At 62.0% G+C, this 56,177-nt stretch carries 59 protein-coding genes and 1 tRNA gene (2 of these 60 cut by a window edge); 22 read left to right on the top strand and 38 right to left on the bottom strand.

What is annotated here, in order from left to right:
* Positions 1-510, top strand: partial view of an alginate export family protein gene (locus EK23_RS04395; protein WP_052807919.1) — the end only. It extends 1,098 nt beyond the left edge of the window; only the last 510 of its 1,608 coding nucleotides appear in the window; its start codon lies off the left edge, out of view; it ends in the stop codon at positions 508-510.
* On the opposite strand, the gene EK23_RS04390 is transcribed toward EK23_RS04395, so the two are convergent.
* Positions 502-1,365 (bottom strand): LysR family transcriptional regulator, encoded by an 864-nt coding sequence (locus EK23_RS04390; protein WP_045224103.1) that lies wholly within the window; start codon positions 1,363-1,365, stop codon positions 502-504. The genes EK23_RS04395 and EK23_RS04390 overlap by 9 nt on opposite strands.
* A gap of 249 nt (positions 1,366-1,614) precedes the next feature.
* Here EK23_RS04390 and EK23_RS04385 point away from each other — a divergent pair, with 249 nt between their 5' ends.
* Genes EK23_RS04385 through EK23_RS04375 form a run of 3 tightly spaced genes read left to right on the top strand, consistent with a single transcriptional unit; the run spans position 1,615 to position 5,815 of the window.
* Positions 1,615-3,201 carry a DHA2 family efflux MFS transporter permease subunit gene (locus tag EK23_RS04385; RefSeq protein ID WP_045224102.1) on the top strand — a complete coding sequence of 529 codons (1,587 nt, stop codon included), beginning with the start codon at positions 1,615-1,617 and terminating at the stop codon, positions 3,199-3,201.
* A complete protein-coding gene (locus EK23_RS04380) occupies positions 3,198-4,652 on the top strand; it encodes an efflux transporter outer membrane subunit (RefSeq protein WP_045224101.1) in 1,455 nt (484 codons plus the stop codon). The genes EK23_RS04385 and EK23_RS04380 overlap by 4 nt, the downstream gene beginning before the upstream one ends.
* Positions 4,649-5,815: an HlyD family secretion protein gene (locus EK23_RS04375; RefSeq protein ID WP_045224100.1), complete on the top strand. Its 1,167-nt coding sequence runs from the start codon at positions 4,649-4,651 to the stop codon at positions 5,813-5,815. The genes EK23_RS04380 and EK23_RS04375 overlap by 4 nt, the downstream gene beginning before the upstream one ends.
* A gap of 39 nt (positions 5,816-5,854) precedes the next feature.
* On the opposite strand, the gene EK23_RS04370 is transcribed toward EK23_RS04375, so the two are convergent.
* From EK23_RS04370 to EK23_RS04360, 3 genes are all read right to left on the bottom strand, one after another.
* Positions 5,855-7,030 (bottom strand): porin, encoded by a 1,176-nt coding sequence (locus EK23_RS04370; protein WP_052807918.1) that lies wholly within the window; start codon positions 7,028-7,030, stop codon positions 5,855-5,857.
* A 119-nt stretch (positions 7,031-7,149) separates the two neighbouring features.
* Positions 7,150-7,476 carry a hypothetical protein gene (locus tag EK23_RS04365; RefSeq protein WP_052807917.1) on the bottom strand — a complete coding sequence of 109 codons (327 nt, stop codon included), beginning with the start codon at positions 7,474-7,476 and terminating at the stop codon, positions 7,150-7,152.
* Complete coding sequence (locus EK23_RS04360) at positions 7,473-8,771, bottom strand: ammonium transporter (RefSeq protein ID WP_045224099.1); 1,299 nt, start codon at positions 8,769-8,771, stop codon at positions 7,473-7,475. The genes EK23_RS04365 and EK23_RS04360 overlap by 4 nt, the downstream gene beginning before the upstream one ends.
* Before the next feature lie 311 nt (positions 8,772-9,082).
* Here EK23_RS04360 and EK23_RS04355 point away from each other — a divergent pair, with 311 nt between their 5' ends.
* The 4 genes from EK23_RS04355 to mepA all read left to right on the top strand — a co-directional run bounded on the left by EK23_RS04355 (position 9,083) and on the right by mepA (position 13,297).
* Positions 9,083-9,382, top strand: a complete 300-nt coding sequence (locus EK23_RS04355) for a DUF4156 domain-containing protein (RefSeq protein WP_045224098.1) — start codon at positions 9,083-9,085, stop codon at positions 9,380-9,382.
* A 350-nt stretch (positions 9,383-9,732) separates the two neighbouring features.
* On the top strand, positions 9,733-11,736 hold the full coding sequence (locus EK23_RS04345) for a PAS domain-containing sensor histidine kinase (protein WP_045224096.1): 2,004 nt from the start codon (positions 9,733-9,735) through the stop codon (positions 11,734-11,736).
* Entirely contained in the window at positions 11,723-12,352 is a 630-nt protein-coding gene (locus tag EK23_RS04340; RefSeq protein WP_045224095.1) for a response regulator transcription factor, read from the top strand. The genes EK23_RS04345 and EK23_RS04340 overlap by 14 nt, the downstream gene beginning before the upstream one ends.
* A gap of 87 nt (positions 12,353-12,439) precedes the next feature.
* Positions 12,440-13,297 (top strand): penicillin-insensitive murein endopeptidase, encoded by an 858-nt coding sequence (mepA, locus tag EK23_RS04335; RefSeq protein ID WP_082053926.1) that lies wholly within the window; start codon positions 12,440-12,442, stop codon positions 13,295-13,297.
* 220 nt (positions 13,298-13,517) lie between these two features.
* On the opposite strand, the gene EK23_RS04330 is transcribed toward mepA, so the two are convergent.
* Together EK23_RS04330 and EK23_RS04325 are read right to left on the bottom strand one after the other, a co-directional pair.
* Positions 13,518-14,909, bottom strand: coding sequence for an ammonium transporter (locus EK23_RS04330; RefSeq protein WP_045224094.1), 1,392 nt, complete (start codon positions 14,907-14,909; stop codon positions 13,518-13,520).
* Positions 14,910-14,918: 9 nt separating this feature from the next.
* Positions 14,919-15,257: a P-II family nitrogen regulator gene (locus tag EK23_RS04325; RefSeq protein ID WP_045224093.1), complete on the bottom strand. Its 339-nt coding sequence runs from the start codon at positions 15,255-15,257 to the stop codon at positions 14,919-14,921.
* 401 nt (positions 15,258-15,658) lie between these two features.
* Here EK23_RS04325 and EK23_RS04320 point away from each other — a divergent pair, with 401 nt between their 5' ends.
* The 5 genes from EK23_RS04320 to EK23_RS04300 all read left to right on the top strand — a co-directional run bounded on the left by EK23_RS04320 (position 15,659) and on the right by EK23_RS04300 (position 20,319).
* A complete protein-coding gene (locus EK23_RS04320) occupies positions 15,659-15,910 on the top strand; it encodes an accessory factor UbiK family protein (protein WP_045224092.1) in 252 nt (83 codons plus the stop codon).
* Positions 15,911-15,925: 15 nt separating this feature from the next.
* Entirely contained in the window at positions 15,926-17,446 is a 1,521-nt protein-coding gene (locus EK23_RS04315; RefSeq protein ID WP_045224091.1) for a YifB family Mg chelatase-like AAA ATPase, read from the top strand.
* Between the two features lie 32 nt (positions 17,447-17,478).
* Complete coding sequence (gene rep / locus EK23_RS04310) at positions 17,479-19,500, top strand: DNA helicase Rep (RefSeq protein ID WP_045224090.1); 2,022 nt, start codon at positions 17,479-17,481, stop codon at positions 19,498-19,500.
* Positions 19,501-19,523: 23 nt separating this feature from the next.
* Positions 19,524-19,600: transfer RNA gene (locus EK23_RS04305), tRNA-Arg, on the top strand.
* 164 nt (positions 19,601-19,764) lie between these two features.
* A complete protein-coding gene (locus EK23_RS04300) occupies positions 19,765-20,319 on the top strand; it encodes a DUF2058 domain-containing protein (protein ID WP_045224089.1) in 555 nt (184 codons plus the stop codon).
* Between the two features lie 18 nt (positions 20,320-20,337).
* On the opposite strand, the gene queC is transcribed toward EK23_RS04300, so the two are convergent.
* The 15 genes from queC to EK23_RS21485 form a co-directional block, all read right to left on the bottom strand.
* Complete coding sequence (gene queC / locus EK23_RS04295; RefSeq protein ID WP_045224088.1) at positions 20,338-21,021, bottom strand: 7-cyano-7-deazaguanine synthase QueC; 684 nt, start codon at positions 21,019-21,021, stop codon at positions 20,338-20,340.
* Positions 21,018-21,662, bottom strand: coding sequence for a 7-carboxy-7-deazaguanine synthase QueE (gene queE, locus EK23_RS04290; protein ID WP_045224404.1), 645 nt, complete (start codon positions 21,660-21,662; stop codon positions 21,018-21,020). Before queE ends, queC begins: the two co-directional genes overlap by 4 nt.
* 27 nt (positions 21,663-21,689) lie before the next feature.
* Positions 21,690-22,511 (bottom strand): tol-pal system protein YbgF, encoded by an 822-nt coding sequence (gene ybgF / locus EK23_RS04285; RefSeq protein ID WP_052807916.1) that lies wholly within the window; start codon positions 22,509-22,511, stop codon positions 21,690-21,692.
* A 3-nt stretch (positions 22,512-22,514) separates the two neighbouring features.
* The gene (gene pal, locus EK23_RS04280; protein WP_045224087.1) at positions 22,515-23,117 is read right to left on the bottom strand and encodes a peptidoglycan-associated lipoprotein Pal; all 603 of its coding nucleotides are present in this window, start codon (positions 23,115-23,117) and stop codon (positions 22,515-22,517) included.
* Positions 23,118-23,175: 58 nt separating this feature from the next.
* Positions 23,176-24,450: a Tol-Pal system beta propeller repeat protein TolB gene (gene tolB / locus EK23_RS04275; protein WP_045224086.1), complete on the bottom strand. Its 1,275-nt coding sequence runs from the start codon at positions 24,448-24,450 to the stop codon at positions 23,176-23,178.
* 21 nt (positions 24,451-24,471) lie between these two features.
* On the bottom strand, positions 24,472-26,349 hold the full coding sequence (gene tolA, locus EK23_RS04270; RefSeq protein ID WP_052807915.1) for a cell envelope integrity protein TolA: 1,878 nt from the start codon (positions 26,347-26,349) through the stop codon (positions 24,472-24,474).
* Positions 26,346-26,786, bottom strand: a complete 441-nt coding sequence (tolR, locus tag EK23_RS04265) for a protein TolR (RefSeq protein WP_045224085.1) — start codon at positions 26,784-26,786, stop codon at positions 26,346-26,348. Before tolR ends, tolA begins: the two co-directional genes overlap by 4 nt.
* A complete protein-coding gene (gene tolQ / locus EK23_RS04260; protein ID WP_045224084.1) occupies positions 26,783-27,460 on the bottom strand; it encodes a protein TolQ in 678 nt (225 codons plus the stop codon). Before tolQ ends, tolR begins: the two co-directional genes overlap by 4 nt.
* On the bottom strand, positions 27,450-27,875 hold the full coding sequence (gene ybgC / locus EK23_RS04255) for a tol-pal system-associated acyl-CoA thioesterase (RefSeq protein ID WP_045224083.1): 426 nt from the start codon (positions 27,873-27,875) through the stop codon (positions 27,450-27,452). The genes tolQ and ybgC overlap by 11 nt, the downstream gene beginning before the upstream one ends.
* Positions 27,876-27,877: 2 nt before the next feature.
* Complete coding sequence (gene ruvB, locus EK23_RS04250) at positions 27,878-28,906, bottom strand: Holliday junction branch migration DNA helicase RuvB (RefSeq protein WP_045224401.1); 1,029 nt, start codon at positions 28,904-28,906, stop codon at positions 27,878-27,880.
* Between the two features lie 15 nt (positions 28,907-28,921).
* Entirely contained in the window at positions 28,922-29,518 is a 597-nt protein-coding gene (gene ruvA, locus EK23_RS04245; protein WP_045224082.1) for a Holliday junction branch migration protein RuvA, read from the bottom strand.
* The gene (gene ruvC, locus EK23_RS04240; protein WP_045224081.1) at positions 29,515-30,033 is read right to left on the bottom strand and encodes a crossover junction endodeoxyribonuclease RuvC; all 519 of its coding nucleotides are present in this window, start codon (positions 30,031-30,033) and stop codon (positions 29,515-29,517) included. Before ruvC ends, ruvA begins: the two co-directional genes overlap by 4 nt.
* Positions 30,034-30,046: 13 nt before the next feature.
* Positions 30,047-30,793, bottom strand: a complete 747-nt coding sequence (locus EK23_RS04235) for a YebC/PmpR family DNA-binding transcriptional regulator (protein ID WP_045224080.1) — start codon at positions 30,791-30,793, stop codon at positions 30,047-30,049.
* Positions 30,794-30,904: 111 nt separating this feature from the next.
* Complete coding sequence (locus EK23_RS04230) at positions 30,905-33,133, bottom strand: heavy metal translocating P-type ATPase (RefSeq protein WP_045224079.1); 2,229 nt, start codon at positions 33,131-33,133, stop codon at positions 30,905-30,907.
* Between the two features lie 184 nt (positions 33,134-33,317).
* Entirely contained in the window at positions 33,318-34,898 is a 1,581-nt protein-coding gene (locus tag EK23_RS21485; protein ID WP_145998549.1) for a reprolysin-like metallopeptidase, read from the bottom strand.
* Positions 34,899-35,088: 190 nt separating this feature from the next.
* Here EK23_RS21485 and EK23_RS04220 point away from each other — a divergent pair, with 190 nt between their 5' ends.
* On the top strand, positions 35,089-35,586 hold the full coding sequence (locus tag EK23_RS04220; protein WP_045224078.1) for a cytochrome P460 family protein: 498 nt from the start codon (positions 35,089-35,091) through the stop codon (positions 35,584-35,586).
* A gap of 69 nt (positions 35,587-35,655) precedes the next feature.
* On the opposite strand, the gene EK23_RS04215 is transcribed toward EK23_RS04220, so the two are convergent.
* Together EK23_RS04215 and uvrA are read right to left on the bottom strand one after the other, a co-directional pair.
* On the bottom strand, positions 35,656-36,360 hold the full coding sequence (locus EK23_RS04215) for a DUF2959 domain-containing protein (protein ID WP_045224077.1): 705 nt from the start codon (positions 36,358-36,360) through the stop codon (positions 35,656-35,658).
* Positions 36,357-39,248, bottom strand: a complete 2,892-nt coding sequence (gene uvrA, locus EK23_RS04210) for an excinuclease ABC subunit UvrA (RefSeq protein WP_082053925.1) — start codon at positions 39,246-39,248, stop codon at positions 36,357-36,359. Before uvrA ends, EK23_RS04215 begins: the two co-directional genes overlap by 4 nt.
* A 195-nt stretch (positions 39,249-39,443) precedes the next feature.
* Between uvrA and EK23_RS04205 the strand changes: the two genes are divergently transcribed.
* Both EK23_RS04205 and EK23_RS04200 read left to right on the top strand, forming a co-directional pair.
* The gene (locus EK23_RS04205) at positions 39,444-40,856 is read left to right on the top strand and encodes an MFS transporter (protein ID WP_327037030.1); all 1,413 of its coding nucleotides are present in this window, start codon (positions 39,444-39,446) and stop codon (positions 40,854-40,856) included.
* A gap of 12 nt (positions 40,857-40,868) precedes the next feature.
* The gene (locus EK23_RS04200) at positions 40,869-41,348 is read left to right on the top strand and encodes a single-stranded DNA-binding protein (protein ID WP_045224076.1); all 480 of its coding nucleotides are present in this window, start codon (positions 40,869-40,871) and stop codon (positions 41,346-41,348) included.
* A 71-nt stretch (positions 41,349-41,419) separates the two neighbouring features.
* On the opposite strand, the gene fcl is transcribed toward EK23_RS04200, so the two are convergent.
* Both fcl and gmd read right to left on the bottom strand, forming a co-directional pair.
* A complete protein-coding gene (gene fcl / locus EK23_RS04195; protein WP_045224075.1) occupies positions 41,420-42,376 on the bottom strand; it encodes a GDP-L-fucose synthase in 957 nt (318 codons plus the stop codon).
* Positions 42,369-43,457, bottom strand: coding sequence for a GDP-mannose 4,6-dehydratase (gmd, locus tag EK23_RS04190; protein ID WP_045224074.1), 1,089 nt, complete (start codon positions 43,455-43,457; stop codon positions 42,369-42,371). Before gmd ends, fcl begins: the two co-directional genes overlap by 8 nt.
* Before the next feature lie 321 nt (positions 43,458-43,778).
* Here gmd and EK23_RS04185 point away from each other — a divergent pair, with 321 nt between their 5' ends.
* Positions 43,779-44,942, top strand: a complete 1,164-nt coding sequence (locus tag EK23_RS04185; protein WP_235281906.1) for a GGDEF domain-containing protein — start codon at positions 43,779-43,781, stop codon at positions 44,940-44,942.
* Between the two features lie 70 nt (positions 44,943-45,012).
* On the opposite strand, the gene EK23_RS04180 is transcribed toward EK23_RS04185, so the two are convergent.
* The 5 genes from EK23_RS04180 to EK23_RS04160 are packed head-to-tail and all read right to left on the bottom strand — an operon-like array spanning position 45,013 to position 47,570.
* On the bottom strand, positions 45,013-46,047 hold the full coding sequence (locus EK23_RS04180; protein ID WP_045224072.1) for a peptidylprolyl isomerase: 1,035 nt from the start codon (positions 46,045-46,047) through the stop codon (positions 45,013-45,015).
* The gene (locus tag EK23_RS04175) at positions 46,044-46,289 is read right to left on the bottom strand and encodes a BolA/IbaG family iron-sulfur metabolism protein (RefSeq protein WP_327037029.1); all 246 of its coding nucleotides are present in this window, start codon (positions 46,287-46,289) and stop codon (positions 46,044-46,046) included. The genes EK23_RS04180 and EK23_RS04175 overlap by 4 nt, the downstream gene beginning before the upstream one ends.
* Positions 46,290-46,330: 41 nt before the next feature.
* Complete coding sequence (locus EK23_RS04170; protein ID WP_045224070.1) at positions 46,331-46,633, bottom strand: YciI family protein; 303 nt, start codon at positions 46,631-46,633, stop codon at positions 46,331-46,333.
* Positions 46,634-46,637: 4 nt separating this feature from the next.
* Positions 46,638-47,180, bottom strand: coding sequence for a septation protein A (locus EK23_RS04165; RefSeq protein WP_045224069.1), 543 nt, complete (start codon positions 47,178-47,180; stop codon positions 46,638-46,640).
* Positions 47,181-47,219: 39 nt separating this feature from the next.
* Positions 47,220-47,570 (bottom strand): hypothetical protein, encoded by a 351-nt coding sequence (locus EK23_RS04160; RefSeq protein ID WP_045224068.1) that lies wholly within the window; start codon positions 47,568-47,570, stop codon positions 47,220-47,222.
* Between the two features lie 199 nt (positions 47,571-47,769).
* On the opposite strand from EK23_RS04160, the gene EK23_RS04155 reads away from it, so the two are divergent.
* Positions 47,770-48,075 carry a DUF1244 domain-containing protein gene (locus tag EK23_RS04155; protein WP_045224067.1) on the top strand — a complete coding sequence of 102 codons (306 nt, stop codon included), beginning with the start codon at positions 47,770-47,772 and terminating at the stop codon, positions 48,073-48,075.
* A gap of 11 nt (positions 48,076-48,086) precedes the next feature.
* On the opposite strand, the gene EK23_RS04150 is transcribed toward EK23_RS04155, so the two are convergent.
* Positions 48,087-48,431: a phenylpyruvate tautomerase MIF-related protein gene (locus tag EK23_RS04150; protein WP_045224066.1), complete on the bottom strand. Its 345-nt coding sequence runs from the start codon at positions 48,429-48,431 to the stop codon at positions 48,087-48,089.
* A gap of 9 nt (positions 48,432-48,440) precedes the next feature.
* Complete coding sequence (locus tag EK23_RS04145) at positions 48,441-48,854, bottom strand: flagellar basal body-associated FliL family protein (RefSeq protein ID WP_052807913.1); 414 nt, start codon at positions 48,852-48,854, stop codon at positions 48,441-48,443.
* Positions 48,855-48,975: 121 nt separating this feature from the next.
* Between EK23_RS04145 and nagZ the strand changes: the two genes are divergently transcribed.
* Genes nagZ through EK23_RS04130 form a run of 3 tightly spaced genes read left to right on the top strand, consistent with a single transcriptional unit; the run spans position 48,976 to position 51,295 of the window.
* A complete protein-coding gene (gene nagZ / locus EK23_RS04140) occupies positions 48,976-49,977 on the top strand; it encodes a beta-N-acetylhexosaminidase (RefSeq protein WP_097990865.1) in 1,002 nt (333 codons plus the stop codon).
* Positions 49,978-49,985: 8 nt separating this feature from the next.
* Positions 49,986-50,540 carry a hypoxanthine-guanine phosphoribosyltransferase gene (locus tag EK23_RS04135; RefSeq protein WP_045224064.1) on the top strand — a complete coding sequence of 185 codons (555 nt, stop codon included), beginning with the start codon at positions 49,986-49,988 and terminating at the stop codon, positions 50,538-50,540.
* 14 nt (positions 50,541-50,554) lie between these two features.
* Positions 50,555-51,295, top strand: a complete 741-nt coding sequence (locus EK23_RS04130) for an S-methyl-5'-thioinosine phosphorylase (RefSeq protein ID WP_045224063.1) — start codon at positions 50,555-50,557, stop codon at positions 51,293-51,295.
* Here EK23_RS04130 and soxY read toward each other — a convergent pair.
* A complete protein-coding gene (gene soxY, locus EK23_RS04125; RefSeq protein ID WP_045224062.1) occupies positions 51,292-51,738 on the bottom strand; it encodes a thiosulfate oxidation carrier protein SoxY in 447 nt (148 codons plus the stop codon). The two genes, EK23_RS04130 and soxY, sit on opposite strands and share 4 nt — an antisense overlap.
* A 70-nt stretch (positions 51,739-51,808) precedes the next feature.
* Between soxY and soxZ the strand changes: the two genes are divergently transcribed.
* Positions 51,809-52,120 (top strand): thiosulfate oxidation carrier complex protein SoxZ, encoded by a 312-nt coding sequence (soxZ, locus tag EK23_RS04120; protein ID WP_235281905.1) that lies wholly within the window; start codon positions 51,809-51,811, stop codon positions 52,118-52,120.
* 15 nt (positions 52,121-52,135) lie between these two features.
* Here the strand turns inward: soxZ and EK23_RS04115 are convergent, their stop codons facing one another.
* The 5 genes from EK23_RS04115 to apbC all read right to left on the bottom strand — a co-directional run.
* A complete protein-coding gene (locus EK23_RS04115; protein ID WP_045224061.1) occupies positions 52,136-53,716 on the bottom strand; it encodes a peptide chain release factor 3 in 1,581 nt (526 codons plus the stop codon).
* Positions 53,717-53,781: 65 nt separating this feature from the next.
* Complete coding sequence (locus EK23_RS22345; RefSeq protein WP_082053924.1) at positions 53,782-53,904, bottom strand: entericidin A/B family lipoprotein; 123 nt, start codon at positions 53,902-53,904, stop codon at positions 53,782-53,784.
* A gap of 18 nt (positions 53,905-53,922) precedes the next feature.
* Complete coding sequence (gene hemL / locus EK23_RS04110) at positions 53,923-55,200, bottom strand: glutamate-1-semialdehyde 2,1-aminomutase (RefSeq protein ID WP_045224060.1); 1,278 nt, start codon at positions 55,198-55,200, stop codon at positions 53,923-53,925.
* A gap of 69 nt (positions 55,201-55,269) precedes the next feature.
* Positions 55,270-55,836, bottom strand: a complete 567-nt coding sequence (dcd, locus tag EK23_RS04105) for a dCTP deaminase (RefSeq protein WP_045224059.1) — start codon at positions 55,834-55,836, stop codon at positions 55,270-55,272.
* A gap of 2 nt (positions 55,837-55,838) precedes the next feature.
* Positions 55,839-56,177: the final stretch of an iron-sulfur cluster carrier protein ApbC gene (gene apbC / locus EK23_RS04100; protein ID WP_045224058.1), read on the bottom strand. 753 nt of this gene lie beyond the right edge of the window; the window shows 339 of its 1,092 coding nt (coding positions 754-1,092); its start codon lies beyond the right edge, outside the window; the stop codon is at positions 55,839-55,841.

The raw sequence follows: 56,177 nt of genomic DNA, 5'->3' as shown, positions 1-56,177 counted from the left end.
TACGGCGTGGAACTGGGTTATCAGCTGCCGGAGGTGTGGGGCAGTCCCTGGCTGCGTGCCGGCATCAACAGCGGCTCCGGCGATAACAACCCCGGCGACGGCGACCACGGCACCTTTTTCCAGATGTTGCCCACGGTCTTTCTGTATGCGCAATTTCCCTTCTACAACATGATGAACAACCAGGATGTCTTCCTGCAGGCCCTGCTCAAGCCGCACCCCATGGTCAACTTGCGCATGGACTTCCACTGGTTGAAGCTCAACGAGAGCCGGGACCTCCTCTACGCCGGCTCGGGCGCCACCAACGACACGTTCTTTGGCTACGCCGGCACGCCCACCGGCGGCTTCGATGAACTGGCCTATCTAGCCCACCTGTCCGTCAATCTCAAACCCACGGATTACCTGAGCTTCAATGTGCATTACGCGCACGCCTTCGGTCAGGAAGTCATAGCCGCCCAGTATTCAGACCGGCAGGGTGACTATGCCTTCGTCGAAGCCTGCCTGTCATTCTGACTGCCGCCGCCCGCGCTCCTGGCTCGCCAGTTCCCGGAGGCAGTCCAGCACCTGGGCGAGCACCGGGTGATCTCTGCCCCGGGCCGAGACCATGTAGGCCGGCAAGGTGAAGCGCGGGCTGTCCGGCACCGGAAACAGCCTGCCCGCAGCGATCAGGGGTGCCGCGATAGCCATGGGGAGGAAGCAGGCCCCGCCATTTTTCAGGACCAGCTGCGCCGCGAGCCAACCGATGTTGGCGCGCTGCGCGGCGGGCTCCAACTCCGGGTAGCTGTTGCTGTGCTGCGCATAGAAGCCGGGGCCCCAGTCGACGTAGACATAGTCCGGGTCGGGCCAGGGCCGGGCCGGATCGGTGGTCAGCAGAATCAGGGTCTCATCGAACAGGTGCTCGATCACAAGTCCGGGGCTGTGCCGCGGCGTGTACATCATTCCGATGTCCAGGGCGCCCTGGATCAGGCTGCGCATCAGGTCGTCCTCGAATCCGATCTCGCTGCGGATCGACAGATCCTTCACCGCCGCGCGGACCAGGCCGACCCAGCCGGGCAACACCGCCTCCCATAAACCGAAGCGCGCGCCGATGCTGAGGCTGGCGCAAAACCGGCTGGGCAGGCCGATATCGTGTCGGGCCTGCTCCATGGTCAACAGCAGGGTTTTGGCATGGGGCAGAAAACGCCGGCCCTGCTGGGTGAGGCTGGCGCCGGCCCGGTTGCGCACGAACAGCGCGACATTCAGCTCGAGTTCCAGACGCTGTATCCGCGTGCTGACCGTGGACTGGGTGACATGCAGCCGGCCGGCCGCTTCCAGAAAGCTGCCGTAGGCCGCCACACTCAGGAACGTCTTGATTTGATCCAGATCCATCGCTTTATATCGAAATAATCAATATTAACTACCAATAAATTTCGTTTGTCTAATTGAAGAGGGATTCCTATAGTCCCTGTTCACGCGGCGGACGCACTCCCCCAGGGCTTGCCCCATCCCAGCCGAGGCCGCGTTCTCGAGCGTTCCGCGCCGCGCCCTTGGACAGATGAGCATCCCATATAACGCAAGACCCATAATTGTCGCGGCCAGCGACAACCCTGCGAGGCCAGGCGGCCAGGTGCTGGCCCGGTGAGTCAGGACGCCTGCGCGCGCCTTGAGGGATGGCGCTTCGTCCTGTTCAACCTGGCCCTCGGACTGGGCCATGCGCTGGTGATCTTCAATGCCGGCGCCTACATCGCCATGCTACCCCGGGTGGCGGGGGGGCTGGGTATCCCGCCCAGCTACTCCACCTGGACCCAGACCGATTACATGACCGCCCTGGCCGTGGGCTTTCCCCTGGGCGGATGGCTGGCGAGGCGCATCGGTCCATTCCGCACCGTCGCCCCGGCCTATGCCGGCTTTGCATTGGCTGCGCTGCTCTGCGCCCTGGCCCGCGACCTCCCGTTATACCTCGCCGGCCGTATCCTCCTCGGGCTCTTTGGAGGTCTGACCCTACCCGGCGGCCAGGCCTTGCTGCTCGGAGAGTATCCGTCGCAGCGCAAGTCCGTCGGCATCGGCGTCTGGAGCATCGTTACCCTGACCCCCTTCAGCCTCGGTCCGCCTGTCGGCGGCTGGATCGCCGATACTCTGGGCTGGCGCTGGCTGTTCTGGCTGAATATCCCGGTCGCCCTTTTCATCGCCACCACACTCCTCATCCTTCTGTACGGACGCGACACGCTGCGGGTCCGGCGGGTTCGATTCGATACGGTCGGCTTCGCCCTGTGCACCACGTTCCTGTTTGGACTGCAGACCGTGCTCAATCTCGGAAACGACCGCGCCTGGCTGCAGTCCGGCACGGTGACGGCACTGTCCCTGGTCACTGCCGGCTCGTTGTTGCTGTGGGTCCTGCAGGCATGGCATGCGCGACACCCGCTCATCGACCTGCGCCTGTTTGCCGACCGCAATTTCGCCATCGCAACCAGCGTGATGACCTTGGGATTCTTGATGTTTCAAGGCCTGCTCTCCCTGTTGATCGTGCAAATCCAATTCCAGCTGGGTTATTCCTCATGGCTCGCCGGGCTCGTGTTCCTGCCCATGGCGATATTGGCCAAGCCCGTGGCCTCCGTCATGCACGAGATCGTCAAGCGAGCCGATCCGCGCTTTCTGGCAAGCCTGAGCCTGCTGGGCTTCGGCATCTGCTATTTCCATCTGAGCCGCTACAGCCAGGCAGACGCCTTTGCCCACCTGTTCTGGCCGAAACTCCTGGAAGGTGCCTGCCTGGGCGGGTTCTTCGTCCCCCTGACCACCCTCATGCTGCACGGCCTGCCAATCACGCGCCACGCTCACGCCCTGGAACTGGCGAACCTGCTGCGGATTGCGGCGGGCGCGGTGGGCATCACCGTCGCGGGCATCGTCCTCTACCGGCGCCAGCCCATGCACCTGACCCGCTACGCCGAACAGCACACGGTTTTCGAGGCGCCAACCGAAGTCGCCTTGAACCTCTTCCAATCCCTGGGTCTGGACGAAACGCAGGCTGCCGCGCAGTTTGCCAGACTGGCCAGCCGATATTCCGTCATACACGCCATAAACGACGCCTTCTGGATGGCCGGCTGCGGCTTCCTGGCGCTGGCTGCGCTGGTATGGCTGGCCAAGCCGACCCGATTGCCGGCAAAGTCCAGCGATGCATCGGATATCCGCCGCGAAACCGAGGCCATCATCGCCGAGGAGAGCGCATGAGACGCTGGCTGCAGTCATTGATCCTGCCCTTGTCGGGCGGCGCCTTGCTGGCGGCCTGCGCCCAATTTGGCACCAGCTCGCCGCCTGCGGTCATGTCCGGTATGCCCGAGTCGAGGCGCAGCCTGCAGGACGGGCTGTCCCACTATTCCGGCCGCTCCGCCTGGCCCAGGGAGAATTGGTGGATGTCCTTCGGTCAGCCTGAACTGAACCGACTCATGGAGACGGCCCTGGCCGGCAATCCGGACCTGAAGACCGCCGCCGCGCGTCTGCGCCAGTCCCAGGCTCTGGTGGACGCGGAAGCCGCCGACCTGTATCCCACCGTAGACGCTCACATCAGCTTCAGTGCGCAGCGCTTTTCTGCCAACAGCGTGCAGGCCAAGTTCGCCGGGGAGGACTTCCGCCTGTCCCTGGTCGATCCCTTCGTGCTGCGCTATCACCTGGACTTCTGGGGAAGCGACCGTGCTTCGCTGCAGGCAGCCGTCGATCATTCCTTCGCGGTGGCCGCGGAATGGGCCGATGCCAGACTGCTGCTGACGGCCGCTGTCGCCGGCACCTACTTCGATCTGCTGGTGGCCGACAGCCATCGGCGTATCGCCGAGCAACTGGTGGCCGATCTGGATCGCCTGCTCCGACTGGAACTGACACGCCGCGTGGCGGGCTTGAGCGCCGATGCCCCGACCCTGGTGGCCGAGAGCGCGGTCCAAGAGGCCCGGCAAACCCTCGCGACCGCCCAGGCAAGCGTGCAACTGGCCCGCCACCGTCTGGCGACCCTTACGGGAAAAGGGGCCGATTGGGGGCGCTGGATAGCAGCCGGTGAGCTGGCACACATCGATCCACCCGCCTTTCCCAGGGATTTGCCCCTGCGCTTCCTGGAACACAGGCCGGATCTCGCCGCCGCGCGCCTGGAAGCGGAATCCGTGTCGGAATCGGTCAAGGTGGCGCAGACCGCATTTTATCCCGACGTCAACCTGATCGCCTTTGCCGGCCTGCACAGCGTCAGTCTGAGCGACGTTTTGCTGCAAGGTTCCAGCCTCGCCTATGCCGTGGGCCCCTCGGTCACCTTCCCAATCTTCGAAGGTGGGAGACTGAGAGCGCGCCTGGCCGACCGTGAGGCCGCCTACGATGTGGCGGTGGAGCGGTACAACGCCACCTTGCTGAGAGCCATCCAGGACGTGGCCGACGCGTTGACGCGCTGGCGTGAATTGGACCTGCGCCTGACGGAACAAGTGCACCGGGCCGGCGACGCTGAACGGGTCATGCGCCTGGCCGAGAGCCTTTCCACGGCTGGTCTCTCCGATGCGTCCGGCCCGCTGCGCGCGCGCATCGAACTGACCCTGCAGAACTGGCGTCTGGCAAGCCTGAAGGGAGAGCAAGGGAAGGCGGCGGTCGCTCTTTGCCGGGCCCTGGGGGGCGGCTATCAACTTCGCCAGGAGACGGGCAGCCGCGGATGAGTGACCACACGCCGACCAAGCTGAGCCACCGCCAAGTCATACAGCGGCACCGGCGACGGCAATGGGCCTGGATCCTGGCCCTGGTGCTCGCCGCCGCGGCCGCGCTAGTCTTCGAGTGGCAGGAGGATCGGCGCTGGGCCAGCACCGACGATGCCTTCATCGCCGGCCACCTCATCAAGCTGGAAGCCATCAGCGAAGGCGCTGTGGTGGAGATTCTGGCGGAGAACACCCAGCGGGTCGAACAAGGCCAATTGCTGGTTCGACTGGATGGCCGGAGGGCGGAAATAGCCTGGCGCCAGGCCGAGGACGAGCTTGCTGCTGCGGTACGCCAGATTGCGGCGCTGCAAGCCCGGCGCGCCACCCTCAGGCAACGGGTCGCCGCCCGCACGGCCGCCGCTGAGACGCTCCATCATGACCTGGCCAGACTCCGCAAGGCCGCCCCAGACGGCGCCGTGTCGGAACAACAGCTGCAGAACGCCGAGGACAGGCAGCGCGAACTGGCGGCCGCCCTGGCGGAAGCCCGTGCCGAGCAGTCGGAACTGGAGGCCCAACTGCGAAGCGACGCCGTGGCCGACCATCCCGCCGTGCTCGGCGCGGCCCAGCGCCTGCGGCGTGCCTATCTCGATTACCGGCGCCGCAATATTCTGGCGCCCGCGACGGGGTATGTGGCCCGGCGCAAGATTGCGGTGGGCGACCATGTGACGCCGGGCACGCCCCTGCTGGCAATCGTGCCGTTGGATCAGGTCTGGGTGGAGGCCAATTTGCTGGAAACCGAGATTGCCGGCGTACGCCCTGGCCAGAGCGCGGAGATCCGCGTCGACGCCTATCCGGATCGGCTCTACCACGGCCAGGTGGAAGGACTGAGTCCGGGTACCGGCAGCCAGTTCGCCCTCTTACCCACCGACAATGCCACCGGCAACTTTATTCACATCGCCGAGCGGCTGCCAGTCCGTATCCGCCTGGATCCGAGGGAACTGGCGGAGTACCCCCTGCAGCCCGGTCTTTCGACGGTAACCCGCATCAATCTGTCGGGAGGCGATACCCATCCCCTGCGCTCCCTCGCCGAGACTGGATATCCCGCGTACCGCAGCGACGTATTCGATCATGAACTGGATGAACTGGAACCTCGGATTGCGCAGATCATTGAAGCCAATGCGCGGTGAACGCACCGCACTGCAGGCCCCCGCCCAAGGCGGGCAAGCTTAGAAGGTAACCACGGCGTTCGCGCCCACCGTCAACTGGCTTCCGCGCGTTTGCAAGTCGAAAACCTGCTGATCACCGTCCACCCAGTCGTAGCGGGTTTCTGCCCGCAATAGCAACCAGGCAAAGGGTTTCCAGTTCATGCCGGCACTGGTCTCGTAATAACTGGCGGGAACGCCCATGACCCGAAACCCGGCCTGGTCCCGGAACCATTCGCAACGCAACCCCAACGACAATTCGGGATCCAGCGCATAGGTCAGGTACTGGTTGATGCCATACCAAGTGGCGTCGGCAGCGTTGCCAGCCTGTTCCTGCATGCCATGATCGTATTGCGCCGTGTAGTGCAGCTTTTCGCTGATGTCGCGGTTTAACACCAGACTGCCGATGGTGCGCACGGGCGAGCCGGGATCATCCGTAGGACCCGAGGTCACTGCAGCGGCCAGGGAAGTACCGCCGTCATCGCTGAGCCAGGTGACGCCGCCCAGAAAATTCCAGTTACCCAGGTGTTCGCTGAAATTGTCGTCCTTGCCGTGTGGCCCCAGAACAGCCCCGAAATTCACGGTCCAGTTGCCGGTAGCCGGGTAGGAAGCCAGCAAACCGGTGTGAGTGAAGGGTTCGCCGTATTGCATGGCATAGGCATGGGAATAAAAGAAGTTGCCTGTCGCGGGAACCACTTCCTGCCCGAGGATGGTGTAGAAGTGACCCAGCTTCAGGGTGGCGCCCCTGACAAATGGCGTGACCAGTTCAAGGTAAGCTTGAGGAAACGCGGGCTTGTAAAATCGCAGCGTCCCGTCGGTCACCAGGTTCATGTCCCAATCACCCGCCGCCTGAGTAAAGCGGGCATCGGTGCCGAACATGAAGTCGGCACGGAAACCCAGGTCCCAGTGCCGCGACTCCTTGTTAGCAACCCGCTCGACATACAGATAGAACTGGTCGAGTTGCGGCTCCAGGGCCCGGTCGTTGAAAGTCACCGGCTGGTTGGAATGATTCGCCGGATTGTGATTGTTGTAGGTAACGCCTGCTGACAACCAGCCGCCGACATTGACCCCGATGGCGGATGCTGACAGCAGGCTCGACAGGGATAGGCCGGTGGCAGCTTCCACGGCGCCACCGGCCTCGGTTCCCTGGCTTTCCGCAGCCTGGGACAAGCTGCAGTTATGGCTTGCGGAGGCGATCACCAGCCACGCGCATGAGAAAACCCGGCACCAATCCCGTGTGAGCGGCCTTTGCGGTCGCGCTGAGGCCAGCGCCCAGCCAGCCGGCAGCGTCAAGTTGCGGGGCGCGAAAAAGGCGATGCTCAGTCCTCTTCGCAAAGTCTTTCGGCGCGTTCGTTCTCCGGGCCGATACTGCCACCCGCCTCGACCCGCCAGCGGTAGCGCATTTCCATGCCCTTATTGATCAATACGGCGCGCTCTACATCGATGAACCCATTGCCGGGAAACGTTCGCCAACCCAGGTCGCGCTGGGAGTGGCTCTTGATCGAACCGTCCAGGACCTTCTCGACAGTCTGCCCACCCTTGCAGGCCTGAGACTTGATGCGCTGTGTGGCTTCCTCCTCCGTCATCGCCGATGCGGCAAAGCTCAGCGCCAGCATTCCGGCAAGGCCGAACTGCGCGTGCCTCATAAGTTGTAGCCCTGCTCGTTGTGCAGGGCGATATCCAGTCCGGAGGTTTCTTCCGCGGCACCGACGCGCAAGCCCAGGCAGCGGTCCAGGAGCTTCAGCGTCAAGTAACTGATGCCGGCGCTCCAGGCCAGAACCACGCCCACCCCCAGGGCCTGAACGGCCAATTGACTCCAAAGGCCCCCTTCGACCGCCAGGCCGGCACCGCCCAGCGATTTCAAGGCAAACACGCCGGTCAGCAAGGTACCCACGATTCCGCCGACGCCGTGGATGGAGAACACATCCAGGCTGTCGTCGATCTGCAGCCGGTACTTGATCCAGTGCATGGTGAAAAAGCACACCGCCCCGGCAGCCACGCCAATCGCCAGGCCTCCCAAGGGCCCTACGAAGCCCGCGGCGGGCGCGATCATGCCCAGACCCGCCACCATGCCGGTGATGACGCCCAGGCTGCTGGGCTTCCCGAACCGGTGCCACTCGATGAACATCCAGGTAAGTGCCCCCGCAGCGGCGCTCATATGGGTGGTCAGCATCGCCACGCCCGCCGCGCCGTTGGCCATCAAGGCACTCCCCGCGCTGAAGCCATGCCATCCCACCCACAGAATGCCGCCGCCGATGGCGGTCATGGTGCGGTTATGGGGTGGCATGGGGGTGCGCGGAAACCCCTTGCGCGGCCCCAGCAGCATGGCGCCGACCAGGGCTGCGACACCACCGGCGCTATGCACCACGAGACCGCCGGCAAAATCCATCACGCCGGCCTGGGCCAGCCAGCCTCCGCCCCATACCCAGTGGCATACCGGCACATAGACCAGCATGAGCCAGAGCGCCACGAACCCGATCAGGGCGGAGAACTTCATGCGTTCCGCCACACCGCCGACGATCAGCGCCGGCGCGAAGATGGCGAAGGTCAGGTGGTACATGCAGAACACGGTCTCGGGCAGGTTGTCCTTGAGCGAGTCGGCATTCAGGCCAAGCAGGAACAGGCGCGACCCGCCTCCCATGTACTGCTGCCAGTCGCCGCCGTCGCTCAAGGCCAGGCTGTACGCGGCGGCCAGCCAGAGCACCGACACCAATGAGGTGATGACGAAGCACTGCATCAGGATCGACAGCACGTTCTTGCTGCGGACCAGACCGCCATAGAACAGGGCCAACCCCGGCACCGTCATGAATAGGACCAAGCCAGTGGAAGTCAGGATCCAGGCCGTATCCGCCGAGTTAAGTTGATCGGCACGCGCGGATGAGACGAACAGCGATGCCAACACGGCGATGCCGCAAAAGGACGAACGGGATAGTCTTGTCATTTTGGTGCGCTCGACTTTTTTCTTTCCATTTTGCTTTAGAAGCGTGCACCACGAAAGGGCGTTGTCGAAATTTGCTCGCCAGAAAATGTCTCTGGGCCAGTCCGTGAGTCCGAAAGAACCCGCCAAGCCAGCGATCTTAATATTTATTTTTCAATATCTTGAGCTAGTTTCCCGCAGGCAATAAGGACAACTTAAGTCTACAAGGATTCTTTGCTTGCCATTTTACATTTCGATACGCTACGATGATCCATCGCAGTGCATTTATAGTCGCTGCGCACAATAATGAAACTTTCAGTACGCCGGGGGGCATCATGACCGCAAAGTTCGCAAGACTGTGCACATTTATCGTGACCATGACCGCATTTTCCATGACCGCGCAGGCCAAGCCTGATGAGGCCACGGACGCACAGGTTCAGAATTGTCAATTCCTGAGCGAAGTCACCGGTTCCTCCGGGTATGGCAAGAACGCCGGCTGGAAACCCATCGCCAAAACCCATGCAGAGCAGAAGGCCGGCACACTCGGTGCCACGCACATCGTGTGGTCCAATTTCCGGTCGGTAGGCGCCTTCAACGGCGACGCAACGGCGCGCGCATATAACTGCCACCGCTGAGCCTCCCTAAACCTTAAACGTCTGGGCCGCCCACTCCTTGGGGCGCCCCGGGCGTTGACTGGCGCGCCGCCTGACGCGGCCGCCGGCACACCATCTATCTTGAGGCCTGCTACTCATCTGAGATCGCCAGCGCGGTGAGTCCGATGACTGTGTAGAAGCGCCGGCTTGACCGTCCTCCCTTCATTCCCTGCAACGCGCCGGCAAACCCTGGCGCAGCCTCTCGGTGTTTGGCATGATTGGCCTCAACCATGGACTCGAACTGCCTGTTCTCCGACGGCAACTCGGGCCAGGCGATCTGCCGTGCTCTCGCCGGTGGGATCATCCTCTCGCCCCGATGTGGAGGGCCGGACATGTTTGAAAACCTTCTGGCCTGGTCGACGTCCCAGTCGTACATACCGCATGGAACCTGCCTGATCTGGAATGCACCACTGATCTGGCTGCATGTGGTGTCTGACGCCCTGACCGCCGCCTCTTATTACTCCATCCCGTTTGCCCTGGGCTATTTCGTGCATCGCCGAACGGACCTGGCCTACCGCTGGGTATTCATTCTGTTCGCGGTGTTCATCCTCGCTTGCGGCAGTACCCATTTGATGGACATCTGGACCCTCTGGCATCCGGATTACCTCGCTCAGGGCTTCGTCAAACTGGCGACCGCCGCCATCTCCACAGCCACCGCGGCCCTGCTCTGGCCACTGCTGCCCAAGGTGCTGCGCCTGCCCAGCCCGTCACAACTCTCCCACGCGAACGAACGCTTGCTGGAAGAGGTAAGGCGCCACGAGCAGACGGTGGCTAACCTCCGCGTCGAAGCAGCCGAGAGACGAATGCTCGAGTACAAGCTGCGCAAGAGCGAAGCCAAGCTCAAGGCCATCCTGGACACGGCCGCCGACGGCATCGTCACCATCAACGAGGAAAGCCTGATCGAGACCTGCAATCCGGCCGCTGCACGCATGTTCGGGTACCAGGTGGAGGAGATCATCGGCGAGAAAGTCGATAAGCTCATGCCGTTTCCGGAAGCCCTGCGGCATGACCATTACATCGCCGCCTATCGCGACCGAAGCGTCAGCCGCGACCTCGGCCATGATCGTGTCGTCAGCGCAACACGCCGCGACGGCGCGAGCTTTCCCATGGAAATCGCCGTCGGGGAATTCATGGACAGTGACGGCAAGCACTTCACCGCCATCATGCGTGACATTTCCAGCCGCGTCGCAGCCGAAGAAGCCCTCAGAGCCAGCGAGGAGCGGCTCGAACTCGCCCTGATGGGTGCCGACCTCGGTTCCTGGGACTGGAACTGCAAGAGTGGTGATGCCGTTTTCAATGAGCGCTGGGCCAGCATGCTGGGCTACTCCCTGGCAGAATTGAACCCCAGCTACGCGTCCTGGGCCTCGCGCATTCATCCGGAAGACCAGCCCCGCGTCATGGCCGCCCTGAAGGCGCACATGGAGGGCAAGACCGATTATTTTCAGGCCGAACTGCGGCTGCAAACCAAATCAGGCGGCTGGTGCTGGGTGCAATCCCGAGGCCGGGTATTTGAGCGCGACGCCCAGGGCAATCCCTTGCGTGCCGCAGGAACCCATATGGACATCAGCGAGCGCAAGGAATTGGAGGAGCAACTGCTGCGTCAACAGGCAGACCTGCTGCACACACAACGCCTGACCACGGCAGGCGTACTGGCGGCTACGATGGCACACGAGCTGAATCAACCCTTGGCGGCCATCACCAACTACATAGGCGGGGCCAGCCTGCGCTACGCCGATCTGCTGGAATCCAACCCCGGTCTTCGCCAGGTCATGGCCGAAGTGCAGAGGCTTTCGCAGCGCGCCGCCGAAATCATCCTCGGCATCCGGGGCCTGGTGCGCAAGCATGAAACCGGGCGGCAATGGACCGACCTGGGCGCACTGGTGCAAGAAGTCCTGTCCCTCGTGCAGTCCGAATTGGAGAAGCGGCGCATCGAGGTCAGCGCCGATGTCGGCGAAATTCCGCTAATCTTTGGGCAGCGGGTACACCTACAACAGCTGCTGCTGAATCTGGTCATGAATGCGATCGATGCCATGGAAGCGCCATCGGACAGGCAAAGATTACTGGGGATCAAGGCATGGAAAAGCGGCCCCAAGGAAGTCACCGTGACCGTGCGCGATACCGGTATGGGCATCCCTCCCGATCTGGCGCAGAAAATTTTCGAACCGTTCATCAGCCGCAAACCCCATGGCATCGGTCTGGGGCTTTCCATCTGCAGGACCATCGCCGAAGCCCATGGCGGTCGGATTGCCGCGTACTCGGCAGGTGAAGGCCAAGGAGCCTGTTTCACCTTCAACCTTCCCGTGGACGATGGGGAGAAAAGCCATGCAAACGCCTGACGCTACCGTGTTCGTTGTGGATGACGACCATGACATGCGGGAATCACTCAAATGGCTGATCGAGTCCATCGGTCTGCCGGTTGAAGGTTTCCAATCGGCCGAGGACTTTCTCAGTACCGACCGGACTTCACGAGGCGGGTGCCTGCTGCTGGACATACGCATGCCTGGCATGGGCGGCTTGGGCTTGCTGGAATGGCTGCACGCTCACGGCGAGCCGATGCCCGTCATCGTCTTCACAGGCCACGGCGACGTACCCATGGCGGTGCAAGCCATGAAGCTGGGCGCTTTCGATTTCGTTGAAAAGCCGGCCACGCATCAATATATTCTGAGCCGTGTGCAGGACGCGCTGGCCGTGGCCCAGGAAATGCGCACACGCAAGACCGAGCGCCTGCAATTCGAAAGGCTGATGGCACAGCTCTCGCAGCGCGAGCGCGAAGTGATGGAGCGGGTCATCGTTGGCGAACCGAACAAGGTCATTGCCGTGGGCCTGGGCATCAGCGAGCGAACCGTCGAGAAGCACCGCGAGAACATCATGCAGAAGATGGGGGTGCGCTCCCTGGCCGCCCTGGTGGCCAAGGTCCTCTCGTACCGCAACGGCCTGGCCGGAAAGACTTGAGCATCCCTGATATTTTCACGAACCCAAGCACACACAGATAATTCACCCATGAAAGGATCACAGGCAACCTCCCGGGCAGGAGCCAACATGCCCCCACCTTTCCGCCCCCAACCCTCGACCGGATTGCCGGGCGCCCTGCTCACCGGCCTACTCCTCGCCCTAACTCCGGCGCTCGTCAGCGCAAACCGCTGGTCCGATGTGGATGCGCCCAGCCGTGGAGGCCCCCGGGTCATCGGCAAGACGTCGAATGGCTGCATCGCCGGCGCACATACCTTGCCCTTGGAGGGTGCCGGTTATGCGGTGATGCACATCGAGCGCAACCGCTACTATGGGCATCCCAGCCTGGTTCGCACCATTCAGTCCCTGGGCCACCAAGTCAAGGAGCGCAGCCTGGGGCTGCTCCACGTGGGCGATCTGGGACAGCCGCGGGGCGGCCCCATGCCCTCGGGACACCGCAGCCACCAGAGCGGCCTCGACGTGGATATCTGGTTCGACATGGATACGCGGCTTTTGATGCGCGCCAACCCTTTGCGCGCCAATCTGAGCGCCCCTTCCATGCTCAACTCTCACCGCAACGGCCTGAATCATGGACTTTGGAGCGAGCAGCAGGTGCAACTCCTGAAGCTGGCGGCATCCAACCCGGAGGTGGACCGGATCTTCGTTAACCCGCACATCAAGTTGGAGCTGTGCCAGCGCAGCCGCGGCGATCGCGACTGGATGCGGGTGCTGCGTCCCTGGTACGGCCATGACGACCACTTGCACCTGCGGCTGAGTTGCCCCCCCGGCAACCCCGAGTGTGAGCCCCAGGAACCTCTGGGGGACGGCGATGGCTGTGATTCCAGCCTGGATTGGTGGCTCAAGCAGCCGCTCCCGCCCAGCCGACCTCAGCCTGTGCCGGTGCAACCCATGCCCTATGCCTGCAATTCCGTGCTGGCCGCCCCGTAGATCGCGCCATTCCACACAAAAAAAGGGCGCCCGAAGGCGCCCGTGATGGCTGTGGCACTATGAAACTTAAGGAACCGCGGCTTTACTCGCGGCTAAATAAGAACAGGGGCGCCCCGCCAAAGTCAGTGACGGCACGCCACTGACTTTGTGAGTCACCGCAATCACGCGCTTTGCGGTGGCGGGCGCGGAGAATTCCAGGCTGGATTGACTCCGCATTACTTTAGAGGTTGTAAGCGGTTTCGCCGTGCTCCCGGATGTCCAGACCCTCGCGCTCGATTTCTTCGGCGACGCGCAGGCCGATGGTCATGTCGACGATCTTGTAGGCGACCAGTGACACGATGCCGGTCCACACGATGGTGGTACCCACGCCCCAGGCCTGGCTGATGACCTGCCCCATCATGTTGTACTCGCCCACCGCATTGGCGACGTAGTCGTAGACGCCGGTACCACCCAGGTCAGGCGACGCGAAGACGCCAGTGCCGATGGCGCCGAGAATTCCGCCGACGCCGTGCACGCCGAACACGTCCAGCGAGTCGTCATAACCCAGCATGTGCTTCAAGCTGGTGACCGACCAGAAGCAGACAGCACCCGCCACCAGGCCCAGGATGATGGCACCCATAGGGCCTACGAAGCCGCAAGCAGGAGTGATGGCAACCAGGCCGGCCACCGCGCCGGACGCACCGCCCAGCATGCTCGGCTTGTCGCGCGCGAGCCATTCGGCAGCCACCCAGGCCAGGGTCGCAGCGGCCGTCGCGAACAAGGTGTTGGCGAACACCATGGCCGCCACGCCGTTGGCTTCCAGGTTGGAACCGGCGTTGAAACCGAACCAGCCCACCCACAGCAGGGACGCGCCGATCATAGTCATGGTGACGCTGTGCGGCTTCATGGACTCCTTGCCGAAACCGATGCGCTTCCCAATCAGGATGCAGCCGATCAGGCCGGCCACGCCGGCGTTGATGTGCACGACGGTACCGCCCGCGAAGTCCAGGGCGCCCTTCTGGAACAGGAAGCCGGCAGTGGCGCCCGCCGCTTCGGCTGCCGCAGCGTCGGTGTAGGCGTCAGGACCGGCCCAGTACCAGACCATATGCGCGATGGGCAGGTAGGCGAAGGTGAACCAGATCAGCATGAACAACAGGACGGCGCTGAACTTCACGCGCTCCGCGAAGGCGCCGACGATCAATGCCGGCGTGATGCCTGCGAAAGTGGCCTGAAATACGACGTAGACGTACTCCGGAATCACCACGCCCTTGCTGAAGGTGGCTGCCACGGATTCCGGCGTGACCCCCTTGAGGAAGGCCTTGCTCAGGCCGCCGAAGAACGCATTGCCCTCGGTGAATGCCACGCTGTAGCCATACACTGCCCAAAGAACGACCATCATGGAGAAGATAACAAACACCTGCATCAGCACCGACAGCATGTTCTTGGAGCGCACCATGCCGCCATAGAACAGCGCCAAGCCCGGGATCGTCATCAAGATAACCAGCAGGGTGGCAACGATCATCCACGCGGTGTCGCCCTTATTGGCCACCGGCGCCGCGGCCTCCTCGGCGAAGGCCCAGGCGCTTGAGGTCATCAAGAGAACAGCGGTAAAACGGGTCAGAATAAATTTCATGCTAGGCTCCTACAGTGCTTCAGCGCCGGTCTCGCCGGTACGGATTCGAACGACTTGCTCTACGTCAAACACGAAAATCTTGCCGTCCCCGATCTTGCCGGTATTGGCCGTACGGGTGATCGCCTCGATCACCGGTTCCAGTTGTTCGTCGGTCACCGCCACCTCGAGCTTGACCTTCGGCAGGAAATCCACCACATATTCGGCGCCGCGGTACAGCTCCGTGTGTCCTTTCTGCCTTCCGAACCCCTTGACTTCGGTCACGGTGATGCCGGTCACGCCAACCTCGGACAAGGCCTCCCGCACGTCGTCCAACTTGAACGGCTTTAATATCGCGCTGACAAATTTCATCTAGTTACCCTCATGCGTTGATGTCGTTCGTATCGGGTGCCGGCTGTCGCCCTGTCCGGCCGCCCGATCATTTGATTTGCTCGTGCCGCCCCAATGGCCTTCCGATGCCTGGCAGCCCCCACCCGGCCCGGTTTCCGTTGCTCCTGCCCGGCACATCGGAGCGAGAAGAACGGCCCGACGATTACCATGCGGGTTACACGGCCATGATGAATCGATACGCTGAGCCTGAAGCAGAACCTGTGCCACCTTGCGCCAGCTCCCATGACTCGGGATTTGTCGCATTTGCGCCACGCGTCCTCGTCATGCAATTGCACCTTCTGTGAGCAGCAATGACGCATTGCACCATAGTTGTGCGGTTGAGCGGGCTGGACTCCCCCGGTTGCCTGATATAAGCTTGCCCCATGTTCGATAAAATGAATCTGGACGAACTCTCGCACCGGCTAGCCAGTGCCGTACCGCCAGGCATCTCCGCCTTCGGCGGCGATCTCGAGCGCACCTTCCGTGGCATTCTGCAGGGTGCCCTGGACAAGCTGAACCTGGTCAGCCGCGAGGAATTCGAGGTGCAGTCCCAGGTTCTTGCCAAAACGCGGGCCAAACTCGAAGCCCTGGAAGCGCAGCTCGCCGAACTGGAATCACGCATCGCGCCAAAATAAGCGCCACGGAATGGAATGCCGTTAGCCGTTGTCTACTCCCGCGGCCTGCAGGGGATCAGCGCCCCCCTCGTGACCGTGGAGGTCCACATTTCCAACGGCCTGCCCAGCCTCAGCATCGTCGGACTGCCAGAAACCGCCGTCAAGGAGAGCAAGGATCGCGTGCGCGGGGCACTGCTCAGTTGCCGCTTTGAATTCCCAGCCCAGCGCATCACCGTGAATATGGCTCCCGCGGACCTTCCCAAGGAAGGCGGCCGCTTCGACCTCGCCATTGCCCTGGGCATTCTCGCCGCATCCAGCCAGATCAAGGCCGGTCCATTGGCGCAGGTGGAGTGCCTGGGTGAGTTGTCCCTGGGCGGCGAGATCCGCCCCGTGGGCGGGGTGATTCCTGCTTCTCTGCAATGTCGCCTGGCAGGACGGCAGCTGCTGCTGCCTGCGGAGAATGCCCCGGAGGCGGCCCTGGTGAGCCAAATCGAGATTCTGCCCGCCGCGCACCTGCTTGAAGTGTGCGCCCATCTGAACCAGCAGCGGCCGTTGCCGCCACTGGCGCGCACGACACTGCCCGCCGCCGAGATCCCAGGGGACGAACCGGATTTCGCCGACGTTCAGGGCAACTACCACGCGAAGCGGGCCCTGGAAATCGCCGCGGTTGGCGGCCACAACCTTTTGATGCTGGGCCCGCCCGGTACCGGCAAGTCCATGCTGGCCATGCGTCTACCTGGGATCCTGCCTTTGCTCGACGAAGAACAGGCCCTGGAAACGGCCGCCATCGCATCGGTCAGCGGCACGGCCTTCGACCCCGGCCAATGGCGCCGCCCACCGTTTCGCGCGCCCCATCATAGCGCCTCCGCGCCAGCCCTGGTGGGCGGAGGTGGAACCCCCAAACCCGGCGAGATTTCCCTGGCCCACAACGGCGTGCTGTTTCTGGACGAACTGCCGGAATTCGACCGGCGGGTCCTGGAAGTGCTGCGCGAGCCGCTGGAGTCCGGCAGCATCACCATATCCAGGGCCCTTAGCCGGGCCGACTTCCCCGCCCGCTTCCAGTTGGTGGCCGCCATGAACCCGTGCCCCTGCGGCTATCTGGGCGATCCGTCAGGCCGCTGCCGCTGCACCGCCGACCAGGTGCAACGTTACCGTGGTCGCATCTCGGGCCCCCTGCTCGACCGCATCGACATGCACATCGAAGTGCCGCGCCTGCCGCCCGCGGCGCTCCGGGAATCCCAAGACGCGCCGGCCGAATCCAGCGACCGTATTCGCGCACGGGTGACCACGGCGCGCGCAATGGCCCTGGGTCGGGCCGGCCGGCTCAACCGCGATCTGAGCGCGCCCATGATCAAGCGCCATTGCAAGCTGACGGATGCGGGCTACGAGCTGCTGGACCAGGCGGTCAGCCGTCTGGGACTCTCGCACCGCGCCTACCACCGCATACTCAAGGTGGCGCGCAGCATCGCCGACCTGGCAGGCGCCGATCATATCGAGCTGCCGCACCTGAGCGAAGCCATCGGCTACCGCCGTCTGGACCGCGCGTCGCAAGCTTGATTTCTGTTTTACGCACCGTATCTGAGTTCCTCGTGTCCGACGTTTCCACCCTGAATCCCCAACAGTTGGCCGCGGTCAAGCTGATCGACCACCCCTTGCTGGTACTCGCCGGCGCCGGCAGCGGCAAGACCCGCGTCATCACCGAGAAGATCGCCTACCTGATCCGCCAGGGCACACCGGCACGCCATATCGCCGCCGTGACCTTTACCAACAAGGCCGCGCGGGAGATGAAATCGCGCGTAGGCCAGATCGTTGTCGACAAGGCCCTGCGGGGCCTGCGCGTCTCCACGTTCCACGCCCTGGGCCTGGACATCGTGCGGCGCGAGCACAAGGCGCTGGGCTACAAGGCGGCCATCTCCATATTTGACGAACATGATCGGCAGGTGCTGCTCAAGGAGCTGATCAAGCACGGCAATGCGGTTTACGATCTGGACAAGGTCGATCGCTACGCCTGGCAGATCAGCCGCTGGAAGAATCTTTTCATCACTCCCGAGCAGGCCCCCGAGCAAGCCGGGGCCAACCCCGAGGCCAGCGTGAGCGCCCGGCTTTACGCCGAGTACTCCCGCCAATTGCAGGCCTACAATGCGGTGGACTTCGACGATCTCATCCTGCAGCCGGTGCTGCTGTTCCAGAAAGACCCCGAAGTTCTGGAGAAGTGGCGCAACCACATCCGGTATCTGTTGGTGGACGAATACCAGGACACCAACCTGACCCAGTATCAGATGGTGAAACTGTTGACCGGCAGCCTGGGCCGCTTCACCGTGGTGGGCGACGACGATCAGTCGATCTATTCCTGGCGCGGTGCGCAGCCCGAGAACCTGGGGCAGTTGCAGAAGGACTATCCGCGCTTGAAGGTCATCAAGCTGGAGCAGAACTACCGCTCCACCAGCCGTATCCTCCAGGCCGCCAATCAACTCATCGCCAACAACCCCCACGTGTTCGAGAAGCGCTTGTGGAGTGCGCTGGGCCAGGGCGAGCCGCTGCGCGTGATCAAGGCCAAGGAGGAGATCAGCGAAGCGCGGCAGATCGCCTCGGACATCGTGCACCACCGCTTCCGGCACAACACGCCGTTCTCCGACTACGCCATCCTCTACCGGGGCAATCACCAGTCACGGCTGTTCGAGCGCACCCTGCGCGAGCATTCCGTACCGTATTTCATCAGCGGCGGCGCCTCCTTCTTCGGCTATGCGGAGGTCAAGGACGTCCTGGCCTATCTGCGCCTGCTGGTCAATCCCTCGGACGATGCGGCATTCCTGCGCGTGATCAACACACCCCGTCGGGAAATCGGCCCCACCACCTTGGAAAAGTTGGGGCAGTACGCCAGCCAACGCCATGTCAGCCTGTTCGATGCCTGCTTCGAACTGGGACTGGAGCAGTCATTGCCCGCACAAGCCGTCAGTCGCCTGCGCCATTTCGGCAACTGGCTCGCCGATGTGGCGGACCGCGCCCAGCGGGGCGACACCTTCGCGGTATTGGACGAATTCATCGCCCGACTCGGTTATGAGGACTGGCTGCGGGAGAACAGCAGCAGCGACGCCCAGGCTGACCGGCGCATGGGCAATGTGCGGGAATTGCTGGATTGGCTGGGGCGCATCGCCAAGGAGGAAGAAGGCCGCGAAAAGTCCCTGGCCGAGGTGGTGGCCAAGATCATGCTGCTGGACATCCTCGACCGCCAGGAGGAAGAGAACAGCGGCGACCGCGTCAATCTGATGACTCTGCACGCCGCCAAAGGCCTGGAGTTCCCCTATGTCTACCTGGTCGGCATGGAGGAAAACCTGCTGCCCCATCAGACCAGCATCGAGGAGAACGGCATCGAGGAAGAACGGCGCCTGGCGTATGTCGGCATCACTCGGGCGCAAAAGCAGATGACCTTCAGCTATTGCACGCACCGCAAGCGCTACGGCGAGATGACCGATTGCCAACCGAGCCGGTTTCTCGATGAACTGCCGCCAGAAGAACTGGAGTGGCCGGACAAGGCGCCCCTGGACCCGGAGGTCAAGAAGGAGCGCGGCAAGGCCTCCCTGGCCCAGCTCAAGAGTTTGTTAAGCGGCTAGGGAATTGCTAAAATGCGTGCAAGGCGCCCGTAGCTCAGTTGGATAGAGTAGTGGCTTCCGAAGCCATTGGTCGGGGGTTCGAATCCCTCCGGGCGCGCCACGGCAAGCCGGTATCGGTGGCCGCATGTCATTCCCTCCCTCAAAATTACGAATACCCGAACGACAGTCTAAAGCGCTGTCGTCCCATATTTCCCATTGCCGTAACATGCCGGCGGTAAGGTTTAATGCGAGCACCGCAGCTTTTCAGCCACGAGGTTCAGACACATGAGTAACGCATTGCGCGATCAGTTGCTGAAAGCCGGCCTGGTCAATGACAAGCAGGCGAAAAAGGCCGCCAAGGAACAGCGCAAGGAGGCCAACCAGCGTCATGGCCAGCAGCAGAACCGACAGGCGGAGGAAGAAGCACGCCGCGAGGCCCAGCGCGCGCAACAGGAAAAGGCCGAGCGTGACCGCCAACTCAACCAGCAGCGGCAACAGGCGGCGGAGGAAAAAGCCCTTGCCGCTCAGGTGCGGCAACTGGTGGATACCAACCAGGTTCCCGACGCGGACGGCGACATCGCCTTCAATTTCACCGACGGCGCCACCGTCAAGCGCATCTATGTCAACGAGCCGGCTCGCAAGCGCCTCAGCGACGGCCTGCTGGCCATCGTCAAGATCGATGGGCGCTATCGACTCGTGCCCAGGGAAACCGCCGAGAAGATTCGCACCCGCTTGCCTTCAAATTTGATTCTGCTGAACGAGCCCAAGCCGGCTGGAAAACCGGCTGCGGTCGACGATCCTTACGCCGGGTTCGAGGTGCCGGACGATCTCATGTGGTAAGCGGTTCGTCGCACACGGTCATACCCCGCTGGCTACGTAGCGCGTTGGGTCGGTAACGCCCGCCGCCTGGAATCCCGCCGTACGCAACCGGCAGGAGTCGCAGACCCCGCAGGCTCGGCCTTCAGTGTCCGCCGCGTAGCAGGACACGGTCAGCGCGTAATCCACCCCCAACTCGACCCCGGCGCGGATGATCTCCGCCTTGCTCAGGTGAATGAGCGGCGTGTGGATGCGGATCGGGTGACCTTCCACCCCTGCCTTGGTGGCAAGCCCCGCGAGATTCTGGAAAGCTTCGATGAATGCCGGCCTGCAATCCGGATAGCCGGAATAATCAACCGCATTGACGCCGATGAAGATAGCCTGCGCATCCAGCACTTCCGCCCAGCCCAGGGCGAAGGCCAGAAACACCGTGTTGCGGGCCGGCACATAGGTCACCGGTATGCCGGCCTGCGGATGATCGGGCACCGCGATGCGGGTATCGGTCAGGGCCGAGCCGCCGATGGAATCGAGCCCAATATGGATGATCTTGTGCTCCACCGCCCCGCCGCGTTCGGCCACTTTGCGGGCCGCCTGGAGTTCCGCCCCATGCCGCTGACCGTAATCGAAACTCAGGGCATGACAGGCAAAGCCTTGTTGCCGCGCCATGGCCAGACATGTGGCGGAATCCAGGCCGCCCGACAGGAGAATGACGGCTCTTTGGGTCATCGACCGCGCTCCGCTCCCCACAGGATCTTGTGCAACTGCAACTGGAAACGTACCGGCAGCCGGTCGCGCAGAATCCACTCGGCCAGTTGGGCCGGTTCCTGAAATCCGGCCGCGGGCGAGAACAGGACCTCCGCGCATTGGTCCAGCGCGCGGGACTGCAATTGCTCCGTGGACCAGCGGTAATCGCCTTCGTCCATGATCACGAATTTGATCTGATCCTTGGCGCTCAAATACGCGAGGTTCTCGTAGCGATTGCGGCCTTCTTCGCCGGACGCCGGAGTTTTCAGGTCCATGACTTTGACGACACGAGGGTCGACCGCGCTGACGTCCATGGCGCCGCCGGTTTCCAGGGAGACTTCGTAACCCTCATCGGCCAGCCGCGACAGCAAATCCAGGCAGCCCTTTTGCGCCAGGGGCTCGCCTCCCGTGACAGTGACGAAGCGCACGCCGAAGCCTCGAACGGCGGCCAGGATATCCCCCACGCTCATGCGCGAGCCCCCGCTGAACGCATATTCCGTATCGCAATAGACGCAGCGCTGGGGACAACCGGTCAAGCGCACAAAGGCTGTCGGCCAACCGACAGTGCGGCTCTCACCCTGCAGGGAATGGAAGATTTCGGTGACGCGCAACTGCTCGTTCAAGCAAACCTGCACGAGGCCGGCAGCAGCCTAGTGCCCCTCCTGCTTCATCTTCGCCAGGCGCCGCTCCGCGAGCTTTGCGGAACTGCTGCCCGGATACTGCTTGACCACCTCGTTCAGCAAATCGCGCGCCTTTGCCCATTGGCCGGCGTCATACTCGATGTATCCCAGTTTCAGCTGGGCATCCGGTACCTTGGCGCTCTGAGGTACCTCGCGCACCAAGCGCCGGAACGACTCGCGGGAATTGGGAAAGTCGCGCAGCACATAGTAGGCTTCCCCCAGCCAGTAGATGGCATTGTCGGAATACTCTCCCGTGGGATAGGCCGCCAGAAAGCTCTTGAAGGCCCGCACCGATTCCGGATATTTGCCCTCTTTCAACAAGTTAAAAGCCTTGTCGTAAGAATCCTGTCGTCCCACTGGAGCCGGCGTCGGAACGGGAGTGGCCGCAGGCCGGGGCGTGGCGGAGTAAGATGCGCCCGCAGCCGGGTCCGCCGGTGGAGACGCATCGGCCGCGGGTTGTGGTGTAGGCGTGGGCGTCGGAGAGATACGCTGATCCAGATCCAGGTACATGTCCTTCTGCTGCTTGCGCAGGGTATCCACCTCGTGGGAAAGCTCCTCCATCTTGCCGCGCATCTTGGCCATCTCGGTCTGCAACTGCTCGATGCGCTTCACCATGTCCATGAGCGTGTTGCTGGAAACGCGCTTTTCCAGGGTGGCTACGCGCTCGTCCAGGGTCTGGCCATAGGCACCTGCCTGATACCCCTGCGTGTAGACGTCGTCTGGCGAGGCCGCCAGAACCAACGGCGCGACGCCAAGGAGCGCCAGCGTAACGGGTAGAGAGCTAAGTTGCATGGCTTAATGACCCGGATAGACGATTTCGACACGGCGGTTCTGTTGATACGCCGACTCGTCGTGCCCTGAAGTCGCCGGTTTCTCCTCGCCAAAACTGACGATCTGGATCTGGGCATCGGTGGCGCCCTGCAACTGCATCATCCGCGCGACGGACTTGGCCCGCTGCTCGCCCAAAGCGATGTTGTACTCGGAAGAACCGCGCTCGTCCGCGTGGCCTTCCAGCACCGCATTGAACCCGGGATTGCCGGAGAGAAATGCCGCGTGCTCGTTGACGACGCTGACGTACTCCGGCATCACTTCGCTGCTGTCGTACATGAAATAGATCACGCGCTTGGCCAAGGGGCTATTGGGATCATTCAGGGCCGCCTCGCCGGCACCCGCGTAATTCCCGCCGGAACCGTAGCGCCCGCCGGCACCACCCGCACCGTAGGCGCCGCCCCGGCCGCCATTGTATTTGCCGATCTGCGGGCCGCCAGCACCCGCGCCGCCTTCGCCGTTGAGCACGGCGGAATCGGCATCCTCCTCCTTGGTATCGCCGGTGGAACTGCATCCGTTAAGCACCAGGACAGCCGCCACGAGCAAGGCGCCATACTTCAAAACTTTCATCGAATTTCCCTCACGAACAATTGAAACGATAGGCTCAAACTACACGTGCCTGTCTGCCCTAAGGCGACCAGGCCGGCTGGCGGACCTCGCCGCCTTCAATGCGCAGGCTCTGCCGCACCTTGCCGTCGATGGAGACCGCGGACAGCTGGCCGCTGCCACCGGCCCGGGTCGCGTAGAGAATCATGCTGCCGTTGGGCGCGAATCCGGGCGACTCGTCCTGCGGTCCGCTGCTCACCACTCGAATCTGGCGGCTGTCCAGTTCCATGACACCGATACGGTAGTCGCCACGATTGCCATGCACCATGGCGATGCTTTTCCCGTCGGGAGAGAACACGCCGCGGGCATTATAATCGCCCTCGAAGGTTACCCGCCGCGGTTCGCCGCCGCCGGCCGACACCAGGTACAGCTGCGGTTTTCCGCCACGATCCGAGGTAAACAGGATGGAACTGCCGTCCGGGGACCAAGATGGCTCGGTGTCGATGGACAGGTTGTCGGTGACGCGGCGCAGGGAACGGGAGGCCAAACTCAAGACATAGATCTCGGGATTGCCGTCCTTGGAGAGGGTCACCGCCAGACGCGAACCATCCGGTGACCAAGCGGGGGCGCCGTTGATGCCGGGCAGTTCCGACACCTTCTCGCGTTCGCCCGTGGCGAGGGTCTGCACAAAGATCGCGGCCGTCTTGTTTTCGAATGACACGTAGGCGATTTTTCGCCCATCCGGTGACCAGGCGGGCGACATGACCGGCTCTTTCGAGGTGATCACGCTTTGCGGGTTGAATCCGTCCGTGTCCGCGATCTGCAGTCGGTACTGGCGGTTGGCCGGGCTGTTGCCGGTCACGGTGACATAGGCGACGCGGGTATCGAAAGCCCCGGGCTCCCCGGTGAGCTGCTGGTAGATGATGTCGGCGATGCGATGCGCCGCCTTGCGCTGTTCCTGGGGTCCGAAGGGCACCGTCAGACTGGTGAGCAGATTGCCGCGCACCGCGTCGAACAGATAGAACTGCGCCCCACCTGGGCGCACCTGGCCGATCACCAGATTGTCCTGACCCTGACCGCGCCAAGCGTCGAAGTGGACTTGATCGGGCGACGACGGCTGCTCCGGCATGGCATGTGTTGGCAAGGTCTTGAACCGACCGGTGCGGGCCAGGTCCGCAGCCACGATGGCGCCAATGTTCTCGGCTCCCCCGGCTCCGCCCGCGAAAGGCACGATAGCGATGGGTATGCCGCCCTCGGCGCCTTGGGTGATCTGTACGGTCAGTTCGGCGCGCAGGGCGGGCGCCATGAATGCAAGACAAAGGGCCAGCCAAAGGCTGAGAATGCTATATCGACTCAACACGCTGTGATACCTGATGATCTAGTCGGGCCTGAACAAGAACTGGAATGAGCGTAATGCCTGCGCCACCTTGGCATCTGGCGGCATGGGCAGCGGCGACGACTTGAGCACGGCGGCTTCGGCTGATCGGTCAAACGCCGAATCGCCGCTGGAGCGGGTGACACGGGCGTCGCGGACCGCGCCGCCCGGCAGGGTCGTGACCTGAATTGTACAGGACAGTCCGCTCTTGACACCAACCCAGCGGGCTTCCACCCGGGGCTTGATATAGTTGTTGGCCCAGGCTCTAGCGGCGTCCTCTGCTTCCTTCTTCGCTTTCTGCGCGGCGACCGCCTGCCGTTCCTCCTCCAACTGCGCCTTGAGCGCAGCCTCTCGCTCTTGCTGCGCCTTGCGCTGTTTCTCAGCCTCTGCGCGCTTGCGGGCTGCCGCCTCGGCCTCGGCCTGTTTCTTGAGCTCGGCTTCTGCCTGGCGTCGTGCTTCCAACTCCGCCGCGCGCTTGGCTTCCGCATCGGCCTTCTTCTTGGCTTCAGCCTCGGCCTTTTTCTGTGCGGCCAACTCCGCCTGCCGCTTGGCTTCGGCTTCAGCTTTCTGACGGGCGGCCGCCTCCTGAGCGGCACGCTGCCGGGCCTCGCGCTCGGCTTGCGCCTTGGCGTCTGCTTCGGCCTTCTTGCGGGCCTCGCTCTCTGCCTGGCGCTTCGCTTCCTGTTCAGCGGCTCGCTTGGCCTCTGCGGCCTTTTTCTGCTCCGCCAGCTCCGATTGTCGCCTGGCCTCGGCTTCCGCCTTGCGCTTGGCGTCGGCCTCAGCCTGCTTCTTGGCATCTGCCTCAGCAGCGCGCTTGGCTTCCGCCTGTTTCTTCGCCTCCGCTTCGGCACGCCGCCTAGCCTCGGCATCAGCCGCCTTCTTTTGCTCCGTCAGTTCCGCCTGCCGCTTCTGTTCCGCCTCGGCCTTCTTGCGCGCCTCCACTTGGCGCTGGGCCTCGGACTCTTCCCGCTTGCGCGCCTCCAACTCGGACTTCCGCTTCGCCTCGACCTCGGCCTGATGCTTGGCCTCCAGCTGCGCTTTCTTCTCCGCCTCGAGCTCCGCCTGACGCTTCGCTTCCAGCTCCGCAAGGCGTTTGGTTTCCGCGGCTCTTTTTTGCTCTGCCAGTTCGGCTTGCCGCTTCGCCTCGGCTTCGGCTTTGCGCCTCTCTGCCTGATCGGCCTGTCTTTTGGCCTCAGCCTCGGCCTTCTTCTGAGCCTCCTGTTCCAGGCTGCGTTTGGACTCGGCCTCTGCCTTCTTCTGGGCCTCCTGCTCCGCGCGGCGTTTGGACTCGGCTTCCGCCTTTTGTTGCGCACGACGCTGACCTTCTGCTTCTTCCCGGCGCTTTTCTTCGGCCACGCGGCGCTTATCCGCTTCCTGCTGCTCGGCGCGCTTGCGCGCTTCCTCCTCCGCGTGCTTGCGCGCGGCTTCCGCCGCCAAACGTTTATCTTCCGCCTGCTTGCGCTCTTCGGCTTCCGCCTTGCGCTCCACTTCCTCTTTCTTCTCCCTCTCTTCCGCCTTGCGCCGGGCATCCTCTTGCTTTCGGCGCTCCTCGGCGGCCTTTTCTTGCCGCTGGCGCCGCTGCCGCTCGGCTTCTTCAGCCTGAGCAAGCTGCTCCTGCACCGATTTTGCAGTCGATTCCTCAGCCTTCTCCCTTGGCGCTTCGGCCTCGGGCTCCTTGCTCTCGGGCCTGCCAAGCGCTTGCATCGCCGCCTGGATCTGCGCCTCGTCCATGATCACCGCCTCGATGATCTCTGGCTGCGGGGGGAGTTCCGGGGGCTTGACCGAATCGAAGTTGATGGCAAACAGCAGGAACAGAATGGCGTGCAGGATCAGCGAGAGCGCCAAAGGCCCCCGATTACCGCGCATCCGGGTTGCGATCATTCTGTGACGGGACTGGTCATCAAGCCTACGGTGGGAACGCCGGCCTGTTTGAGCCTTGCCATGACGGTCACGACGCGGCCGTAATCCACCGACTTGTCGCCGCGGATCAGCACGGGCCGGTTGGGCTTGTCCTGCAGCGCCGCCATCACCCGTCCGGGCAGTTCGTCGGTGTCGACCGCCACGTCATCCTGGGCGCCGGCATCCACGAACAACTGGCCTTCCGCATTGATGCTCACCACCACCGGCGGATCCTGAGCGGGGTCCACGGTCTTGGCTTCCGCTTGCGGAAGGTCCACGTCCACGCCGGTTTGCAACAAAGGCGCCGTGATCATGAAGATGATAAGCAGCACGAGGGAAACGTCGATGTAAGGAACGACGTTGATCTCCGCCATGGGCTTTCTGCGGCTCCCGCGGCCGCCGCCGGATTGCACGTTCATTTGGCGTGCGCCTGACGATGCAGCAGGCTCAGGAATTCCTCGGTGAAGGCCTCATAGCGATTGGCCAGACGCCCGATGTGGGTGGAAAAGCGGTTGTACGCCATGACCGCCGGAATGGCGGCGAACAAGCCCATGGCCGTGGCCACCAGAGCCTCGGAGATTCCCGGCGCCACCATCGCCAAGGTCGCCTGCTTGACGCTGCCCAGAGAGCGGAAGGAATTCATGATGCCCCAAACGGTGCCGAACAGGCCCACATAAGGGCTGGTCGAACCCACCGTGGCCAGGAAAGGCAGGCGCTCGTCGAGCCGGTCCAACTCGCGCGATAGCGCCACCCGCATGCCGCGCTGAGCGCCTTCCACCACCGCATCGGGAGTGATGCCCGGCTGCTGCCGCAATCGCGCGAACTCCTTGAAGCCCACCAGGAAAATGTTCTCCATGCCCTCGCTGTCATAGTCCTCGCTGGCCAGTTGACGATACAGATCGGCCAGGTCGATACCCGACCAGAAGCGTTCCTCGAACTCGTCCGAGGTCTGCTCGGCGCGCCGCAATTCCTTGAACTTTGAGAAGATATAGGTCCAGGAGACCACCGACGCCAGCATCAGCATGAACATCACGATCTGCACGACCGCGCTGGCTTCCTTGATCAGGGTGAATATCGACAGGTCAGAATTCATCTTTGATCCGTTGCAAAAGAAAATCGGGGATGGCGGTGGGCCGCAGCATGTCCGCGGTCAGACAGACGATGCGGATGCTCGCCTGGCACAAAAGGTCTCCGGCGGGTCCTTCCCGCCGAATCTCCTGGGTAAAGCTCAGGCTGGCGCGTTTCAACTCGGAAATTTCGGCGGTAACTTGGAGTTTGTCGTTGAAGCGGGCCGGTTTCAGGTACTCGGCCTGGACCGACCTCACCGCGAACAGCACGCCGTGTTCCGCTCGCAGCGTGTCCTGTTCGAACCCCATGGCCCGCAGCCGCTCGGTGCGCGCGCGCTCGAAGAATTTCAGGTAATTGGCGTAGTACACCACGCCACCGGCGTCGGTGTCCTCGTAATAGACGCGCACCGGCCAGAAAAAGCCTGTTTCCGCGGGTTCCATGTTCAGAACAAGTCTTCGTTGCGGGGTTCAGGCCGGGGCGGCTCCAGGCCGAAGTGCAAATAGGCGGTGCGTGTCGCGACCCGGCCCCGTGGCGTGCGCATGATGAAACCCTGCTGGATCAGATAAGGCTCGAGCACATCCTCGATGGTGCCGCGCTCCTCGCTGATGGCCGCCGCCAAATTGTCCAGGCCGACCGGGCCGCCGTCGAACATGTCGATCAAGGTGCGTAAAAACTTGCGGTCCAAGGGATCGAATCCAACCCGATCCACCTTCAGCATCTCCAGGGCCTGGGCCGCCAGATCACGCGTCACCGCGCCGTCCGCCTTGACCTCGGCGAAATCGCGCACGCGCCGCAGCAGGCGATTGGCAATGCGTGGCGTGCCCCGCGCGCGGCGGGCAATCTCACCCGCGCCTTCCGGACTCATGGCAACGCCGAGGAGGCTGGCCGAGCGGCTGACGATCTGGGTCAATTCCTCGACGGTGTAGAACTCCAGGCGATGGACGATGCCGAAGCGGTCGCGCAGGGGCGAAGTGAGCAGGCCGGCGCGAGTGGTCGCGCCCACCAGGGTGAACGGGGGGAGGTCCAGTTTGATGGAGCGCGCCGCCGGCCCCTCGCCGATCATGATATCGATCTGGTAGTCCTCCATGGCCGGATACAGGACTTCCTCCACGGCGGGGCTCAGCCGGTGGATCTCATCGATGAACAGAACGTCGCGCGGCTCCAGGTTGGTGAGTATGGCAGCCAGATCGCCGGCCTTTTCCATGACGGGCCCGGAGGTCTGGCGAATCTTCACACCCATCTCGTTGGCGATGATGTTGGCCAGGGTGGTCTTGCCCAGACCCGGCGGACCGAAGATCAGTACATGATCCAAGGCCTCCTGACGCGTGCGGGCCGCCTGGATGAAGATCCCCATCTGCTCGCGCATGGCCTTCTGGCCCACGTAGTCCTGCAGCAAGCGCGGCCGCACGGCGCGGTCGATGACGTCCTCAACGCCGCCGCGAGGACTCACCAGACGCTCTTCCTGTGACATGGAATCCATCATGGCCTACTTCGCCGCGCCTTGCAGGGCCTGGCGGATCAGGTCTTCGGCCGTGCGGCCCTCGCTCGGAAGCTTGCGCACCATGGCGCCCGCCTCCTGGGGCTTGAAGCCCAGCGCAACCAGTGCGCCGACCGCTTCCTGCACCGCCGACGCCTCGCCGGGCACGCCGATGCCACCAGGAACGGCCGGTGCGACTCCCAGGTCGGGCAAGCGGTCACGCATCTCGATGATGAGGCGCTCGGCGGTCTTCTTGCCGATCCCCGGCAGGCGCACCAGTACCGAAGTATCAGCCGCCTGGACGCAACGCTGGAACTCGTCCACGCTGATGCCCGAAAGGATCGCCAGAGCCAGCTTCGCGCCGACCCCGCTCACCCGGATCAGGCTGCGGAACAGGGCCCTTTCAGACTCGGAGAAGAAACCGAACAAGGTGTGCGCGTCTTCGCGCACCTGCAGATGGGTGTGCAGCATGACGGTCTCGCCGACCGCCGGCAGTTTGAAAAACGTGGACATGGGCGCGTCCAGCTCGTAGCCCACGCCCCCGACGTCGATCACCAGAGACGGCGCATGCTTGGAGGCCAGCGTCCCGCGCAGAAAGCCGATCACAGCCTGCCTCCCGCGGCGCTGCGGCCTGCGCCCTGAATGCGTCGCAAGGTTTGCTGCGTATGCAGGTGGCACAGGGCCACGCCCAAAGCATCCGCGGCGTCAGCCTGGAGAGCCCCCGACATGTTGAGCAGGATCCTGACCATGTGCTGGACCTGCACCTTGTCGGCACTGCCCTTGCCCACCAGCGCCTGCTTCACCTGACGCGCGGCATATTCGAAGACCGGCAGGCCGCCCGCCAGGGCGCCGCAGATGGCCGAACCGCGGGCCTGTCCCAATTTGAGTGCGGAATCGGCGTTCTTGTGCATGAACACCTGCTCGATCGCCAGTTCATGCGGCGCATAGTCCTGAACGACGCGAAACACGCCGTCGTAAATCTGCTTGAGACGGTCCGGGAACGTTTCCGTGTCCGTCCGGATGCAGCCGCAGGCCACCAGCACCGCCCCATTGGCGCGCTCGTCGATCACGCCATAACCGGTGGCCCGGGAGCCTGGATCGATCCCTAAAATGCGTGTCAAGGCACCTCGCCTGTCAGGCAATCTTTTCGAGGATTTCTTCGCTGATATCAGCGTTGGAATACACGTTCTGCACGTCGTCGAGATCTTCCAGCCGCTCCAGCAGGCGGATCATCTTCTCCGCGTCCTCCTGGCTGAGCTGGCTGCTGGTGCTGGCGCGCATGGTGACCTCGGCGTTCTCCGCCGCCAGGCCGCCTGCGCTCAAGGCATCGCGTACCGCCTCGAACTGCTCCGGCGTGGTCAGGACGTCAAAGGAACCGTCATCGTTGGCGACCACGTCGTCGGCGCCCGCCTCCAATGCGAGTTCCATGGCTTTGTCTTCGTCGCTCCCAGCCGGAAAGCTCAATACACCCACCTTGCTGAACAAATAAGCCACGGAGCCGTCCGTGCCCAGGTTTCCACCCGATTTGCTGAAGGCGTGGCGCACTTCCGACACGGTGCGATTTCGGTTGTCGGTGAGGCAATCCACCATGACGGCCGTGCCGCCCGGGCCATAGCCCTCGTAGCGGACCTCCTCGAAGTTGTCGCCCTCGCCGGCGCCGGTGCCTTTCTTGACCGCCCGCTCGATGGTGTCCTTGGACATGTTCGCGGTCAGCGCCTTGTCGATGACGGCGCGTAGACGCGGATTATTCCCGGGATCGCCGCCCCCGGCGCGGGCCGACACGGTGATTTCCCGTATCAGTTTGGTGAACAGCTTACCCCTGCGAGCATCCTGGGCCCCCTTGCGATGCTGAATATTGGCCCACTTGCTATGACCAGCCATGATGGAGAGAAAACCTCGCTAGAAAACGACAAACAATTAACGCGCCATTCTAGCATCAAGGAGACGAGCCGGCGACGCCCGCACGCCTGCGCGCACGGGCTATTGCCCGGTTTATTTGAAACGCAGGCGGTTGGCATTGCTGACCACCGTCACCGAGGACATGGCCATGGCAGCCCCCGCGATCATCGGATTGAGCAGCAGGCCAAAAGCGGGGTACAACAGGCCCGCCGCGACAGGAATACTGATGGTGTTGTAAATAAAGGCGCCAAATAGGTTTTGCTTGATGTTGCGCACGGTGGCCTTGGACAGATCCATCGCGTCGACCAGCTTCAGCAGCGAACCGCGCATGATGATCACATCACCGCTCTCGATGGCGATGTCGGTGCCGGTCCCGATGGCAAAGCCCACGTCGGCCTGGGCCAGAGCCGGCGCGTCATTGATGCCGTCCCCCACCATGCCCACCACCAGGCCTTGAGCCTGCAGATCCCTAACCACTTGGGCCTTGTCCTGAGGCAGCACTTGCGCCCTCACCTCGTCGATTCCGGCCTCGCGCGCGATGGCCTGAGCGGTGACCGGGTTGTCGCCCGTCACCATGAGCACGCGCACGCCCATCGCCTTCAACTGGGAAACCGCCTCGCGGCTATCCGGCTTGATGGGGTCGGCAACGGCCACCAAGCCCAGCGCTTGATCGTCCTCCGCCAGCAGCATGGGCGTATGCCCCTGCGCCGCCAATTCCGCCATGACATTCTTCAAGGCCTGGAAATCGACGCCGGCCTCCGTCATCAGAAGCTCGTTCCCGAAGCGCAGGACATGCCCGTCCAATTCGGCCATGACGCCGCGCCCCACCAGGGCCTGAAACTTTTTGACGGCTTTCGGCTTGATGCCACGATGGCTGGCCTCGGCCAGAATCGCCGCGGCAAGCGGATGCTCCGAGCCCTTTTCCAGGCACGCGGCCAGCGTCAGAACACGCTCCTCTTCATGCCCCGCCGCAGCCACCACCCGGGATACGCTCGGACGTCCCTGTGTAACCGTGCCGGTCTTGTCCAGGATTACGGCGGTCAGTTTCCCGCTCGCCTGCAAGGCATCACCGTTGCGAATAAGGATTCCTTTTTGCGCCGAACGGCCCACCGCCACCATGATGGAAATGGGCGTCGCCAGTCCCAACGCGCAGGGGCAGGCGATGACCAGTACGGTCATGGCCGTGACGAAGGCGTAGCCCAGGGAGGGCGATGGCCCGAAGATCAGCCAGATGAGAAAAGTGAGCACAGATATCGCGACCACGACCGGCACGAAAACCGCGGAAACCTGGTCCACCAGTCTTGCGATGGCCGGCTTGGTCGCCTGGGCCTGGCGGACGCTGGCGATGATCTGCGCCAGCATGGTATCGCGGCCGATACGGGTCGCCTCGAAGACAAAGGTACCGTGCTGATTCAATGTGCCGGCGATGACGTCATCGCCGACGGTCTTTTCCACCGGCAAGGGTTCTCCGGTGAGCATGGACTCATCCAGGCTGGAGTGGCCCTCAATGATTTTGCCGTCCACGGCCACCTTCTCGCCGGGACGGACGCGCAGGGTCTCGCCCAGGCCGATGTCGGCGATGGGCACATCCACCTCCTGACCGTCGCGCACCACGCGCGCGGTGCGAGGCTGCAACCCGATCAACTGGCGTATGGCCGATGAGGTCTTGCCGCGCGCGCGCATCTCCAGCGCCGAACCAAGATTGATGAAACCCAGAATGACCGCGGCCGCCTCAAAGTAAGCGTGCTGGGACCCGGCCGGCAAGATCGAGGAAAAATCGATGGCGACCGTCGAATAAAGCCAGGCCGCACCGGTGCCGAGGGCAATCAGGGTGTCCATGTTCGCCTGCTTCAAGCGCAGGGTGCTGATAGCCCCGGAGTAAAAGTGTCCACCTGAGTAGTACAGAACAGCCAGGGTGAGCAAAGCCACCCAAGACCAGAACCTGCTGCCTGCTGCGGTACCCAGATCAGGAAACCAGCCGAGATGCGCGCCCAGCATGAGCGGCACGCCCAAGGCTCCCGCCACTGCGGCTTTACGCATCAACGCACGATAGCGTTCTTCCTCCAGGACATCCTGGCTACTCAGATCCTCCAGTTCTTCCATGACGGCGGCGTCATAGCCGGCCGACTGGACAGACTTGCGCAGTTCGTTCGGATCGACTGCCCCATGGATCAGGGCAGTATGATCGGCGAAATTGACATCAGCGGAAACTACCCCGGGTACCGCACGCAACGCCCCTTCCACGGCGGAGACACAACCGGCACAGCGCATGCCCAGCACGGAGAGGCGGATGGGCTTGTCTTCAGATTCATTGGTCTGCATTGAATCTCTCCAGACTTACGCGCCCCTATCGTAGCGGCCGTAAGACAAGTTCGTTCTCGATGATGCAACCATAACAAAAGGCGGCGGCGGCCGCCATGCGCGTAATTGATCAGGAGCCGCAAAAAGAAAGAGCCCTTTGCAGGGCTCTTCGGTTGAAGACGCGAAAGTACCGCCCGGGCAGACGCTAACGGGTAGCGGGCATGAAATTGGCGACCGTAGGCGCCGTGAGTTCAAGAGAATGGCTGTTGTCAGCCCATTCCGCGTCGCCGCAAGCTTGCCCTTTGCAGGTCAAGCGCGGATTGGAAAACAAACCGACCACCGGATTGACGTAGCTCATGATGGAACCGAATTTACCTTCGACGCCGTAGCCATAGGAAAATGGATATTTGCCTTCGAACGAGCTATTGGCCGCATCGTGCACGCTGCCCATATTGTGTCCAAGCTCATGGGCGAAGGTGTAATCCGAGCAATACCAGCCACTGGGGTCGCTGCCATCGCTGACGACCGAGTACCCCAGCGCGGCATACAACTCCGAGCCGCGCGCGCCGTTGACCCAGCCGGAACCGCAGTTCTTCTGGCTGGCATAATCAAAAGGCCGAATCAAGGCAATCAGATCCGCTCCATATTCCCGGCGCAATTCGGCTGTATCGGCGAATTCGCCTTTCCCGTTGGTCAGATCGTTCAATGCGTTGTTGTTCGGGCCATTGTCCGGATAATCCGAAGCGATGGTGGCAACCAGACGCAGCTGAACGGAAATTTCGCTATCCAGATAGGCCTGATTGGCCGAGGCAACCAAGAAGTTCAGGCGCGTCTGTACTTTCTTCGCATTCATGCCCCGGGTGTAAACGACAAGGACATCGATGACCGTTGGGGCTTCCGTAGTTTCTGCATTCGGGAGGGACTTCTGTTTTCCCTTCCTGACTTTCTTGACCTTCTTCACCTTTTTCGCTTTTTTGGCCTCCAGGAAGCGCGCCGTCTCCAAGGTCGCACTTGAATCGGATGCCGCCTCGTGCCCGCGGTTCACCCGGGAGCCATCCAACTCATCGCCTTCGAGGGAACCGGCCTGCATTCCAGAACCGCTGATGTCCACCAGCCAGTTACGACCATCCTCAAGATCCACCGAATAGGTGCCATCGGGCGTCACAATCTGTCCAAGACTGCCTTCACTGCCGGATGTAATGATGACGCGATAGCCTCTACCGGCGCCGTCCACATAACCAACCCAGGTAAAGTCGCCGTTCTCGTGATGGAAGAGGTTGTCGTAAACCACGGCGTAATCGCCGGAAGGCAAGCTCATGGTCAACCGCTCGCCCTTTTGCATGGCCGACAGGCGCGCGGCATCGATCTTGATTGCCGCAACGGAGCCGCTGTTATGTCGCAGAAACTTGGCCGGCAGGCTGGCTGGCGATGGATCATAGGCAAACACCGGCGCGCCTGCCGATTCCTGACCTAGGCTGGGGGGTGAACTGCCGCGCCCGGCGTAGCCGCTGACCAGAATTTGCCTGACCCGGCCATCAACACCATGGACCAATGCGTAGTTATACCCGGCAAGTACCGTTTCCAAGTCCCCGGCGGAAGCCAGCTTCACGGACTGATCGGAAACAAGCGCACGCGCCAGTTCCGGCGCCAATTGAAATTCTGCTCCGGTCCGCGCCTTGACCTCACCCAGCGCCTGAATCAAGGTCGAGTCCGCAGATTCGCTCGCCTGGACCAGTGCTCCCGCTGTCGCCAGGACCACCATGGATAAGATTTTTCTTGTTTTCACGACGCCACCCCGCCAACCTGAATATCAGGCTGAAGGCTAGGTGCCGGTCCTGGGGCCTGCTGTGAGGCGTCTCACACTAAGCGGAATTGGCGCTCCCAGGGTTCAGTTGAAGCCTGTTTGACGCTTGGCGCCCTGGATGGCAAGCGTGCCGCCAACTGTTAGCATTGGGGCTTTCGTTGGAGGAAAACCCATGACCAAAGTAATCATCTTCGCCTTGAGCGCCTTCGCAGTTGCAGCAAATGCCGCGGAGGCCGTCGGCGTGCTACCAGCGCCAAACGGCATCGCACTACCCGAGGGCTACAAAAACTGGACCTTGATAGCCGTTTCGCAGCGCACCGAAAACCAGACGCTGCGCGCCATTCTGGGTAACAGCGTAGCCGTTGAAGCCGCCCGCGCCGGCAAGACCAACCCGTGGCCCAACGGCGCGATCCTCGCCAAATTGAACTGGAAGCAAAAGGCCAGCGGCACCTTTCCAACCGCCGTGGTTCCGGGAGAGTTCGTGCACGTTGATTTCATGGTGAAAGATGACGGCAAATATGCCGCCACCGGCGGTTGGGGCTATGCACGCTGGCTTGGTATGGACCAGAAGCCCTACGACAAGGGCGATGTCTCGCAGGAATGCCTGTCCTGTCATGGAATGATGAAGGCTCAGGACTATGTGTTTACGGCGCCGGCTCAGCTTCCCTGATTCGGACATCCGGCTTGGCGCCGCCTGATTGCGTTGAATCATCGGCGGCTCAATCCAGCAGAGACTGGCTCAGGGTTCCGCAGTCAGCGCCTTCTGTGGTGCCATGGTCTGCATGAAAAGGTTGGCGCGATCAATGGAACGCTCCATGGCGGTAATCAGCCCGGCGACGCCGATGCTCATGGTCGTCAGTTCACCCTGCAGGGCCGCCACCGCCTGGGCATTGAGATTGTGCTTGAGAAACAGGACCTGGTCCTGAAAGGCGCTCAGGACCGGGTCTATCTTCCCCTCGGCCCGACGCATGGCGGAAATCAGTTGCCCGTAGAGTTGTTGAGTCTGCTTGAGCTTCTGGCGACTGCTGCTGCGCAGGCTGCGGTTTGAGTACTGCTCAAGTTCCTGTTCCCATTCTGAGAACAAGGCCTCGGCCACATCCTGAACCGCGTCGATGCGATCTTTCACCGCCAGGGCCTTCGACTTGCTGTAGTCGAATTCGAACTTGAGCTGGCGATAGACATCCTCCAGTTCACCGCCGTCGAATTCGGTCAGCGCACTGAAGCGCTCCAGGGCACACTGAAACTGCTGCTTGGCTTCCTCCAGGCCATCACGCGCGCTTTCAACCCGCGTAATCAGCAGATCCCGCTTATGCCGCCCGACTGACTCCACGGCCCGAAAGTAGACTTTCTGACATTGAGCAGTCAGGTAGCGAACCAGGGGAGACAACAAACTTTTCCCGATCTGGCTCAATAGGGGGTCTTGATTGGAAGGGAGTCTGCTCATGTTTCTGACACCGTGTGAACCTTATTTCCTTGAGACATTTTAACTCCGGAACGGCGCGCGCCCGCACTTTTCTCCAGCACTGCGCGCAGGAAGCGCCCGGTATGGGAGGCGGGATCGGCAGCGACCTGCTCGGGGGTACCTTGGGCGATGATACGGCCGCCGCCGTCGCCACCCTCCGGCCCCAGGTCGATCAGCCAATCCGCGGTCTTGATCACTTCCAAGTTGTGTTCGATCACGATCACCGTGTTCCCGTGATCGCGCAGTTGATGTAGGACGCCCAGCAGTTGTTGGATGTCATGAAAATGCAATCCCGTTGTCGGCTCATCAAGGATATAAAGCGTCTTTCCCGTGTCGCGCTTGGACAATTCACGCGCCAGCTTCACCCGCTGAGCCTCGCCGCCTGACAGGGTGACGGCGTTCTGGCCCAGGGTGATATAGCTCAACCCCACGTCCATCAAGGTCTGCAGCTTGCGATGCACGGAGGGGATCGCCGCAAAGAAGTTGCAGGCAATTTCCACCGTCATTTCCAGCACCTCGTGAATAGTGTGGCCCTTGTAGCGTATCTCCAGGGTCTCCCGGTTGTAGCGCTGGCCTTTGCACGCGTCGCAGTGCACGAAAATGTCGGGCAGGAAGTGCATCTCGACCTTGATGACGCCGTCCCCGGCACAGGCTTCGCAGCGCCCGCCCTTGACGTTGAAGCTGAAGCGCCCCGGACTGTAGCCACGGGAACGGGCCTCCGGCGTCGCCGCGAACAGTTCCCGAATCGGTGTGAACAATCCGGTATAGGTCGCGGGATTGGACCGGGGCGTGCGGCCAATTGGACTTTGGTCGATATCCACAACCTTGTCGAAAAGGTCCAGGCCGTCGATGCCATCGCATTCCGCCGCCGCGGTCCCGGCGCCATTCAGCTCACGCGCAGCGAGGCGAAACAGGGTATCGTTGACCAGGGTCGACTTGCCCGAGCCGGAAACGCCGGTCACGCAGGTGAACAGACCCACCGGAAACTCGGCATCGATGCCCTTCAGATTATTGCCGCGGGCGTTGCGCAGACGTACTCGGCGCTTTGAATCCGGCGGCAGGCGAATCTGTGGCACCTCGATCTCGCGCTGTCCGGACAGGAATTGTCCTGTCAGGGAGTTCGGATTTTCCATGATGGCCTGCGGGGTGCCTTGTGCCACCACGGATCCGCCATGCACGCCGGCACCAGGACCAATATCCACCACGTGATCGGCAGCCAGGATGGCGTCCTCGTCGTGCTCCACCACAATGACAGTGTTGCCGATGTCGCGCAGGCGTACCAGGGTGCTCAACAGGCGCTCATTATCGCGCTGGTGTAGGCCGATGGAGGGCTCATCCAGCACGTACATGACCCCGACCAGACCGGCGCCCACCTGGCTGGCCAGTCGAATCCGCTGCGCCTCGCCACCCGACAGGGTATCCGCGCTACGATCAAGCGTCAGGTAATCCAGGCCCACATTGACCAGGAACTGCATGCGCTCGCGAATTTCCTTGACGATCTTGACGGCCACCTCACCCCGGCGGCCTGGCAGTTCCAGTTCGGAGAAAAACCCCAGGGCGCGCTTGATCGGTAGGCAGGTCAACTCCGGCAATGAGCTCTCCGCGACGAAGACATGGCGAGCACCGCGATTGAGGCGGGTACCTTCGCACTCGGGACAGGGCTTGCTGGACAAGTACTTGGACAACTCGTCGCGGACCAGGCTGGAGTCGGTCTCGCGATAGCGGCGCTCCATGTTGTGGATGATGCCTTCGAAGGGATGACGGTGAACCTGGATCTGCCCCCTCGCGTTCAGATGCTTGAAATCGATGGATTCCCTTCCACTGCCATAAAACACTATTTCACGAACACGCTCCGGCAGATTCTCGAATGGATCCTCCGGATCGAAGCCATAATGCTCGCCCAGCGAGCGTATGATCTGGAAATAGTAGGCGTTGCGCCGATCCCAGCCGCGCACCGCGCCACCCGCCAGGCTCAACTGCGGATTGTGCACGATCAGGCGTGGATCGAAATACTGCTGTATACCCAGGCCATCGCAGCGCGGGCAGGCGCCCTTGGGGTTATTGAAGGAGAAGATACGCGGCTCCAGCTCGCTCAGGGAGTAACCGCAGTGCGCGCAGGCGTACTTGTCGGAAAAGACCAGTTCCTTGGCCGGATCGTCCATGGACACCACCAGCGCGATGCCATCGGCCAGCTTGAGAGCCGTCTCGAACGATTCCGCCAAGCGCAGGGAAAGATCGGCTCGCACCTTGAAGCGATCGACCACCACCTCGATGCTGTGCTTCTTGCGCAGATCCAGCGCTGGCGCTTCGTCCAGTTCCACAACCTGACCGTCGATGCGGGCGCGGATAAAGCCTTGACCACGCAAGGTTTCCAGCAGTTGCACATGTTCGCCTTTACGCTCGCTCACCACCGGGGCCAGCAGCATCCAGCGGGACTCCTCCGGCTGGCCGAGGACATTGTCCACCATCTGACTGACTGTCTGGGCCTCCAGCGACACGCCATGGACCGGACAGCGCGGTGTGCCCGCCCGGGCGAACAGCAACCGGAGGTAATCGTAGATCTCGGTGATGGTGCCAACCGTGGACCTGGGATTGTGCGACGTGGATTTCTGCTCGATGGAGATAGCCGGCGAAAGCCCTTCGATGTGGTCCACATCAGGCTTTTCCATGATGGAGAGGAACTGGCGGGCATAGGCGGATAAGGATTCCACGTAGCGCCTTTGGCCCTCCGCATAGATGGTGTCGAAGGCAAGGGAGGACTTCCCGGAACCGGAAAGTCCCGTGATGACGATCAACTTGTCCCTGGGCAGGTCCAAGTCGATGTTTTTAAGGTTGTGGGTACGCGCGCCTCGTATCTGAATGCGGTCCATGGTGCGACGGCCAAGCTGCAAACGAATAACTATAAGCCGGAGACGGGTAGGGAGCAAAGCCATGTTCTGGCCTCTCGACCGGACCGACGAGCGATAGAACCGAAAGTCCCTTGAAGCCAACTCCCCTGCCCTACAAACGGCGATTGAAACTGGTAACATAGCCAGGTTTTGGCAAGCGTGACCGGAGTATCCCACTTGAAGGAGCCCCTCGAAATCGACAGCCCCATGACCGGCACTGAACTGCGGGCCAGTGTCTCCCTTGCGGGCATCTACATGCTGCGAATGCTGGGCCTGTTCATGATTCTGCCGGTGTTCTCGGTTTATGCGCGCGACCTGCCCGACGCGACCCCCTTCCTGATCGGAATTGCCATCAGCGCCTACGGCCTGACTCAAGCCATCGTGGGTATCCCTTTCGGCATGTGGTCGGACCGTTTCGGCCGCAAGAAGGTCATCGCCATCGGCCTGGTCATCTTTGCTGCCGGCAGCGTCGTCGCGGCGCTCTCCGAATCAATTTACGGCATCATCGCGGGCCGCGCGATCCAAGGCTCAGGGGCGGTGGCCGCCGTGGTCATGGCCCTCGCCGCCGACCTCACACGCGAGGAACATCGCACCAAGGCGATGGCACTGATCGGCATAAGCATAGGCATATCCTTTGCCCTGTCCATGGTAGCTGGACCCGTGATTTCCGGCTGGGTAGGGGTGAAAGGTCTGTTCTGGATTATCGGCGTCCTCTCCATCGCCGCTATCGGCGTGCTTTACCTAGCCGTCCCAACGCCCGTCGTAAGCAGCTTTCACCGCGACACGCAGGCCATGCCGGCCCAATTCGCGAAGGTTCTGCGCCACCGGGAATTACTGCGCCTGGATTTCGGCATCTTCGCCCTGCACCTGATCTTGACCGCCACCTTTGTGGCCCTGCCTTTGGTCTTGCGCGACAACCTGCACTTGGACATCAGCAAACACGGCATGATTTACCTGCCGGTATTCGTGTTCTCCATGGTGAGCATGGTTCCGTTCGTAATCCTGGCGGAAAAACGGCGCAAGATGAAAGCGGTCTTTCTGGGCTTCATCGCCCTGGTAGCGGCAGCCGAAGGCAGCCTGCAGGCGATGGACGACAACTTATGGTCCATAGCCTTCCTGCTCTATGTCTTTTTCACCGGCTTCAACCTGCTGGAAGCGACACTGCCTTCCATGGTGTCCAAGGTCGCGCCACCGGATCTGAAAGGCACGGCCATGGGCATCTATTCCACGGCTCAGTTCCTTGGCGCATTCGTGGGTGGCGCCGCTGGCGGCTGGATATACGGCCATTACGGCGTCCACTCGGTATTCCTGTTCTGCGCGGCGATCGGCCTGGTCTGGTTCGGAATCGCCTGCGGCATGCAACCCCCACGGCACCTGAGCAGCCTGCTGATCCGCATCGGCGAGTTGGCGGCCGACGAGGCCTCGCTGTTGAGCGAAGAGTTCCTGCGAGTGTCCGGCGTGGCGGAAGCCGTGGTCATCGCGGAAGACGGGGTAGCCTATCTTAAAGTCGACCGGTCCGCTCTGGACAGAAACGCCCTGAACAACCTCATCCTGCCGCGTGGCCAGTACGCGCGCGCAGGCCAAAACTAAGGAGAACGCAGCATGGCCAGTCGTGGCGTCAACAAAGTGATTTTGATCGGTAATCTGGGGGCGGATCCGGAAACCCGCTATATGCCCAACGGCGGCGCCGTAACCACCATCCGCATCGCCACCAGCGAAACCTGGAAGGACCAGCAGACCGGTCAGCAGCAGGAACGCACCGAGTGGCACCGCGTCGTGTTCTATCGGCGACTGGCGGAGATTGCTGCGGAATACCTGAAGAAAGGCGGCAAGGTCTACATCGAGGGGAGTCTGCGTACCAGCCAGTACGAAAAGAACGGCGAGAAGCGCTACAGCACCGACATCATCGCCAACGAAATGCAGATGCTTGACCGCGCCGGCGAAGGCGCGCCGCGATCAGGCGGCGGCTATGGTTCGGGGGCGCCGTCATCGCGAGGCGAGTCGGAGCGTTTTGGCACCAGCGAGCCGGCGCGCTCGCCCTCTGCGTTCGACGAAGGCTTCGACGACGACATTCCCTTTTAAGATATACCCAGCCCAAATTGGTAAACATGTGCCAGGCAAGGCGCGCGGCGGCGGTCGCCGCGCACCACTATTCAGCCGCGGTAGTCGTCCTGGTGCTGCAAATACCAGGCGTAGGTCGAGCCGATACCTTCCTTCAGGGGAATGCGTGCCTTCCAACCCAGGTCTGACAAGCGGCTTACATCCAGCAATTTACGCGGCGTGCCGTCCGGCTTGCTGGAATCGAAGCGTAAAGCGCCTTTGAAACCGACCGCCGTACCGACAAGCTCGGCCAATTCACGAATGCTAACGTCCTCCCCAGTGCCGACGTTGACTATCGCCTCATCGGAGTAGGTTTCCATCAGGAAAGCGGTGGCGTCGGCCATATCGTCCACGTGCAGGAATTCGCGCCGCGGCGCGCCCGTACCCCAGATCACCACCTCATCAGCGCCAGCCAGACTGGCCTCGTGGAACTTGCGGATCAGCGCCGGCAGCACATGGGAGTTTTCCAGATTGAAATTATCCCCCGGCCCGTACAGATTGGTCGGCATCAGGCTAACCGCATCGAATCCATACTGCCGCCGGTAGGCCTGGCACATCTTGATTCCGGCGATCTTGGCCACGGCGTACCACTCGTTGGTGGGTTCCAGGGGGCCTGAAAGCAGATACTCCTCGCGCATGGGTTGCGGCGCCAGTTTGGGATAAATGCAGGACGATCCCAGGAATACGAACTTGCCGCAGCCGGCGCGGTAGGCGCCATCAATGAGGTTCTGCTGAATCAGCAGGTTGTCCCGAATGAAATCCGCCGGATAGGTATTGTTGGCGTGAATCCCGCCCACTTTCGCGGCGGCATCGATGACCACATCGGGTCGTTCCTTCCTAAAATAGGCATGGACCGCGTCTGCATCGCACAAGTCCAACTCCTGTCGGGTCCGCAACAGCAGATTGACGTAGCCCCCCGCCCGCAAGCGCCGAACCAGGGCCGAGCCGACCAGGCCACGGTGCCCGGCGACAAAGATCTTGGAGTCCTTGCTGACTTCGAACTTACTCATGGTAATCGAACGCCTTGTAACCTTCGCGCTTGCACAAGGCATCTCGCTCTGCGGCGGTCAGATCCTCGCGCACCATCTCCCGCACCAGTTCCTCGAAGGTAATCTTTGGCACCCAACCCAGCTTCGTCTTCGCCTTGGTGGGATCCCCCAGCAGGGTCTCCACTTCCGTGGGTCGGAAATAACGCTCATCCACCGCCACGATGCACTTCCCTGTTGTCACGTCATAGCCTTTTTCGTCCACGCCCTGCCCCTCCCAGCGGATGGAGATACCCAACTCCTGGGCGGCGGCGGTCACGAATTCGCGCACGGTGTACTGCACGCCGGTGGCGATCACATAATCGTCTGGCTCGTCCTGCTGTAGCATCAGCCACTGCATTTCCACGTAATCACGGGCGTGGCCCCAGTCGCGCTTGGCATCCAGATTACCCAGATAGAGACACTCCTGCAGTCCCAGCTTGATGCGGGCGATGGCACGGGTGATCTTGCGGGTCACGAAGGTTTCGCCCCGCAGGGGCGATTCATGGTTGAACAGAATGCCGTTGCAGCCATAGATCCCGTAAGCCTCGCGGTAATTGACCGTGATCCAGTAGGCATAGAGCTTGGCCACGGCGTAAGGAGAACGGGGATAGAAGGGCGTGGTTTCCTTCTGTGGAATTTCCTGGACCTTCCCGTACAACTCCGAAGTGGAAGCCTGGTAAAACCGTGTCTTGCGCTCCAAGCCTAGAATACGGATCGCCTCAAGCAGCCTCAGGGTTCCCATGGCATCAGCATCGGCGGTGTATTCCGGCGTTTCGAACGATACCTGCACATGGCTTTGTGCCGCCAGGTTGTATATTTCATCCGGTTGCGTCTGCTGGACAATGCGGATCAAATTGGTGGAATCGGTCAAGTCCCCGTAATGGAGAACAAAATCACGATTCTTGACATGCGGGTCCTGATATAAGTGATCCACACGGTCGGTATTGAAAAGGGATGCCCGGCGCTTAATGCCATGAACCTGATACCCTTTCTGCAGCAGAAACTCCGCCAGGTAGGCGCCATCCTGTCCGGTGATGCCGGTAATCAGTGCAGTTTTATTCATTGACTCCTCTGTTGTGTGCTGATCATTTCCATCGCAATGGTGCTTCTCCGTCCGGCTCGACGCGCCAACCCGTCATTTAACACGCTGGTTGCGCCAAATCCCTCAACGGTGATTCGAAGTGGCGAAGCCTGGAACCATGGTAGAAGCTCTTGCCATTATAGGCAAACAAGATGCCAGCAACAGACAACCTGCCAGACTGCATCTTTGCATCACGCTAAAACGGGCTTCCGCTCGGATAGGCGCCCCTCGATAACTCCGATTGAACGGCAAGCGAAATGCTTAGATAAACGGAATTGTGCTAGTCTTACGCGAGTTTCGGCCTTGCCAGCATTCCCCAAGGAAACCCCTCAGTTGGACGACTTAAATACCAGCTTATGTATACTGGAAAGCCACCTGTTTGAGCTCATCGACTGCGTTCGCCAGAACGACATCAAACTGCACCGATTTCAACGGCTGGAAACCAATCTGCTTGCGCTGAATTCCCTGCGGGAACTGGTGGAACATACCCTGCACGATACCCGCAGCGTCTTCGAACTGAATCAAGTCACGCTCCTTTTGGTTGACGAAAAGCAGGAGTTGCGTAAATGCCTGAGCGAAGATGGCATGCAGGTGGAAAAGCAGCATGGACTCATTCTCCACACGGATGTCGGCGCCCTGGAAAAGGTATTCGGCAAAGGTGGTCACGCCTATCTCGGACCGCACCAGAGCGAAAAGTCCGCGATCTTCTTCGGGCAGATTTTAGCGGACGGCGGCAGCATGGCACTACTGCCCCTATACCGGCGTGGCAGACTATTGGGTAGCCTCAATTTTGCAAGTAACGATCCCGTGCGCTTCTGCGAACATATGGCCACCGACTTTCTGGACCGGCTCAGCAGCGTGCTGAGCGTGTGCTTGGAGAACACCCTGAACTTTGAGCTGCTGAGGCGTACCAGCCTAATCGACACGCTCACCGGCGTGAACAATCGGCGTTTTTTCGATCAACGCCTGGGTGAAGAGGTGGATCGGGTCATTCGCAGCGGCGAGTGCCTGTCCTGCCTGTTTCTGGACATTGACCATTTCAAGAGCATCAACGATACCTTTGGGCATCAGACTGGCGACCGGGTGCTGGCCGAAGTGGCTGGGCATGTGCGCTCACTCCTTCGCAACAACGACGTCCTGGCGCGTTACGGCGGCGAGGAATTCGTTGTCCTCCTCGGCGTCACATCAGAACAGCGGGCACTGGAAGTGGCCGAACGCATCCGCTCGCGTATCGCGCACCTGGAATTGAGCGGCAAGGAAGGCGAAGCCATTCCCGTGCGCCTTTCAGTCGGGGTCGCGACTTTGAATCCCTCCCTGGTGGATATGAGCGAGGGCCTGATTGGGACGCGCTTGGTGGAAATGGCCGATTCGGCCCTATATCAGGCCAAGAAAAGCGGCCGCAACCGGGTGGTCAACGCAGGCGTGCTATTTTCGGGAGAAACGAAGTCTCGAATGACGGCTTGCTGAGGCTTCGCGGCGAATTCGGATCCGTCCGGTGCCGCCGGGCTTAGGGCCCGGCAGACCAGGAAGCGACCGGCTATTTCGCTGGCTTGGCGGCGGGTGCCGCCTCGACGGGTTCAGCGGGAGCAGCCGCCTTTTCAGCCTCGGCGGGCGCCGGCTTGCCGGCTTCCACGCTGTTATCGGGCTCGGCTTCCGCACCTTCCTCAGGCGCCGCGGCACCGGCCGCAGGCTCGGCCGCTTTGGGAGCCTCGGTCTTGGGCGGAGCGGTATGCTCGATTTTCGCGGTCTTCTTCAATTCCGCAATGTGCTCCTGCAGCTTCTGCGTCTGCATCATGTTCTTGAGCTGTTCCTTGACCTGATCGAACGGCGGCGGCGCCTGCTCGCGTTCGTCCTCGCGCAGGATCACGTGCCAGCCGAACTGCGTCTGAACCGGAGCCGCGGTGGTTTCGTTGTTCTTCAGCTTGGCGACCGCCTCTGAGAAGGGTGCAACCATCTGTTGGGCGCTGAACCAGCCCAGATCGCCGCCATTCTCCTTGCTGCCCGGATCCTTGGAGAACTTTTTCGCCAGATCGGCAAATTTCGCGCCCTTCTGCAGCTTGGCGATGATGTCCTTGGCGTCCGCCTCCTTCTCCACCAGGATGTGGCGTGCCTTGTACTCAGTGCGCTTCATGGCCGCCACCCGTTGCTCGTACTCCTTCTTGAGCTCTTCCTCGGTAACCTGGGCCTTCTTGATGAAGTCCTCGGCAGCCATCTGCGACAGCACGATACGCAGGGTATTTTCCACACGGGCGGCGTTGGACGGATCACTGGTAAGTTTTTGCTTCTCGGCTTCCTGACGCAGCAATTCCCGCGAGATCAGTTCATCGACGATCTTGTCTTCCGGCGCACTGTTGGGCCCGCGGCGCTGCTCGATCTCAGACGTCATGATCGTCACCGATTCCTTGCTGATCGGCTTGCCGTTGACCACGGCGACCGCATCCTTGACCTCGACCAGCACCGGCACTTCGGCCGATTTGCCCGTGTCGGCCTGCTTGCCCTTGCCAGCGTTGTCACAGCCGCCAAGCGCGAGAGCGCCCGCGATGGCTACAGTCAAAAGTGAGCGTTGTTTCATTCCTGTTTTTCCTTTTGTTTGAATTCAACCGGGGTGAACGCCTGGATGCTCAGCGCATGAATGTCCGCCTTCATCATGTCGCCCAGCGCCTGATAAACGAGTTGATGGCGCCGCACAGGCGTCAACCCCTCGAATGAGTTGGAAACGATGGTCGCATAGAAATGGCCGCCGCCGGCCTGAGCACCGGCGTGCCCGGCATGGCTATGGCTGTCGTCATACAAATCGAACACTTCCGGGGCCAAGGCCTGTTCGATCAGCTCTCGAATCTTTTCGACACGCGTCGTCATGAAGGCAATACCTTTTTGAATGGCTTAACGGTTACCCGGGCATACACCCCGGCACGCAAATAAGGGTCATCGTCGGCCCAAGCCTGGGCGGCCTCCAGGGTCGCAAATTCTGCGACGACCAGGCTGCCCGTGAAACCCGCGGGCCCCGGATCCGGACAATCAACCGCCGGGTGGGGGCCCGCCAGTATCAGCCGACCTTCCGCCTGCAGAGCTTCCAGGCGGGCCAGATGCGCTGGGCGGGCACCGAGGCGCAGTTCCAGCGTGCCCGGCGCGTCCTCGCTGAGTATGGCGTAGAGCAAAGGGCTATTCCTCAGATTGGGCTTGCGGCATGTGCCGGGCAAGATAGACAGACTGCAGGATCACGAACACCAAGGTAAGGCCCATCATGCCGAATAGCTTGAAATTGACCCAGGTAGCCGTATCGAAGCTGTAGACCACGAACAGGTTGACGCCGCCCAGCAGGAGGAAGAAAGCCGTCCAACTCAGGCTCAAGCGAGTCCACACCTCACGGGGCAATTCCAGGCTAGCGCCCATCATGCGCTCGATCATGGTCTTCTCGCCAATCGCATGACTGGCCAGGAAAACAATGCCAAACAACCAATTGATCACGGTGGGCTTCCATTTGATGAAAAGCTCATCCTGAAGGTAAAGCGTGAGACCGCCAAAGACCACGATGATGGCGAACGTTACCAAGTGCATCGGTTCGACCTTGCGGTGACGCCACCAGGAAACCCCCACCTGCACGAAACTCGCGGCGATGGCTACTGCAGTTGCCACGTAGATGTCGAACAGTTTGAAAGCGACGAAAAACAGAAGTATCGGGAAGAAATCGAATAATAGCTTCATGGAGTATTTCGGCTTGGAGCTGTCGCCGCGGGGCAGCGGTCAGGCGTAAAAGTCAACGCCCAGCATCTCCCGCAGGGAACGGCTGTTATCGTCGCGCGTCTGGTTTTGCTGGGCCGTATAGGCACTCAGCGCCATCCTCGCGCGATTGTGGAGGGTGTATCCTTCCGGCTGCGCACGCTCTCCCCGTGACGCCTGACTCTCATCCAAGGCCTCCAGGGCATAACGCAGGTCTTCCGCGGACAGAGCCCGCCTCGGTGTGTCCTGTTTTTCCGCCGCCGGCCCTTGGATCTCGGTGACGGCATCGACTTTCTTGGACACGACGCTCACATCGCGCTGCCGAAGCAGCGACGCCATGAACTGCGACGAAACCGGTGCCTTGTTTATCTCCATTGCGGTGCAAAGCGGCGGCCAACAAGACCACCTTAAATTGGTAAATTTCCCCTAGATACGAATCTTACACAAACACTGCGCCATTAACCACCCCCGGCAGCCAGGGTCCTGCGCGCGCCCACTTGTCCCACAGGCTGACTTGCCATTAACATGGCGCCCCTCCGACCCAGCCCCGAAGGTTCACCCAGGAGCCAACACCATGAACGAACAGACCGAAACCGAACTGGAAGCCGCCACGTTCCGCCGCCTGCTGCAGCACTTGCGCGAGCATACCGAAGTTCAGAACATCGACCTCATGCTGCTGGCCGATTTCTGCCGTAACTGCTTGGCCAAATGGTACAGCGCCGCCGCCCAGGAGAAAGGGCTCGACATTGACTATGCCAAGGCCCAGGAAATCATCTACGGCATGCCCTACGCCGAATGGAAGCAAAAATTCCAGACCCCGGCCACTCCGGAACAACTCGCCAAGATGGAAGAGCGCCAGCGTCAGCGAGAGGGGCACTAAGAGCCCGCCGATCAGAACGTGGCTCCATTCCACCCCCAGGAACTTCCCGTTACATCCGTAAATTCCACATAGACGCGAGATGGTTCAATCCCCAGGCGTTCATTCAAGACACCCGACAGCATCTTCGAGAGAGGCCGATTAAGCACGCTGGGGAGTCCGATGCTTTTAAGTTCGACCATGGCGGCCGGGGCATCGTTCCCGCCAAACAGCATGGCCGTGTTGTCCGTCACTTCAACCATCACATAGCTCTCTGGCTTGCTGAGCTCCTTGGCGACGCGCTGCGAAACATGCTTCAGCAGTTCACGGCTTTGTTCCGCCTCGAGCTTACGGTTGACCTGGATTTTGACGTAGGGCATGTGTGAACCTCACTGAACCATGAAATCGGTGAAAAACAGGTCCTTGACACCTTTCCCGGCGTGGAAGGTTTCCAGCACCTTGCGGACCTCCTCTCGAGCCTGCACGCGCAAACTCTCGCGCTCTTGAACAGTAGAGACTTGATCCAGGTTACGGCCGCTCAGCAACATGATCAGGCTGTGGCGAATAGCCGGCATGTGCGAACCAAGCTTTTCGGCACTGCCGGCATCTTCCATCAAAACCTGGATCACGACGCGCATATAGTGTCGGCGCCCGTCCAGGTTGACCAGAACCGGCTCCAGTGGAACATACTGCGGCCCTACGATGCCTCCCCCTTCCTTCTCGCCGCCACCTTCGTTGGCACCTAACGCCAGACTGAACAGGAGAAGCAAAACACTCAGGGTAGCGGCGAAAAACTGCCTCACGTAGAAATCTCCGGTCGGAAGCTTGGGATATACATCGAGTCGGCCTGATTATAGATTAAAATATTCGCCCCCAGACACTGTAACCCAAGCTATGGAACCACTTACACCCCTCGGTCCAGTCATGCTCGACCTAAAGGGCACGGAGCTTTTGCCCGAGGAGCGGGAGCGGCTGCAACACCCCACTGTCGGTGCCTTGATCCTGTTCAGCCGCAACTTCGAATCGCCCGACCAGTTGGCAGAGTTGAATGCCAGCGTCCGAGCGGCACGTCCCGGCATCCTCGTCGCCGTGGATCACGAGGGCGGGCGCGTGCAACGCTTCAGGGAGGGTTTCACCCGCCTGCCCCCGGCGGCGCGCTACGCCGACTATTTCGGAAGCGACGAGGCTGCGTTGCACAATGGCCTGGAGGATGCCGGGTGGCTGATGGCGTCCGAACTGCTTGCCGTCGGCGTGGACTTCAGCTTCGCGCCGGTGCTCGACGTCGACTGCGGCATCAGCCAGGTCATAGGTGACCGATCCTTCGCGCGGGATGCGGAATCGGCGGGCCGCTGCGCGCAGGCCTTTGCCCACGGCATGCGCGGCGCCGGAATGGCCGCGGTAGGCAAACATTTTCCGGGACATGGCGCCGTCTCACTAGACTCCCATCACGCGCTACCGGAAGACAAGCGCAGCTACGCCGAGATCGCGGCGAAGGACCTGGTGCCTTTCCGGCGACTGATCGCCGACGGCTTGGAAGGCGTGATGCCCGCCCACGTGGTCTATTCCCAACTGGATTCGCGCCCGGCTGGCTTTTCCAGCTACTGGATCGGACACGTACTGCGCGGCGAACTCGGCTTCGACGGCGCCGTCTTCAGCGATGACCTTTCCATGGCCGGAGCCGCATTCGCCGGCGATTTCGGCCAACGTGCCTCCATGGCCCTGGAGGCGGGCTGCGACATGGTCCTGGTCTGCAACGACCCGGATGCTGCTGCTCAGGTTCTGGATCATCTACCACCGGCCCCGGCGGTTCGCCAGGACCGGCTGATCCGTATGCGTGCTCGAGCGGCACTGGACGCCGCCACGCTGCGGCAGACGCCCCGCTGGCAGGACGCGCACGCGTGGGTAAACCGCATGCTGGCAGCCTGAATCCTCTTATGAATCAAATCGATGATATTCGGCGCGTCGCCGCCGAGGCGGAATTGCTATTTTCCGCAACGGAGGTCGAGGCAGCCATCAGCCAACTGGGGCAGGAAATCACGCAGTGCCTCGAGGACGCCAACCCCATCGTCCTGACCGTACTCAATGGCGGCATCATCTTCGCTGGCAAGCTCCTCACCCATCTGGACTTTCCGCTGGAGCTCGACTCCGTGCAGGCCACCCGCTACCAGGGGCAGACCCAGGGCAGCCATATCGAATGGCTGCTGAAGCCGGCCCTGCCCTTGCGGGAGCGTTCGGTCCTCATCGTCGATGACGTTCTGGACGAAGGGATCACCCTGGCCGCGGTGGCGGCCTACTGCCGCGCCGAAGGAGCCCGTGAAGTCCACACCGCCGTGCTGGTGGACAAAGACCTCGGCATCGACAAGCCCTGCCAGGCGGATTTCGTGGGCCTCAAGGCGCCGAATCGCTATCTGTTCGGCTATGGCATGGATTACAAACGCTATCTGCGCAACGCGGCCGGCATTTTCGCCTGCCGTTTCAGTTCAACCTAAGGAAGCCTGAACCTATGACACGCCTTGCCATCATAGGCGGGTCGGGATTGACCCGACTCGCCGAATTTCAGATCAGCGAACGCAGACGCTTCGACACGCCCTATGGCACACCGTCGGCCGACCTGACCTTCGGCACCCTATTCGGCCAAGAGCTGGTGTTCCTGGCCCGTCACGGCGACGCTCATACGCTGCCGCCGCACCGCATCAACTACCGCGCCAACCTGTGGGCCTTGCATCAGGCAGGCGCATCCAGCATCGTGGCGGTGGCGGCGGTGGGCGGCATCCGCTCGGACATGGCACCGGGGCGCTTGGCGATACCCGAGCAGATCGTCGACTACACCTACGGCCGCAGTCATACCTTCTTCGAGGACGATCTGCAGCATGTCACCCATATCGATTTCACCCGGCCCTACGACCCCGGACTGCGCGAGCGCCTGCTGGCGGCAGGTCATGCGGCTAACCTGCGGATGGTGGACGGCGGGGTCTACGGCTGCACCCAAGGCCCGCGCCTGGAGACCGCCGCAGAGATCGTCCGCATGGAGCGCGATGGCTGTGACCTGGTTGGAATGACGGGCATGCCAGAAGCCACCTTGGCGCGGGAACTGGAAACCCCCTATGCGTGCTGCGCCGTCATCGCCAACTGGGCCGCCGGCAAGACGGAGCGGGAGATCAGCATGGCCGAGATCGAGGTTTTCCTGGCCCAGGGCATGACGGACTTGCACCGGTTGCTGGCGCAATTCCTGAAGGCTGTCTAGCCGCAGCCGCCAACCATCACCTTCACGGCCTTGCGCGTGACGTAATAATCCTGACCTGACCTCACCACGGCCAGCACGTCACAGCTCTCATTCATCTTGATGCGCAAAGACGCGTAGGGGTCCATCGACCGCTCGAAACGGAATCGCGCGGCCAAGGGTGTGGGGTTTTTCTCCACGAGCAGCAGAATCTCGTCCACGGCAGGCAGACTGCTCTCGACCGTCACCGGCACGATGGCGCCATTTTCCGCGATATCCGGAACCTCCAACTTGAGCTCTCCAGCGGGCGCCTGCAGCAAGCGGCGCCGACCGATAGCCGCCGCCAGCGCCTGATCGAGGCTGCCGGCCGGTACAGTTTTGGCCCAGGACGGGCGCCAACGCATCGTCGCCAGCCAGGCCGCCAGGCACAAGCTTCCGCGCTTCAGGAAGGTCCTGCGATCAGACATGGCGTGCCGGTCCTTGCCGGCCCCCGGAGTTTTCCATAAGCTGATGCCCTCAAGCTGCCGCGAGAAACCTGTGTCAACGATCAAGATACGCACCAAGCGCGTGGACGGCGCGACCCTGATCCGGGTCCTCATCACCCACCCCATGGAGACCGGCCGGCGCAAGGATGAAATGACCGGCGAGACGGTCGCCGCACACTATATCCGCACCGTGCGAATAGAACATAAGGCGCGCACCGTCGCAAGCTGCGACTTCAGCACGGCGGTCTCGCGCGATCCCTATGTGTCCGTGCGCTTGAAGGGTGGCGAGCCCGGCGATCCGATCCGGGTGAGTTGGGAAGACAACCAGGGGCAGAAGGACAGCCAGGATGCGGTAATCGAATGAGCGGTACGCGGGGACTTAAAGTTCCCGCGTAGCGCTGAAATGGATGTCGGGCCAGCGCTCTTCCGTCAGGGCCAGGTTCACCCGGCTGGAAGCCAGATACACCAGATAGCCGCTGCCATCCTCCGCCAGGTTGTCGAAGGCCTTGCGCTTGAACTCCTCCAGCTTCTTCGGGTCCTCGCAGCTGACCCAGCGCGCGGTGGTCACCGAGACATTGTCGTAGACGCACTCCACGTTGTATTCCGCCTTCAGGCGGAAGGCCGTCACATCGAACTGCAGGATACCCACTGCTCCCAGGATCAGGTCGTTGTTCTTGAGGGGCTTGAACAACTGGGTCGCCCCTTCCTCGGTCAGCTGCTGCAGGCCTTTCTGCAGCGCCTTGGCGCGCAGCGGGTCCTTGAGCACCACACGCCGGAATAACTCTGGGGCGAAGTAGGGCACGCCCTCGTACTTGAGCGTTTCCCCCTGGCTGAAGGTGTCGCCCACCTGGATGGTGCCGTGATTGTGCAGGCCGATGATGTCGCCGGCATAGGCCTCCTCCACATTCTTGCGGGTGTCGGCCTGGAAGGTGATGGCATTGGCGATCTGCACCTGCTTGCCGGTACGCACATGGTGCATCTTCATGCCTTTGTCGTATTTGCCCGAACAGATGCGCATGAAGGCCACGCGATCGCGGTGGGCCGGGTCCATGTTCGCCTGGATCTTGAAGACGAAGCCGGTGAATTTCTCCTCCTTGGCGTCGACCTGGCGCTCCCGCGCCTTTCGAGGGCCGGGCGGCGGGGCAAAACCGGCAAAAGCGTCCAGCAGGTCCAGCACGCCAAAATTATTGATGGCCGAGCCGAAAAACACCGGCGTCTGCTTGCCCTCCAGGTAAGCGTCCACGCGGAACTCATGGCTCGCGCCCTTGACCAGTTCGATGTCCAGGCGCAATTCGTCCGCCTGATCCCCCAGCACTTCGTCCATCTTGGGATTGTCCAGACCCTGGATGACCTCGCCGCGCACGATCTTGTCGCCATGGGACGGGCTGAACAGATGCACCGAGTCCTCCATCAGGTTGTAGACGCCCTTGAAGCGCTTTCCCATACCGATGGGCCAGGTCATGGGCGCGCACTGGATCTTCAGCACGCTCTCGATCTCGTCCAGCAGGTCGATGGGTTCGCGGCCCTCGCGGTCCAGCTTGTTGATGAAGGTCAGGATGGGCGTGTCGCGCAAACGGCACACTTCCATGAGCTTGATGGTGCGGTCCTCCACGCCCTTGGCGCTGTCGATCACCATCAGCGCCGAGTCCACCGCCGTCAGGGTGCGGTAGGTGTCTTCGGAGAAGTCCTCGTGACCGGGGGTATCCAGGAGATTGAGGATACAGTCCTGATGATCGAACTGCATCACCGAGGTGGTCACGGAAATCCCGCGCTGCTTTTCCATCTCCATCCAGTCCGAGGTGGCATGGCGCGCGGCCTTGCGACCCTTGACCGAGCCCGCCAGCTGAATGGCGCCGCCGAACAGCAGCAGCTTTTCCGTCAGGGTGGTCTTACCCGCGTCGGGATGGGAGATGATGGCGAAGGTGCGCCGCCGCTGGATTTCGGACAGGTACTCGGACATGGACTGCAATCGCGAAAAAGCGGGGATTATAGCAAGCGGCGGCTCCCTTAGGCGCAGCGTCTACGTCAACGGCGGCGCTCGCCGGAGTCCTCCATTTTCTTGCCCACGGTCTGCATGTCCTTGCCCAGCCCCGCCCAGGTATTGCAGCCGGCCAATGCCAGCATCGTTATCAACACGATCAATCGCATACTTCACCTCCCCATCGCTCACAGGCGATTGAAGACGCGCTCCGCGGCCTCCAGGGTCGCCGCAATGACATCCTCGTCATGGGCCGCGGACACGAAGCCCGCCTCGAAGGCCGAAGGCGCCAGGTACACCCCTTCCTCCAGCATGCCGTGGAAGAAAGCCTTGAAACGCTCAACATCGCAGGCCATGACATCGCCAAAGCTCCCGACCTGCCCACGATCGCTAAAAAACAGGCCGAACATGCCGCCCACCGCATTGGTGGTGAAGGAAACCCCGGCCCGCTCAGCGGCGGCGCGCAACCCTTGCGTAAACCCCTGGGTCCTGGCCGTCAGCGCCTCGAAGAACCCCGGCGCCGCAATCAGCTCCAGGGTCTTCAATCCCGCCGCCATGGCCACCGGATTGCCGGACAGGGTGCCGGCCTGATAGACCGGGCCCAACGGCGCCAGTTGCTCCATCACATCGCGGCGTCCGCCGAACGCGCCCACCGGCATGCCGCCGCCGATGACCTTGCCCAGGGTGGTCAGGTCCGGCCGGATGCCATAGAGCGCCTGGGCGCCCCCCAGGGCGACGCGGAAGCCGGTCATCACCTCGTCGAAGATCAGCAGCGCGCCGGTCTGATCGCAAACCTCGCGCAAGGCCTCCAGAAAACCCGGCGCCGGCGGCACGCAGTTCATGTTGCCGGCCACCGGCTCGACGATCACGCAGGCAATCTTCCGGCCCAGTTGGGCGAAGCACTCACGCACCGCCGCTACGTCATTGTAGGCCAGTGTCAAGGTGTGTTCCGCCAGCGCCGCGGGCACGCCGGGGGAACTGGGCACACCCAGGGTCAAGGCGCCGGATCCGGCCTTCACCAGCAGCGAGTCGGAATGCCCGTGATAGCAGCCCTCGAACTTGATGATGGTGTCGCGCCCGGTAAAGCCACGGGCCAGGCGAATGGCGCTCATGGTAGCTTCGGTGCCGGAACTGACCATGCGCACCATCTCCATGGAGGGCACCAGTTCGCAGATATTGTCCGCCATGGCGGTCTCGATGGGCGTCGGCGCACCGTAGCTCAGCCCTCGATCCACCGCCGCATGCACCGCGCGCAGCACTTCGGGGTGAGCGTGCCCCAACACCATCGGTCCCCAGGAGCCCACATAGTCGATATAGCGCCGGCCGTCAGGGTCGAACAGATAAGGCCCTTCGGCCCTGGCCACGAACACCGGCGAGCCGCCCACGCCCTTGAAGGCGCGGACAGGAGAATTGACGCCGCCGGGAATGTGCGCCTTGGCGGCTTCGAACAGATCGGAGTTGGTCATCGCAAAATCCACAGTGAAGAAAGCCGCAACGGCCCGACGTGAAGCGCGGTCCGGCGGCGAAAACGGAAGTCAGGTCTTGGGCAGGGTCACGCCGGTCTGGCCCTGGTATTTGCCGCCGCGATCACGGTAAGACGTCTCGCACACCTCGTCGGCGCCGATGAACAGCACCTGCGCCACGCCCTCGTTGGCGTAGATCTTGGCCGGGAGGGTGGTCGTATTGGAGAACTCCAGGGTCACATGGCCCTCCCACTCGGGTTCCAGTGGCGTCACGTTGACGATGATGCCGCAGCGCGCATAGGTGGACTTCCCCAGGCAAATGGTCAGCACATCGCGGGGAATGCGGAAGTACTCCACCGTCCGCGCCAGCGCGAAGGAATTGGGCGGGATGATGCACACATCCGACTGCAGGTCGACGAAGCTGTCCTCGTCAAAGTTCTTCGGGTCGACGATGGCCGAGTTGATGTTGGTGAAGATCTTGAACTCGCTGGAGCAGCGGATATCGTAGCCATAGCTGGAAGTGCCATAGGAAATCACCCGTCTGCCGTCCAGGTTGCGCACCTGTTGGGCTTCGAAGGGCTCGATCATGCCCTGCTCCAGCGCCATGCGGCGGATCCAACTGTCGGATTTGATGCCCATGCTTATCCGTTCACGATGCTGATCTTGGGGAAACGGGCGCTGTAGTCCTTGGCGCGCAAGGCCAGGCGCGCCGCCATGGCCCGTGCGATCTCGCGGTAGCGCATCGCCGCCGGACCCTCCGGCTCGGCCACCACGGTTGGGTGGCCGCCATCGGCCTGCTCACGAATCTTGATGTCCAGCGGCAGCGAGCCTAGCAGGTCGACGCCGTATTTCTGCGCCATCTTGCGTCCGCCGCCCTCGCCGAAAATGTGTTCCTCATGCCCGCAGTTGGAGCAGATATGCACGCTCATGTTCTCGATGATGCCCAGCACGGGCACGCTGACCTTCTCGAACATCTTCAG

The organism is Methyloterricola oryzae (assembly GCF_000934725.1).
GTDB lineage: Bacteria > Pseudomonadota > Gammaproteobacteria > Methylococcales > Methylococcaceae > Methyloterricola > Methyloterricola oryzae.
The sequence above is the reverse complement of the archived record's forward strand: the minus strand, read 5'-3'. Positions and strand labels throughout refer to the sequence as shown.

Bases quoted from the DNA above. Each gene is read 5' to 3' on its own strand.
- EK23_RS04365 (WP_052807917.1), bottom strand. From the start codon at position 7,476: ATGAGGCACGCGCAGTTCGGCCTTGCCGGAATGCTGGCGCTGAGCTTT.
- EK23_RS04200 (WP_045224076.1), top strand. From the start codon at position 40,869: ATGGCCAGTCGTGGCGTCAACAAAGTGATTTTGATCGGTAATCTGGGG.
- EK23_RS04160 (WP_045224068.1), bottom strand. From the start codon at position 47,570: ATGGAGATAAACAAGGCACCGGTTTCGTCGCAGTTCATGGCGTCGCTG.
- EK23_RS04130 (WP_045224063.1), top strand. From the start codon at position 50,555: ATGACACGCCTTGCCATCATAGGCGGGTCGGGATTGACCCGACTCGCC.
- EK23_RS04325 (WP_045224093.1), bottom strand. From the start codon at position 15,257: ATGAAATTTGTCAGCGCGATATTAAAGCCGTTCAAGTTGGACGACGTG.
- EK23_RS04300 (WP_045224089.1), top strand. From the start codon at position 19,765: ATGAGTAACGCATTGCGCGATCAGTTGCTGAAAGCCGGCCTGGTCAAT.
- tolQ (WP_045224084.1), bottom strand. From the start codon at position 27,460: ATGAATTCTGACCTGTCGATATTCACCCTGATCAAGGAAGCCAGCGCG.
- nagZ (WP_097990865.1), top strand. From the start codon at position 48,976: ATGCTCGACCTAAAGGGCACGGAGCTTTTGCCCGAGGAGCGGGAGCGG.
- EK23_RS04360 (WP_045224099.1), bottom strand. From the start codon at position 8,771: ATGACAAGACTATCCCGTTCGTCCTTTTGCGGCATCGCCGTGTTGGCA.
- EK23_RS04375 (WP_045224100.1), top strand. From the start codon at position 4,649: ATGAGTGACCACACGCCGACCAAGCTGAGCCACCGCCAAGTCATACAG.
- dcd (WP_045224059.1), bottom strand. From the start codon at position 55,836: ATGGGCATCAAATCCGACAGTTGGATCCGCCGCATGGCGCTGGAGCAG.
- EK23_RS04380 (WP_045224101.1), top strand. From the start codon at position 3,198: ATGAGACGCTGGCTGCAGTCATTGATCCTGCCCTTGTCGGGCGGCGCC.
- uvrA (WP_082053925.1), bottom strand. From the start codon at position 39,248: ATGGACCGCATTCAGATACGAGGCGCGCGTACCCACAACCTTAAAAAC.
- mepA (WP_082053926.1), top strand. From the start codon at position 12,440: ATGCCCCCACCTTTCCGCCCCCAACCCTCGACCGGATTGCCGGGCGCC.
- EK23_RS04330 (WP_045224094.1), bottom strand. From the start codon at position 14,909: ATGAAATTTATTCTGACCCGTTTTACCGCTGTTCTCTTGATGACCTCA.
- EK23_RS04180 (WP_045224072.1), bottom strand. From the start codon at position 46,047: ATGAAACAACGCTCACTTTTGACTGTAGCCATCGCGGGCGCTCTCGCG.
- EK23_RS04220 (WP_045224078.1), top strand. From the start codon at position 35,089: ATGACCAAAGTAATCATCTTCGCCTTGAGCGCCTTCGCAGTTGCAGCA.
- EK23_RS04165 (WP_045224069.1), bottom strand. From the start codon at position 47,180: ATGAAGCTATTATTCGATTTCTTCCCGATACTTCTGTTTTTCGTCGCT.
- tolA (WP_052807915.1), bottom strand. From the start codon at position 26,349: ATGATCGCAACCCGGATGCGCGGTAATCGGGGGCCTTTGGCGCTCTCG.
- EK23_RS22345 (WP_082053924.1), bottom strand. From the start codon at position 53,904: ATGCGATTGATCGTGTTGATAACGATGCTGGCATTGGCCGGCTGCAAT.
- EK23_RS04150 (WP_045224066.1), bottom strand. From the start codon at position 48,431: ATGCCCTACGTCAAAATCCAGGTCAACCGTAAGCTCGAGGCGGAACAA.
- EK23_RS04230 (WP_045224079.1), bottom strand. From the start codon at position 33,133: ATGCAGACCAATGAATCTGAAGACAAGCCCATCCGCCTCTCCGTGCTG.
- ruvB (WP_045224401.1), bottom strand. From the start codon at position 28,906: ATGTCACAGGAAGAGCGTCTGGTGAGTCCTCGCGGCGGCGTTGAGGAC.
- EK23_RS04155 (WP_045224067.1), top strand. From the start codon at position 47,770: ATGAACGAACAGACCGAAACCGAACTGGAAGCCGCCACGTTCCGCCGC.
- ybgF (WP_052807916.1), bottom strand. From the start codon at position 22,511: ATGCAACTTAGCTCTCTACCCGTTACGCTGGCGCTCCTTGGCGTCGCG.
- fcl (WP_045224075.1), bottom strand. From the start codon at position 42,376: ATGAGTAAGTTCGAAGTCAGCAAGGACTCCAAGATCTTTGTCGCCGGG.
- EK23_RS04390 (WP_045224103.1), bottom strand. From the start codon at position 1,365: ATGGATCTGGATCAAATCAAGACGTTCCTGAGTGTGGCGGCCTACGGC.
- EK23_RS04315 (WP_045224091.1), top strand. From the start codon at position 15,926: ATGCCGTTAGCCGTTGTCTACTCCCGCGGCCTGCAGGGGATCAGCGCC.
- EK23_RS04340 (WP_045224095.1), top strand. From the start codon at position 11,723: ATGCAAACGCCTGACGCTACCGTGTTCGTTGTGGATGACGACCATGAC.
- EK23_RS04135 (WP_045224064.1), top strand. From the start codon at position 49,986: ATGAATCAAATCGATGATATTCGGCGCGTCGCCGCCGAGGCGGAATTG.
- EK23_RS04345 (WP_045224096.1), top strand. From the start codon at position 9,733: ATGTTTGAAAACCTTCTGGCCTGGTCGACGTCCCAGTCGTACATACCG.
- hemL (WP_045224060.1), bottom strand. From the start codon at position 55,200: ATGACCAACTCCGATCTGTTCGAAGCCGCCAAGGCGCACATTCCCGGC.
- gmd (WP_045224074.1), bottom strand. From the start codon at position 43,457: ATGAATAAAACTGCACTGATTACCGGCATCACCGGACAGGATGGCGCC.
- tolR (WP_045224085.1), bottom strand. From the start codon at position 26,786: ATGAACGTGCAATCCGGCGGCGGCCGCGGGAGCCGCAGAAAGCCCATG.
- EK23_RS04320 (WP_045224092.1), top strand. From the start codon at position 15,659: ATGTTCGATAAAATGAATCTGGACGAACTCTCGCACCGGCTAGCCAGT.
- soxY (WP_045224062.1), bottom strand. From the start codon at position 51,738: ATGTCTGATCGCAGGACCTTCCTGAAGCGCGGAAGCTTGTGCCTGGCG.
- pal (WP_045224087.1), bottom strand. From the start codon at position 23,117: ATGAAAGTTTTGAAGTATGGCGCCTTGCTCGTGGCGGCTGTCCTGGTG.
- EK23_RS04235 (WP_045224080.1), bottom strand. From the start codon at position 30,793: ATGGCTGGTCATAGCAAGTGGGCCAATATTCAGCATCGCAAGGGGGCC.
- EK23_RS04115 (WP_045224061.1), bottom strand. From the start codon at position 53,716: ATGTCCGAGTACCTGTCCGAAATCCAGCGGCGGCGCACCTTCGCCATC.
- EK23_RS04355 (WP_045224098.1), top strand. From the start codon at position 9,083: ATGACCGCAAAGTTCGCAAGACTGTGCACATTTATCGTGACCATGACC.
- queC (WP_045224088.1), bottom strand. From the start codon at position 21,021: ATGACCCAAAGAGCCGTCATTCTCCTGTCGGGCGGCCTGGATTCCGCC.
- ybgC (WP_045224083.1), bottom strand. From the start codon at position 27,875: ATGGAACCCGCGGAAACAGGCTTTTTCTGGCCGGTGCGCGTCTATTAC.
- EK23_RS04215 (WP_045224077.1), bottom strand. From the start codon at position 36,360: ATGAGCAGACTCCCTTCCAATCAAGACCCCCTATTGAGCCAGATCGGG.